The following is a 40,849-nucleotide window of genomic DNA, read 5'->3' on the forward strand; positions in this document are numbered from 1 at the left end:
CCAGCTCATAGCACCTTTCTTCATGTACGACACCAACTCCGAAGGAATTACCGTGAAAGCGGCAGGCTAGTGCGACATGCGTTACTGAACGTGGTAGAAGCAATCGTCCCCGCGTCGAGCGAGCACAATTCTGCTTTATGCGGACTTGAGGTTCAGCTTCACGAAGGAACTGCAAAGGCTGCTCGCTGCTGACACCCGGTCCGGCGAATCAGTTCTAGCGATTCCGCACCGCTTGGAACTGCCCCAGAGTGCTTCCGCGAGGCGTCCCGCTACGGGCACCCCATCCTTTCAAAAACAGTTTGAACCTCCAAACCATTTCCACACTTCCCGAACGTTGCATGAACGCTCCGTCACGTCGCGCAGGACTCCACGACTGGCTGATGGCAAACGGGCAGTGATGGAGCTTGCGGCGAGTTGACATAGGTCGCCGGCATCGCCGAAAGCTCGACCGGTAGCGGCCGCCACATCAACCGAGCTACGCCAGTCGGGTGTGGGCAAGTCCGGCTTGATCAGTAAGCATCGCTTCTGCACGGCCCGGTCACGCCAAGACAAACACCGCGCCTATCTGGCCGCCAACCCTTGTGAAACCGATCGAAGGCATCGCTTGGGCCGAGTTCATGTAGAGGCAGCGCGATAGATCACATCGGGTATCCTCTGGCCATACGACTGATACTGCGCGAGGCTCACGATCCCGGAACGCCAAGAGAAGAGGCGGTTCGGGAGTTTCTTCGCGATCTGATCGATTCCGGGTTCGCAGGCGCGAGATTCTATGAGATCGATTTTAGTGTGCCTTCTGGGGAGCTAGTCGACGGGTTCGAGGATCTTGCGGTCTTAGTCTCTTTCTTGGACCCGGCTGAGCAACGACCCTATCTGCACACTGGCTACACGATCCCGTGGCGCGAAACGGCGTTGTATCTCGTTGGAAATGGAATTTCAGTCGTGGTTACTGAGTCCGAAGCGTTCACTCGACAGTTTCCGGACAGTGTCGGCTGGGTTAGAAAGCTTCACCGTAAAGAGCAGGCATGGCTAGACGTACCAATTGTCCGGGACGGCCAACCCATTGGACTCATTGCGGCGGATTGGCAAGGAGATCCGCTCGATCTAGATTCGTCCGACCGCGAGGCGCTTCGCCTACAGGGTCTTCGACTTGGGGCTCATCCGGACAATCGCTCCGACAAATCACGTCCTTTAAAGGTGGAGTCTGGCGATCCAGACGAGACAGTTCGCCGAGGCTGCCGAGAAATCATGAGCAGAATCGACGCTTCCTTCGGAGCGGTATTTCGATACGAGTGGAGAACGAATCGGCTACCGAAGATGATCGAGTACTACTCGCCCGCTCCGGGCTCCAACCCCACTGTTGTCGAGATCCAAGAGCCAATATACGAAGCAGGCTCGTCGTATCTGACAGGACGAAGCTGGTCGCGCGATTCGATCAGATACGTGGCAAATCTAGAACACCTCGCCAAGGTAAAGCAAAAGTGGATCCAGCCGGAATCGAAGGCTCAGCATCGTGAAGTGTCCGGCGCGGACCCGACGACGGTTCTTTATTCCGTCGCCGGTCGACGCCAGGAGCGGTATTTACTTCGTTTTATAAATCGCTCCGATCATCCCGCCCTTCCGTTTCTCAGGCGTCGCCGAAGAATTCTCGATACGCTGAACGCTGAGCTTCAAGCGACGATCGACTTGGAAATCGCGGACCGCCGAATTACATCACTTCGCGATATTGCGCGGTCGACCGTGCGAAATATACACGAACCTACAGTGTCTGCGCACTACGTAGAATTAGCCGCCAGCCAGGAGCTAGCAAATGATTTTCTATACGTCGCTAGCACTTCTGGAACGACCGATCCCACTTTCGTGCATAGATCTGGTATTTTCGAACTCCAACCGATAGTCTCCGAGACATTGCAGAAAATTGCAGAGATCCGCGATGAGAACGAGAGCACTCCGACCGAAAATACGCAGGCGATAGGTGACTACATTCAGTCTCGCCGCGTCCCGACTGAAGGGCTTACGGGCCTTCCGAAAAACTCGGAATTTCTATGGGTCAAGTCGGATACAGGCGACACGACAGGCGTCCTTCTTACCACTGTAGTTTGGCAGAAAGATTTTGTGCTAGCAGCGCTTGGCGAACTTGAGTTGCTCCAGGCGTATTGCGACCTTCTGACAACTTCGATCGACGGAATGACGACGTATATCTCGGAAGACGGCGCGAGGAAGGCGTTGGGTTACATAGGACATGAGATCGGTACGCCATTCACCATACTTGGTGATTCGGCCATAAAAGTGACCCTTGATTCCATGAATACCGCAGCGCGCATTCGCGATGTCGATAAAAAGCTGGCCGATCAGATGTTTCGAGACTCACGAAAAACATACCAAGTCATTCAAAAGAATCGAGACGACCTTGATCGGGTGATGGCGATCGCGCCCATACTCGCGTCCATGGGTTCCGGGATACTGAAGATGTACTTTCGGAGCACGGATTTAAGCGATATATTCTCAAGGGCCAAAGACCAAATAGCATCCGAAACACGGGGATATCAGCATACAACCACGCTTGAGTCCGCCCGTCGACCTCGGTTCGAAATTCACGTGACTGATTCAATGGCAAGGCTACCGATTGTTGTGTGTGACGAAGGATTCGTACTGCAAGCGGCGATGAACCTTTTACGCAATGCGGTCAAGTATTCGCTGCCAAGGTATCCGCCGGAACCGATGGTGGTCACAGTGTCCGGTCGAACGATTGATCACCGAACGCTGGCAGTGACAATCGAGAACTGGGGGGTAGGCATCCCGCCCGATCTACAGTCCAAGATCTTTCTTCCTTTCGTCCGCGGACAAGTAGACGATCGACTAAAATCACTGCCTGGGATGGGCCTTGGACTGTACCTTGTCCGAACAATAATGGGAGCTCACAATGGCTCAGTCGGGTGCAGATCCGTGGGCACGTTGGATGATCCTGTACGCAACGCCAACCTTGAGGGCTGGCACACGACGTTTGAGATTCGATTCCGGAGAGATCTCGTCGCAGGTCCCCAATCGGTACCTGTCAGTCCTCACGGACGCCAATCACTTCAGCAGGCAGCAGGAGAAAGATGACTAGCGGTAGTTTAATTCACACGCCAGAGTCCGAGATCCTGATTGTCGAAGATACTCCGAAAACGGTCGAAGGGCTCACGGCTGAGCTCGAATACCGCGGTGCGAACGTCCACGGAGCGTCCACGCGGCGATATGCGTCAGCAGTGATTGAAGACAGCCTGCTCAACGCAATAATAGTTGACCTTAATATTCCGAATTCGCCTGGCGTTGCGCCATCCCCTGAAGTTGGACGTCGACTCGTAGAAGACATCTGTGAAGGCCGGCTGGGTGACCTCAATCGCCATACCCCCATTCTCATCATCACTGCGCAACAAAGTGACGATCGGCCTAGCGATCTTCACTATGACAACTACTTGGGAATTGTAAGTAAGATCGGATCATCGGGGTGGATTGTGAAAAAGCTAGTGGATGCTGGGGTATGCGAAGCCAGGAGCGAGTTAGATCTTGATTTAGTCGAGCCGCAGAGAGAGCGGATTCAAGTTGTCATCGAGAGTATTACTGACGATCGGGCAACAGTTGCGGTGCCAGATCTGATGGAGGACTCGATTACAGTCCGCACTACTCAGTTCACGCCTAGCATTCGAAGATTACTCCAATCATCGCGGCTGCCATTGACTATGTGGGCTGTTGGCAACGTTGTCGCGGAGACACCAGAGGATCTGCAACTTAAGGAGTTCGAAGTTTCGAATGAGCAGGTTAGAAAAGGACGCGACTACCTCGACATTGATTGGTTGCGTTCCCCGGGCCGCGCCGGCTATCAACGGGACTGAACCATGGTTTCAGTAACCATCCTTGACGTCGGCCATGGCAATTGTTCGGTGGTTGAGGACGATGGCCGCCCAACAATTATCGATGGCGGAACCGGGCCAACCCTTCTGGAGTACCTTCGAGAAGAAGATTTCCAGTTTATCGATACGATACTCATATCGCACGCCGACTGCGACCACATTCGTGGATTACGGTTGGCATTGCGAGCTCTACCGGATCTGATCGTGCACACGGTGCTTGTGAATCCTTCGCAGCAAAAAGGAACCCATACCTGGGGTTCGCTCGTTGAACACCTCGAACAGCGAAGAGAAAGACACCAGACCGTTCTCGGGCCACTGCTCGCCGATCGCTTAGATCAAGTCATTGTAGGCTCGCGAACCTCTATCGAGATATTGTCTCCCTACTATTCCGAAGTTCTTGTACCAAATAATGTTAACAACACATCGGGCGTTGTTAGAATAACCGTAGATGGAATCGGTGAAGTACTTCTCCCGGCGGATATTGACGACGAATGCCTCACCCGCCTATTACAAAGAAATAGGCCACTGAAATCAGCGGTTGTGGTGTTCCCGCATCATGGAGGTAAAGCAGGCCCAAATACCGCAGAGTTCGCGCGAAAACTGACTGCGGCTGTTGACCCGAAGGTCACGGTGATATCTCTCGGTCGAAACTCTTTTGGCAATCCTCAGCCTGAGGTAGTGGCGGGCGTTCGAGGAAGCAGTGCGGATACACACATTTGCTGCACCCAGTTGTCCAGGAGATGCGCTGTCGCGCTCGAACATGCCCCCGTTCACTTATCGCAGAAGGTGTCAGCAGGACGCCGACGCGGTGAGTCCTGCGGCGGCACAGTCACCTTTCTTCACGCCGGCCCCGGAATTTGGACTGTCGATCCACCGCTGGAGGCGCATTCTAGGTTCGTTGATGGAGTGCCAAGACCGTTATGCCGCTCTACCGATGTCTCCGCGGAAGAGTCGGGCTGAAGGACGGGTCGAGTCTAGAAGCGGAATTAAGTTCTGCCCGTCGCCGACCCACGTTGTTAAATTGGCGCAATCACGACGATCAACGCTGTAGGGCGAAGCAACGGCCGTTGTTCGGTGCACTTCGGCAGCACGACGAATGCGTGTTCCAAGCTGCCAGACTGCGCTCCTGATCACGCTGTGCAGTATCTATCGAGACATTAGAGTCATCCTCGGCTCCCATGCACGCAAGGGCTGGTCCGATAGCTGCGCGTTGTTGACTAGGGCGATCCCCCGACCACTAGCGCGCGTATCCGCCACAAGCCAAGGCCCTTCGTCCGAACCTCGTTGCTCCTCATATCGCTCAGGACGTCTGTGCGAGACTTGCGCTTCTTGGTTCAGCGCGCGAGAGTTCACCCCGAAAGAACTTAAGTTTCACAGGCATGGGCGCGGACACGCTTGATCGGCCGATCTAAATTTGTGTGCAGGGACATCTGGTGGAGAAATATGCTCAAGCGATTTCCCTGACGTGACCTTTATTTGTCCAACATGTCTCACGAAACCGCCGATCTAGCGCATCCTCGCAGATCGTAACGACAACCGGCTACGGCAAAATCCCATCCACATATCCGCCGTCTACTCGGATTGCCCCACCCGTCGTCGCGGAGGCCAACTCCGAAGCCAGGTACACCACCATGTTCGCAATCTCTTCCGGCTCGATCAGGCGCTGGATCAACGACTGCGGCCGATGCAACCTCATGAACTCCCGCTGCGCCGCATCCCAATCCAACTCCTTGTCCACCAACTCATAGACGAAGTCCTCCACACCGCCCGTATGCGTCGGACCCGCAATCACGGAGTTCACCGTGACTCCCGTCCCCGCAGCAACTTTCGCGAACCCGCGCGACACACCAAGCAACGCAGTCTTCGAGACTCCATAGTGAATCATCTCCGCCGGGATCACGATCGCCGAATCACTCGCTGTGTACTGCACTCTCCCCCAACCACGTTCGGTCATCCGCGGCAGATACAACCGCGTCAAACGCACCGCCGCAAGCACATTCACCTCGAAACTTCTGCCACTCTTCGTCGGAAATGGTCAAAGGATCGGCCGTACCGAAGATCCCAAGATTGTTGACCAAGATATCGACATCAGGCAGCAGCTCTACCGCACGATCAGCACCCTCCGCCGTCGAGACATCGGCGTCAACGACGACAACGTCTGCACCAAAAACCAAAGCCCGCAACTCAGCAGCCGCCTCCTCGACCCGCGACTTCGTCCGACCATTCAGACCCACCCGCGCACCAGAAGCCGCCAGCCCCTTCGCAATCGCGAACCCGATCCCCTGCGTCGACCCCGTCACCAACGCCGTCTTTCCACTCAGGTCGATCAGCATGTCTGCTCCTTCAATCGCGACTAGCTCGGAACTACCCTTCGCAAAACCTGCGCACCCTTCGGCCGGCAGAACACCAGCACAACGGCACTCACCCGTTCCCCCGCGACCTGCTTCAGCAAGGCCGCATACACCGACAACTGCGCCCAATACTGCTCCAACGTCACCGGCGTCACGCCCACGTCGGTCTTGTAATCGACCACCACCAGCGACCCGTCATCCTCCCGATACACCAGATCCGCAACCCCCTCGACTACGGACCCTCCATCCGGCGACACCCCCGCCAACTGCAGCTCCTGCCAATGCTCCCGAGCCACAGCACGTTTCACCGGCTCAGCCTCCACCGCCGACCGCGCCAACTTCACAAACCGCTTCACATCCACCAACCCCGCCCGCTCCCCCGCCGCACGCGCCACCGCATCGAACCCCTCACCCAACGCCAGCCCCGTCTCCAACACCGCATGCAACGCAACACCCAACGCCGCACCACTCTCGACGGAACCCTGAGCCGGCGCGACGACCTCGATCCAGTCCGCGGTGACGAGGACCCGCGCCCGCTCGTACTCACTGAAGACATCGACACCCAACGCCGTGCCCTGGTGCGCAACAGCCGTCGCCGAGACCGAGGCCGGGACGGCGGAGAGCGCAGCAACAGATAAAGACTCCGCCACCCACTCATCCCATGCAATCAGCTCTGCGCTGAAGGACGCACCATCTTCGACGCGCACCGGATCGACCAACGTCGGTGCAGCACAGGGCACACCGACGACGCCATCGGAAACGATCTTCCCCCACCCATTCCCGGATGGCTGATACCCGGAGACGGCGAGAAAACTCTCCGCCCGCGTACATGCCACATACAGCAGCCGGACCCGCTCAGCTTCCGAGTGCGCACGCTCCACCTGGGCGACAGACCCGAAATCCAACGACCGCACCGACTTACACAAATTCACATGCATTCGACCGTCCAAGGCCCACAGCACTGGATCTGCCGAATTCCTGTACCCACCACTCATTCCCGCAACGATGACCATCGGGAACTGCAATCCCTTGGCCGCGTGAATTGTCATGATGCGGACGGCATTGACGCCGATCTCGGGCAGAACCGCCTCGGCGACGCGTGCATTCTCTTCTTCTTGCGTCGCAGCCCAGTCGAGGTAATCGCGCAGATCGCCACGATCCTCGCCGTACCATGCATGCGCCTGATCGATCACAAACCGCAACCGCCGCCACACATCTCGGTGCCTCGGCGAATCCATCGACACCTCGAACACCCGACGCTCCGTCGCCAACCGACTGAGCAACGCACCCGGACTCAGCACACCCAACTCGAACCAGACCCCACGCAAGTACCTCAACCCAGTCGCGACGGGCGAATCCTCCAGACCCGCAGGCGGATCCGCGAACACCGACCACCACCCGCCGGACGCCTTCCACCGCAAAAGATCATCGTCACCACACGCGAACAACGACGTCCGCAACGTCGCAACCAATGCCGCCGAATCCGCGGTGTTGGCCAAAGCTCGGCACGCGGTGAGCAGGTCGTGCACTTCCTGCGTCGAATACACCAGAGACGATGCCTCGGACCGAAATTCGATGCCCGCCGCATCGAGCGACTTCTCCAGAAACGGCAGCACAGCTCGCGAAGGAATCAGGATGCAAATATCGCTCAACGTTAACGGCGTGTGCGAATACTCGCCGTGCGAGCCCGACTCTTTCTGCCAACCCTGCGTCAACGCAGTGGCAATCACTCGCGCGACATCACGCGCCTCACGTGCCCGCAACGCTGCAGCGGGAGAGAGCGACTCCTCCCCATCCGCAGGCTCGTCGACCGCTCCGAAGACGAACGGCGCCGGACCCCACTCCCCGGACTCCCACGACGGCCGACCCGGCGCCGGATCGAGCGGCGTGTACTCCGCCTGAATACTGTCCTGCGCCACAACAAGATTGCCGAACACCGCATTCACCCAGTCGAGCACGGGCCGCGTCGACCGGAAGTTGGTCGTGAGCCGAACAACGTCATCCGAGTGAGTCCGATCCCGCGCCGCCATGTACGACGCGATATCCGCACGGCGGAAGCGGTAGATCGACTGCTTCGGATCGCCGACCGTGAACAACCTGCCCCGCGCGCCGGCGACGATCCGCTGCGCAATTTCGAGCTGCAGGGGGTCGGTGTCCTGGAACTCGTCGAGCAGAATCCGCTGATACGCACCATGCACTGCGGCAGCAACTCCCGGCACCGCCAACACATCTCGCGCGTAGACCAACAGATCGTGAAACTCGAGCTCGCCACTGCGCCGACGCTCGGCTGCTTCGGAACCGATCACTCGCGACATGTGATGAACGACGATCGCCAACGCCGACGCCACATAGCGATTGCGCACATCGAAGGCGAAGTCGCGCAGCGCCCGCATCGAGCCCTTGATCGCATCGACCCGCGCCTTCGCCCCAACCCAGTTCGCCGCCCTACCCCCGTTGCCAGGTCCTGGGCATTCCATGACAACACTGAGCCACGCATCGGTGCCCCGAGCATCGAACAGGTCATCCCGCCACAACCGCAGCTGACCCAATTGCTGCGCCAACTTGTCCTCGACGTCGCGGCAATCGATCATCGCCTGCAAGACCGAATCGGCAACGCCCAGAACCTCATCGAGGTCTGGAGACACCATCGGCGGAACAGGTCTGACAATGAGTCGGTCCCAATGCCTATCCAGCGAATCAGCCAGATCGCGGACTTGATCCAGCGACGCACCCGCACTGATCACCACACGCATCGCGTCGGCCAAGCCAGGGGGCGCATTCTTCGCATCCGAGAACAGATCCGCCCGCATCCGCCGCCACCGACGCTCGAACGACAGTTGCGAGCCCATCGCATCAACCACCGAAATCCTTGGCGGCACGCCAGCTTCGAGTGGATGCTCACCAACGATCCGCGCAGCGAAGGCATGCAGCGTTCCAATCGCGGCTGTATCGACCTGGATCAACGCAGCGTCTCGCACAGGAGACGCTGCTGCAGCGCCCAACGACGCCCGAACCCGCTCCCGAAGCTCAGCAGCCGCCTTCTCGGTGAACGTGATGGCAGCGATCCGATCCAGCTCGATGCCGTCGACCAGGACGAGGTGACAGATCCGTTCGACCAACGAATGCGTCTTACCGCTACCCGCACCGGCTTCGACGAACAGCGTTGACGCGGTGTCTGTTTCGATCCGACGCCGACCCTCCAGATCGACAAGCTCCGTCATGACCCATCTCCCGAATAGATCGCAACGAACTCGGCCAACTCCGGCACATTCTCGAGCGCGACCCACGCTCGTTCGAGTCCCGGTCGACCCAACAGTTCCAGCAACTCGTCCGTCCAGATCGTCTGCTCGGGCGGCCTCGGCGGGAAGTAGCCGGCCGAGATCGCGCGGTGCACAACACCGACGCCGTCGCGCAAATCGTCGATCACGGAATCGGTTACGGGATAGCCGATCTCAGCAAACTGACCCTTCGTGCTCACGAACCAATACCGCGCCTCGACATCTTCGGAGAGCGTCCGCGCAAATAGCCCGTACACCGGGAGCTGAAAGTTGGTCCCGCCGACGGTAGGCGAATCACCGGTCTGCGCGCGGTAGTAGTCAGCCTTTCCAGTTTTGTAGTCGGTCACCCGCAGGCGACCGTCGCGGTGCTTGTCGATGCGATCGACCGTGCCCGAGAAACGAATTCGACCGCCAGGCAGATCGAGCTCGACCTCATCGGGATCGTCACCGAATTCGCGCTCCACACTGATCGGAGTCCAGCCCTCTAGATGCTCGCGATTGTCGTGCGCGTACCACTCGAGCAAATCACGCCTGATCACGCCGCTGTCCTTCTCCCACAATTGCGGCAACCAACCCGGCGCGCCGAAGCGCGCAGCGCTCAATACGTCTTCGGCAATGTCGAGCAGACGATCCAACGACCGCCGCGCGCCGTCCATGCATTCCTGCACATACAGTTCCAGCACACGGTGCACGAGCGTTCCTCGCGTGAGGGGATCCATGGTGGTCGAGACCTCAGGATCGTCAAGCACCCTGACGTCGAGCAAATTCTGCACAAAAAACCGATACGGGCTAACGATCCAGTCCTGAAGCCGCGTCGGCGGAACCGGCCTGTCGAAGAATCGCACCAAATCGCTTACACCAGAGAGGTTTCCGTTGAATCGCGTGAACCTGCCGTTCAACCGGTCGGATCGCGCCAGCATGCCGTTGCGCACCACGTCGTCGTCCAACAGAGTCTGCCGCTCCGAGGCGGGCACGCCGGCAAGTGCGCGCAGCCGCCACTCCGTCTCAGTGGCCGTACTTGCCCCGATTCGTTCGTCCGCGTATTGCGCTGCTGCATCGAAGGATTCGATGCACACAACCGTGACAGCGTTGGCCGTATCCGCCTGCCACGACGTCACACCGACCAACTTTCCGGCCAGTGCATCGAGCGTCGGCATCAACCACCGTGACGGCACCTTCTCCGCCCCGCCGCGCAGACTCCCGCGCGGGAACGTCACCACCCGATGCCGCGCACCACCAGCGAGGGTGAGCATCAGACGTCGACGCTGTTGCTCGATCTCGTCGGCCAACGTTCGTACCGCGAGTTCGCTTGGCAGCAAGGGATCTTCGCGTCGCGCTGCGGGCACGATGCCCTCGGCAGCTCCGATCACGATGCACACGTCGAGGTCCCGACCTACCCCCGCCGCAATGGGACCAACCGACACCCCGGCACCCAACACCCCGACCTGCTCGTTGTGCGTCCGAACCCGAACCGCCATCGCTTCGGCGATCCCGCGAGGCGTCGGTGCCGGGGCAATCCCCTCCATCTCACCGAGACCGGCGGCCATCGTCCGCACCAATGCCAGATCGACTGCGAACGGCGTATCGAAGTACCGATCGAGCAGCGCCACAAGCTGATCGGACGCGTCCTGCCAATTCGTCACCCCGCTGAGCGACCGCAGATCACGCTGCAGCGACGTCACCAGATCGGATAACGTCGCAGCCGTCCCGGCGTAGTACGCGTCGGGCTTGAGCTCACCCAGCCGATCCCAATCAGCCCCGCCGACAATCGGAACCGCGGTTCGCGTCAGCCGCTCGATTCGGATCTGCGAGAGCCTCTCGCCGTCCACGTCGTTCCACCGCACGGCCCGCTCGGACAGGATCGCGAGCAACTCGCGACGCGGCATCACATCGGTGTCGAGCTTCAGGATTCGCAACAGCGACCGCGCGACCGGGCGATCGATCAGCGAGTGACATTGCGGCGCAGCGAACTCCAATCCCGCCCGACCGAAGTGTTCGTGAATCAGTTGCAGGTACGGGTCGTCGCCGCCGTAGAAGACGCCGATGCGATGCCCCGGCGTCCCGGCCGACAGATACGAGCGCACCAAACGCGCGACCGAGCGAACCTCGTCGTCGGCATCGGATGCATGCACAACCATCGTGCCGAATACGTCACCCTCGTCGGCAATCGTCTCGCCCACAGCGCGGAGTTCGGCAACAAAAGCCGCTGCGGCCGAATCGGATTCGCCAGGCAAAAACACGAGGACCGACCCGAGCTCCCCCAACCGACCGAGAGCCGCGGCATACGCCTCCCACTGCTGGAAGTAGCGCGCCGAATGTGCCCGCGTCGCAACGCGATGAATCCTGAGCAGGTCCGCCACCATAGGCGACGCATCCGCCAAGACGGGATCGGCAAACGACGACAACGTCCACGACGCACCCGCAAGCGCCTGCGCGGTGACAGGCTGATCCGCGACCTCGGCAAACACACCAGGCTCATCACAGAGCACCCGCTGGATCGCGGCTTCGAGCAACGGATACGGCAGGGGCAGTCGCGGCAACAACGCCGGACCCGCCAGTCGTTCGACGACCTGCCCCACCGTCAGCACCCGAGTATTGGCCACTCCGTCGCGGCGGGCGAGGTAGTGCAACACGTCCCGACCTGCGCCGACGCTGGGTACGACAACCGTCACGGCGGTGAGCGGCGACCCAGCTTTCGCCCGACCGACAGCGTCGGCCAATCGCTCGTACACCCCGCTACTCATCCCGGCATCATCGTCCAACCTACCGACACCGGTCGCGCCGGGTCACGGCCACTAATGACCAAGCTCGACGAGCAGCACCCCACCTGCGATGAGCGCGATCCCACCCGCCATCAGCACCGTGAACGGCTCGTCGAAGATGAATTTGCTGAGCACCGCCGTCAACGCGACACCGACCGCCGCCCAGATCCCGTACGCGACGCCGAGGGCCAGGCCTTCACTCAGAGCGAGCGACAGCAGCACAAACGCGATCAGGTAACCGACGCCGACAACGACGTACCAGAGCTTGCGTCCACCCACGGCTGCGCGCAGAGACAACGTGCCGGCAACTTCGCTGACGATCGCGCCGATCAGAAAGAGCCAGGCCATCGGCTGCCGACCTCCTGTGCCTTTTGCGATCCGATCTCGACGCACAGCACCCCGCCGATGATCAGGACCAAGCCGAATCCCATCACCGCCGTCAGTGGTTCGCCGAAGATGATGGCCGACATGATCGCCGTCAACGCGACGCCGAGCGCACCCCAGATGCCGTATGCGACTCCGAGCGGAAGCCCCGCCTTGAGAACAAACGAGAGCAGCACAAACGACGCGATGTAGCCGGTCGCGACGACCACGTACCAGGCCGGTTGGTCGAGTGCGGCTTTCAACGAGAGCGATGCCGTCACCTCGCTCACGATCGCACAGCCGAGTAGAGCCCACTTGGTCATGTCACTTCTTCCCGATGGTCGTTGGCACGATTGTTGTCCACCGCCCCGTAACCTTGCCTGATGGTCGATCCGAGTAGTGACTACCGCGAACTCTGCGATGCCGAAGCCGAGGGCGTCCAACTCGTCATGGTGCCCTTCTGGAATGCGAAGCCGTCGGAGACGGGCGTCGTCGGGCCCGAGTGCTTGAGCCAGTGGTACATCTCGAACTTCACTCTCGACGACCACAACTTCACCTCCGCCGAGCAATACATGATGTGGCAGAAGGCAGCTACGTTCGGCGACGAGGACAAGGCCGAGATCATCCTCGGCGCCAAGAATCCGTCGAAGATCAAGAAGTTGGGACGCAAAGTCACCGGCTTCGACCGCGACGAGTGGACGCGCATCAGCGTTGACGTCGTCTACAAGGCCAACCTCGCCAAGTTCAGCCAGGTCGGCGCGCTCGGCGACTACCTGACGTCGACGGGAAAGAACGTCCTCGTCGAGGCGAGTCCGACCGATTCCGTTTGGGGCGCAGGCATTGCCGCCGACGACGAGCGACTCGCGACGCCGTCCCAGTGGCCTGGCCAGAATCGCCTCGGCTTCGTCCTGATGCGAGTGCGGGACGAACTGATCGAATAGGTGGCAGTCGGCTCGGCGTGCAGGCACTGTGGAGTTATAACCCCGACGCCAAGGAGCCGCAGATGACGAACCCCGACCTCACCCTTATTGCCGTGCTGCTGGACCGTTCCGGCTCGATGCATTCGATCAAAGGCGACACCCAGGGCGGCTTCGACGCCTACATCGCGAAGCAGCGGGAACAGCCCGGTTCGGTGACGATGACGCTCGCGCAATTCGACGACCACTACGAGCGCGTGTACTCCAACAAGCCGATCGCCGACGTCCCGCCGCTCGACCTCCAGCCTCGTGGCGTGACTGCGTTGTACGACGGAATCGGCCGTCTCACAACCGAAATCGGCGAAGAGCTCGCCGCGAAACCGGAGCACGAGCGGCCCGGTCAGGTGATCGTCGTCGTCCTCACCGACGGCCACGAAAACGCCAGCAAGGACTGGACACATCAGGCCGTCAAAGAGGTAATCACCAGGCAGGAAAGCGAATTCGCCTGGGACTACCTGTTCCTCGGCGCGAACATCGACGCGGTCGCGATCGGTGAGCAGATGGGCTTCAAGTCGACCAACTCGATCACCTATGCGCCGTCACCCGCGGGCGTGACGAACGCCTTCGCCGCGGCAGCGAGTTACACCAGTCGCAAGCGGGCCGCACCTCGGGGCACGAAGGTCGAAGGCTTCTCCGACGCCGACCGCGCGGGGGCGATGGATGGGAAGTAATAACACGGGTCGCCGTCAAACGGTGACGGCGGCGCCGGCTTTGGTGGTCAGCACGAGATCGCAGCCGAGTGCATCGGCGACCGCGACGACGACATCGAACTGAACGGAGCGTTTGCCCGCTTCGATCGCTTGGACGCTCGACCGCGAGACCCCCGCCAGATCCGCCAGCTCCAATTGCGTCAAGCCGAGCTGGTATCGCCGCGCGGCGAAGCGATCGGATATCGCGTCCGATCGGCCACGGTCACGGCGTCGAGGTTTCGCCATCGTCATCCCCTTAGGCTCGCGAGCTAAAGCTTAACGACCGCCAGCCTTCAAAACGTGAGGCTTTTGCCCACTAAGCCTGCGATCGCAAGCTTAACGTTCAGTCCCTCCAACCCATCGAAACACTCGAATTCACTCGGTTACCAACTTCTCCGGCGCATGCGTGCCGCTCCCGAATGTGTCGGAGCCTGCCATTACGGTCACGTCATGGTGGGAAACGCATTCACGTACGACGACCTGGCCGATTTGGAGGAATCGGTCGGGCCGGCGACGTTTGCTCGGGGGATGATGCACGCGAAGCTGCACGAGGTGCGGCAGATGAGGTGGTATCCGAAGGACCAGGCGCTCGACGGAATCATCGAAGGCAGCGTCGGCGATTACTACGAGGCCACGGCCTTGTTCGACTTGGAGCACGGCGGCGGATTCGTCGAAGGCAACTGCACGTGCCCGGTCGAATTCGATTGCAAGCATGTGGTCGCGCTCGTTATCGCCGCGATGCCGCAGAATCGCGAACCCAAACCGCAGCCTGTGGCCCCGCCGCCCAAACCGACGTGGGAGCAATCGCTGTCGGCCCTGCTGCCGACCGCGACGCCGAAATCCAACGAGGTCCACACCGCGACCAATCAGCTCGCCATCGAACTGACGCTGACCCCGCCGCCACCGACCGCGGCGTCGAAAGCGCGTCCCACCCTTCGGATCAAACCCGTGAAGCCGGGCAGCAAAGGGTGGATTAGCGGCGGCTTGACGTGGACGTCCGTGAGCCAGATGCATGCAGCATCCGGGCATCCCCACGACCAAATCCGGCTGCTTCGCGAGTTCTACGCGGTGTTTCAGTCGCAGACCGGTCGCGTGTCGTACTACCGCCACGAGGAGAAGGACTTCGACCTCGCCCTGTTCGACAGTCCGCGACTCTGGCCGCTGCTCGACGAGGCCGTGCGACGCGGCATCAAACTCATCAACGGTCGACGCGACATCGGGCCGAAACCCTACGGCGAGGCCGAGTTCTGCCTCGACGTCACCGAAACCGCGTCCGGCGACTTGATTGTGGTGCCGGTGGTGCGGATCGACGACGAACCTGTGAGCTCGCTGGCCATCGCATTCATCGGCGAGACAGCGCACGGGGTTTTCACCACCGACCATGCCAACCGCGTGCGATTGGCGAAACTGACAAAGCCGGTCGCACGGCACCTGCAGCAGATGGTCGTCGAATCGCACGGACTCGAAATTCCGGCATCCGAGAAGGATCGCTTCGTCACCGAGTACTTCCCCGCGCTACAACGCCAAGCGACGATCCTGTCGTCCAACGGAAGCTTCACTCCCCCAGTGGTATCCGAACCGACACTGGCACTGCTCGCGAGCTACGGCGAAGGCCACAACCTCACCGTCGACTGGGAATGGGCCTACACAGTCGGCGACCACGAAATGCGCGCACCACTCGACCCGCGAGGCGGTGGTGCGTCCTACCGAGATCTCGAGCGCGAGCGTGACATCCTCCTGGATCTCGACCTACCGATCGAGCAGTACGACGACGGACCTGGCCACAAGCAAACCGCCCTGTCGAATCGCACCGTCCTCGGCGGGATCGACACGATGCGCTTCACCACCGAAGTACTACCGTTGTATGCCGACCGTGACGGCCTGCGCATCGAGGTCGACGGCACCCCGGCCGACTATCGCGAAGCCGGCGACAGCCTCCGCATCGGGCTCAGCACGTCGGCCACCTCGAAGAGCAACGACTGGTTCGACCTCGGCGTCACGATCTCCGTCGAAGGCCAAGAGGTTCCGTTCGCCGACGTCTTCACCGCCCTCGCCAACGACCTGACACACCTACTGCTGCCGAGCGGCGCGTACTTCTCGCTGGAAAAGCCTGAGCTGCAGTCACTTCGAGAACTGATCGAGGAAGCCCGCGGGCTGCAGGACAATCCGAACGGCCCGCTGCGCCTGAGCCGCTATCAGGCCGGGCTGTGGGACGAGTTCGCCCAACTGGGCGTCATCGAGAGCCAAGCCTGGGAATGGCGGTCGCAGGTCGACGGTCTGCTGAAGCTGCCCGGCCTCGCTCCGATTGCACCACCCCGCAGCCTCAACGCCGAATTGCGCCCCTACCAGCTTGACGGCTTCACCTGGCTGGCCTTCCTGTGGCAGCACAAGCTTGGCGGCATCCTCGCTGACGACATGGGCCTCGGCAAAACGATTCAGTCGCTGGCCTTGATCTGCCATGCGCGACAAACTGATCCGGACGCGCCGCCCTTCTTGATCATCGCGCCGACGAGTGTGGTGCCGAACTGGGCAGCCGAATCTCGGCGCTTCGCACCAGGTTTGAAGATCGCCGCGATCGACAAGGCCATCAAAGCCTCCGACATGGCACGACTCGGCAACGCCGACGTGGTCATCACCTCCTACACCCGCTTCCGGCTCGACTTCGACACCTACTCGGCGATGAGTTGGTCGGCGCTGATCCTCGACGAGGCGCAGTTCGTCAAAAATCACCAGTCGAAGGCCTACCAATGCGTCCGCAAACTGGAGACGCCGTTCAAGCTGGCGATCACCGGCACGCCGATGGAGAACAACCTGATGGAGCTGTGGTCGCTGCTGTCGATCACCGCGCCTGGCCTGTTCCCGAACATCAAGAAGTTCGGCGACTACTACCGCAAGCCGATCGAAAACCAAGGCGACGCAGAACTTCTCACCCAACTGCGACGCCGGATCAAACCGCTACTCCTGCGCCGAACCAAAGACCAAGTGGCAGCGGACTTGCCGGCCAAGCAGGAGCAGGTCCTCGAACTCGAACTGAATCCACGCCACCGCAAGATCTACCAAACCCACCTGCAACGCGAACGCCAGAAGATCCTCGGCCTGATCAGCGACATGGACAAAAACCGCTTCACGATCTTCCGGTCGTTGACGATGCTGCGCCAGCTGAGCCTGCACGCGGGACTCGTCGAAGACGAGCACGAAGGTGTGCCGTCCGCCAAAATCGAAGCATTGACCGAGCAACTGCACGACGTGATCGACGGCGGTCACCGCGCACTGATCTTCAGTCAGTTCACGTCGTTCCTGTCGAAGGTCCGCGACCGACTCGATGCCGAAGGAATCACCTACGCCTACCTCGACGGATCCACGAAAGATCGCGGCGCAGTCGTCGAGCAGTTCAAAAGCGGTGCGGCACCGGTGTTCTTGATCAGCCTCAAAGCCGGCGGATTCGGACTCAACCTCACCGAAGCCGACTACGTCTTCCTGCTCGACCCGTGGTGGAACCCGGCGACCGAAGCGCAAGCCATCGACCGCACCCACCGAATCGGCCAAACCCGTAGCGTCATGGTGTACCGGCTCATCGCCAAAGACACCATCGAGGAAAAGGTTATGGCACTCAAAGCGAAGAAGGCCGAACTCTTCGCCAGCGTCATGGACGCCGACACCATGCTCAGCACAGCCATGACCGCCGACGACATCAAGAGCCTCTTCGAATGACCTCTCCACCCCAACGCTGGACCAAAGAACAGATCACCGCACTTGTACCCGACCCCAAAGCTGTCGCGCTGGCACGACGGCTCGGACCGAGCTTGTCGAAGACCGGCCACCACGCGAACGCACTATGGGGACTGTGCCAAGGCAGTGGGCTGAAGCCGTACCAAACGATCGTCGACCTCTCGGGTCCCGCGTTCGAATGCTCGTGCCCAAGCCGGAAGTTCCCGTGCAAACACGCATTGAGTTTGCTGATCTCCTGGTCCGAAGATGCTGTCCCCGAAGCGGATTCGATCGCCGACTTCGCGGAAGTCTGGATCGAGTCCCGCGCCGAACGCGAGGGCGTCAAAGCACAAGCCCCCGCAAGCCCGAAGACCGCGAACCCGGCAACTGCGGAACTCCGGGTCAAACAGGTCACCATCGGTCTCGAAGAACTCGACACCTGGATCGCCGACCAAGTGCGAACCGGTCTGGCACAGACCGACCGCTCCTACACAGCCTTCGAAGCAGCGGCTGCTCGGATGGTCGACTCCAAAGCACCCGGCATCGCGTCGACGCTGCGACGACTCCCGTATGCCCTTGCCACGCGTAAAGATTGGCCCCAACGGCTGCTCGGCGAATACGCGCAACTCCACCTGCTCGTCCAAGCTCACCGTCACCTCGGCGAACTGTCTGACCCGTTGCAGGCGACGGTCCGATCGCACATCGGCTACCCCGTCGCCGCTGATTCCGTCCTGGCCGAACGTCCGGTCCGCGGTCGCTGGATGGTGTTGGGCATCAAGGTAACCGAAGAGAACAGCCTGTTCAGTCGCAAGGTGTGGCTGCGCGAACGCGAAAGCAACAGCTGGGCAGTACTTCTCGACTTCTCCCACGGCACACCGAACTTTCCGACCGATCTGCCGCCGCTCGGATCGCTGATCGACGCCGACCTCCACTACTACCCTGGTGCCGCGTCCCTACGCGCCAAACTCGGTGAGCGACACAGTAAACCCGAGCCCTTTACAACACTCCCGGCCACAGGCATCGAAGAAGCACTCGACGACTACGCAGCCGCCATCGGACGCGACCCGTGGCTGCGCTCGTGGCCGGTCTGCCTGAAAGACGTGATCCCTACCTTCTCCGGCGACGAGTGGCACGTCATCGACCACACCGGCCGAGCCATCGCGATTTCGACACCACTCGACGAACCGCCGCCGTGGACGCTGCTCGGCTTCTCCGGCGGCTACCCCGTGACGATCATCGGCGAATGGACCAACGACGGCATCCGTGTCATCTCCGCATTCTCCGGCGGTCGTGTGGTGGTGATGTGAACGACGATCTGGTCGCCGCCGCCCTCCTCGGAACCGCCCGCAGGACACCGACCTTCGACACCCTCGAACCAGTTCCACGCGGTGTGGTCGAGCAACTGTCCACCGACGACGCTGCCGCTTCATTGTTGGAGGCGGCAGCACTCGAACGAGCCTACGAGCGTGGTGGCGTCACCTCGACAACCGCGACGCCGCCAACCGTGTGTGACGACGATCCGCGCTACCAACTACCCGCCGCAGCAGTCGCGCGGTTCTGCGATCTCGCAGCAGCCAACTCACGCATCATCGACGAATGGCTGGTCGAAGCCCTAGGACGCAACTACCGCGCACCCGACGAGCTTGTCGCCCTTGTCCTTCGGTACGCCAAGGCGAGCACGAACAACCAGACCTACCGCGACCGACTCGTCCAGCTCGCGAGCATTCGCGGTCAGTGGCTCGCCGCCCAGAATCCGGAATGGTCGGATTTCACGAGCTACACACTGGCCGACCTGCAGGTCTGGAACTACGGCACCCTCCGAGAACGAGCCAAGTGGCTCACCGATGTCCGCCGGCAAGACCCCGACGCCGCGCTCGAGCAACTCACGAAGACCTGGCCGCAGGAGCCCGGACCCGCACGCTTCCAGCTGATCGGCTCACTCCTGCCGCAGCTCAACAACAACGACACCGATTTCCTCGAACAGGCCCTCGACGATGGACGCCAAGAGGTTCGAACTGTGGCCGCGGCGATGCTCGCCAAGCTCCCGGATTCGCCTCTCTCGCAGCGGATGTCCGACCGCATCCGCGACTGGGTCTACTTCGACGAGAACAACGCGCTCAGCGCAAAGGTTCCCGACGAACTCGACGACGCAGCCATTCGCGATGGCATCGGCGACCGCTCGGTCAGCGCCGCGAACGATCCGATGACCTGGTTCGGCCGAGTCGTCAGAGCGACGCCGCTCGCGGTCTGGGAACAGCTGCTCGGACCGCCGGCAACCGCAGTGACCTCCGCCATCGACGAACGCTGGAAACTACGCATCAATGTCGGCTGGGCCGACGCCGCGAAGGCACAACACAACGCCGAATGGGCCGAAGCGCTGCTACGACGGGCGGGCGTGAAAGACACGGACCTCATCAAGGTCATGCCCGCTGACGCCGTCGCGGACTGGGTCCTTGCCGACCCACGACCGCTGCTCGACTACTCGACGTTCGTGCTCGACGCTCTCCCACACCCGTGGCCACGCGAATTTGCCATCCGGGCTCTGGAATTGTTGATGCAGATGGATCCCGTTGCGACCCGCCCCGACGACAAGGCCTTCCGCCGGCAGCTACACACGCACGCGCTGGCACACCTGCCGATCGACCTGCTCGGTGCTGTGCGCGGAGCCGCTGACCGAGCCGTCGACGGCGGCACCGCACGCCGGATGAACCAGATCGCGTTCCACCTCATACAACGCAAGACGATGCTCGAGGAGCTGCAGTGATCGAACAGGCGGAGACAGGACCAGCAGTGACGACACCAGCCGCGACCGAACCAGACCAATCAGCGCTGCTACGCCCACACGCCGAACAGGCTTTCGCCGAAGAACTGTCAGCCCTCGACCGCACCGACGACCGTCCCCGACCCCCGTCGTGGCGACTCTCACCCTGGGCCGTGGTGACCTATCTTCTCGGCGGGACGCTGAACGACGGCACGGTGATCACGCCCAAGTACGTGGGTCCGCGCAGGCTGGTCGAGGTTGCCGTGGCGACACTCGCGACGGACCGTGCGCTGCTCCTGCTCGGCGTACCCGGTACCGCCAAAACCTGGGTATCCGAGCATCTTTCGGCTGCGATCAGCGGTAGTTCGACCCTGCTCGTGCAAGGCACCGCAGGCACAGCCGAGGAGTCGATCCGCTACGGCTGGAACTACGCACGCCTGCTCGCAGAAGGTCCGACCGCGGGTGCGCTCGTGCCGTCGCCCGTCCTGACCGCCATGGAGACCGGCACCATTGCGCGCGTCGAAGAACTCACCCGCATCCCCGCCGACGTGCAGGACGCGTTGATCACCATCCTGTCGGAGAAGACCCTCCCGATCCCCGAGCTGGCAACGGAAGTGCAAGCGGTCAAGGGATTCAACGTCATCGCCACCGCAAACGACCGCGACCGTGGTGTCAACGAACTCTCGTCCGCCCTGCGTCGCCGTTTCAACACCGTCGTGCTGCCGCTACCTGCCAGCGAGGAGGAAGAAGTCGGGATCGTCACCCGTCGCGTCGAGCAACTCGGCCACGCACTCGAATTGCCGCCGGTTCCCGCTGCAGCAGAAGAGATTCGGCGCGTGGTCCGGGTGTTCCGCGAACTACGTTCCGGGGCAACCGAAGACGGCCGAACCAAGCTCAAATCGCCGTCCGGCACACTCTCGACCGCCGAAGCCATCTCGGTGATCACCAGTGGCGCAGCCCTTGCCGCTCACTTCGGCGACGGCACCCTGCGTGCTGCCGACGTCGCCGCCGGCATCCTCGGCTCGGTCCTCAAAGATCCCGTCGCCGACGCCGTGGTGTGGAACGAATACCTCGAAGCCGTTGTGCGCGAACGGGAAGGCTGGGCCGACTTCTACCGCGCCTGCCGCGAGGTGAGCGGATGACGGTAACCCTGGAGTCACCAAACGTAAAGATCGCCACCGAAACCCGCGTCTACGGCATCCGCCACCACGGCCCTGGTTCTGCGCGGTCGCTTCGTGCTGCCCTGGACGAGTTCGTGCCCGACGCAATTCTCATCGAAGGCCCCTCCGACGCCGACCCCCTGGTTGCGCTTGCAGCGTCCGAGTACATGCATCCCCCGGTTGCGCTGCTCGCGTATTCGACTGCGGCGCCGTCCAATGCGGCGTTCTGGCCGTTCGCTGTCTTCTCCCCCGAATGGCAGGCGATCACGTGGGCCGCCGCGCACAACGTGACCGCCACCTTCTGTGATCTCCCTGCGTCGCAGACCATCGGTGTGAAGCCCGCCGAGGACGAGAAGCGAGAACAGGGCGACCCACTCGTCCGCCTCGCCGCGGCTGCCGGTTACGACGACGCCGAACGCTGGTGGGACGCCATCGTCGAATCCACCTCCGACGCAGAGTCGTTCGACGCAATCACCGAGGCAATGGCGTCTCTGCGAGAGACGTCGTACATCGACAGCCGAACGCTGCAGCGCGAGGCGTACATGCGCCAAACTCTGCGAAAAGCCATCAAAGCAGGCTCCCAGAGAATCGCTGTCGTGTGCGGCGCGTGGCATGCACCAGCGCTCACTGGTCCACTTGGCCCCGCAACCGCAGACGCCCGCCTCCTCAAAGGCCTGCCCAAGACCAAGACCTCGCTCACCTGGGTGCCGTGGACTCATTCACGGCTGGCAAGCCGATCGGGCTACGGCGCCGGAATCACCTCGCCCGGTTGGTATCACCATCTCTTCACCGAGACCGAACACCCGATCGTCCGCTGGCTCACCAAGGTCGCGCGGGTGCTGCGCGCCGAAGACCTGCCCGTGTCGAGCGCGCATGTCATCGAATCGGTGCGCCTGACGGAAACGCTCGCGGCGATGCGATCTCGTCCGCTGGCGGGGCTGTCGGAGGTCACCGAGGCAACGCGAGCGGTGTTGTGCGACGGCGACGACGTGCTGTTGGCGCTGATCACGAACAAGCTGGTTGTCGGCGAGAAGCTCGGCATGGTGCCCGACGAGACACCGACCGTCCCCCTCGACGCCGACCTCCGTGCTCGCGCACGAACCCTGCGTCTCAAACAAACTCCATCGGCAACGAAGCTCGATCTCGACCTTCGTAAACCGAACGACCTCGCCAAATCACAACTGCTGCATCGGCTCCTGCTGATCGGCATCGACTGGGGCACCATCACCGACAGCGAGGTTCGCAGCACCGGTACCTTCCGCGAAACGTGGACGCTCGAATGGCAGCCAGAGTTCTCCGTGTCCGTCGTCGAAGCCGCGATGTGGGGAACGACCGTCGAAGCCGCAGCAGAAGCAAAGATCCTCGATCGGGCAGGAAAAGACGACACCACACTCGGCGAGCTCACGAATCTCCTCGAACGCGCCCTCATCGCGGACCTCGCAGACGTGCTCCCCCAGCTGCTGACGATCGTCGAAACGGCAGCGGCGCTCGACCACGACGTCGCGCACCTGCTTGCCGCCGTCCCACCGCTAACCCGCACGACGCGTTACGGCGACGTCCGCGGAACCGACACTGCCGCAATAACTCACGTGGCCGACAGTCTGCTCGTCCGCATCTGCGCCGGCCTCGGCTCGGCCGTCGGCAACCTCGACGACGACAGCGCTTCCACACTTCGCACGCTCATCGACGACACCCACGCTTCAGTGATGACCCGCGACGACGCGACGACGTCCGACCGCTGGATGACGACGCTGGAATCCATCAGCCACCGCAGCGACGTGCACGGTCTGCTGGTCGGTCGCATCGTTCGACTCCTGCGCGACGCCGGGCGAATCAGCGAATCCGACTCGGCCACAAGACTTTCCCACGCACTGTCGATCGGCGCCGAACCCGCCGCGAAAGCCGCGTGGGTCGAAGGCTTCCTCGCCGGCGGCGGACTACTGCTTGTGCACGACCGCGAACTCCTACGCCTACTCGACGACTGGCTCGCCTCCCTCGGTGGCCAAGACTTCATCGACGCCCTCCCATTGCTGCGTCGCACGTTCGGTTCGTTCGAGACCGGTGAGCGGCACGCGATCGGGCAGGCGGTGCGCAGTCCGGGAACGACGCAACGTAATTCGGTCCAACAGGTCGACCCCGAACGCGGTCGCATCGCCATGGCTGCGGTCGCGCAGATCTTGGGATTCTCGCAATGACCGAACTGCCAGACGACTACGAACGCCTCCGCCGCTGGCGCCTGGCGCTCGGCAAGGCAGCGGACGAAGGTCTCGGCGGACTCTCCGGCCGCGACGACCGCGCAATGGACGGCGCCCTCGCGGCGCTGTACGACTCCGATTCCGAAAGCTCGGCATCGGACAGCAAACGCAAAGCCGGCGGCCTCGGCAGCTCGGCACCGCGGGTGTCGCGGTGGCTCGGCGACATTCGCACGTACTTCCCGAACAGCGTCGTGCAGGTGATGCAGAAGGACGCGATCGAGCGTCTCAACCTCACCCAATTGCTACTGGAACCCGAGCTGCTCGAAGCCGTCGAACCTGATGTGCACCTGGTCGGAACGCTGCTGAGCCTCAATCGGGTGATGCCCGAAACCACGAAGGCAACCGCGCGCATGGTCGTCGAGAAGGTGGTGCGCGACATCGAGCGACGGATCGCGTCGAAGACCACGGCTGCCGTCACCGGCGTCATCAATAGAGCGACCAGAACGTCACGGCCGAAGCTGCGTGACGTCGACTGGGATCGCACGATTCGAAAGAACCTCGGCCACTACCTGCCCGAGCACAAGACCGTGGTGCCGGAACGACTGGTCGGCTACGGCCGCCGAGCGCAAGCCGTGCACCGCGACGTGGTACTCGCGATCGATCAATCCGGATCGATGGCGTCGAGCGTCGTTTACGCCTCGGTGTTCGGTGCGGTCCTCGCGTCGATGCGCTCGCTCAAGACGTCGCTCGTCGTCTTCGATACGGCTGTCGTGGATTTGACGGACAAGTTGGAAGATCCTGTCGACGTCCTCTTCGGTACTCAACTCGGCGGCGGCACCGACATAAATCGGGCGATCGCCTACAGCCAATCGTTGATCACGAGGCCGACCGAATCGTTGTTCGTGCTGATCTCCGACCTCTACGAAGGCGGGGTCCGCGAGCAGATGCTGAGGCGGATCGGCTCGATGAAGGAGTCGGGGGTTCAAGTTGTGGTGTTGCTCGCGCTGTCCGACGACGGCGCACCGTCGTTCGATCACGACAACGCGAGCGCACTTGCAGCGCTTGGTATTCCAGCATTCGCCTGCACACCCGATCAGTTCCCCGAGTTGCTCGCCGTGGCGCTCGACAAGGGAGACCTGATCAGATGGGCAAACTCTAATCAGCGCTGAAGAATCAGCGAACCTTCTCGGGAATCGTGTCGATCGCATGCAGGATCTGCACCGCGACCTTCGCTGCGGCCTTCTTGTCGAGCTTGGTGTTGGAGGTCAAGGCCTCCGAGACCAGGTGTACGCGTTCTTCGTAGCGTGAGCGGGTCGTTGTGGCGGTGGCAGTCGGAGTACTCATTTGTTTTCCTTTTTCGGTTGTGGGGTCGGCTTGTTCTGCGAACAGATGCAGGAACGATCGAGTGAACGCGCAGCGACTGCGGAGCAGTACCTGGCTGCGATCGCATCGTGGGATTCCCAGGTGTGCGGACAGGTTTCGCACATGAGGGACGTCGAATCCGAATCGAGTGTGGCATCGGACGATGCAGATGACTCTACTCCGGTCATGACTCCACCAATTCTGTGTAGGGATGCGGAAAATCTGCTGATCTGTGCTGGAACGCGAGGATGGCGGGGTTCTGAATCACGCCGTCACGGATCTCGATCGAGCGACTGACGGTTTGGTTCTTGCCCCACGCATCCGGACCATCGAGAACGGTCCGCAGGTACGGCAGCAGGGCTTCGCTGATCTCCCAGCTCGCCGAGTTCCACAGATAGGACGGACTGTGGTCGACGCCGTAGTAGGTGATGTGTTTACCGACGGTGAAGGTCGGCTCGGTGAACGTCGTCGGACGCGCCCAACTGAACCCCATCCCCTCGTCGCACGACACGTCGACGATCAGGCTGCCCGGCGGAAATATGTCGGCGTCCTCGTCGATCAGGAACGTCAAAGGCGCTGCGGTGTCTTGCAATACGCAGTTGACGACGATGTCGTGCTCGGCCAGGAAGCCGGCCAGCGGGACACGGCCATCTTCGGTCAGTGCATGGCTTCGTCGTGGGTCGCCCGGGTTGTCGACATCGTGATCGAACTGCACCATCTGGGCGGAGTGAATCGGCGACGCGACGGCGGCGATCCCGCGTTGGGTCAGGATCTCGACATCGTGCACACCATGCGCGCTCAGAGCAGTCACAGCGCCACGTGCGGTGGCACCGAACCCGATGACAACCGCGCGCAGCCGACGGCCATAGTTGCCGGTCGACCCGGCCAGCGCCATCGCATGAAACACCGAGCAGTAGCCGGCCAACTCGTTGTTCTTGTGGAAGACATGCAATTTGAACGAGCCGTCGGAACGCCAATGATTCATCGCCTCGAACGCGACGAGCGTCAACATCCGGTCGATCGCAATTTGGGTGAGCTTCTCGTCCTGCACACAATGGGGCCACCCCCACAGCACCTGGCCCTCGCGGAGTTCTTCGAGATCTTCGGCCAACGGCTTGGCAAGCAAGATGACCTCGCAGTCGGCAAGCAACTGTTCACGCGACCGCATGCCGCCGACGAACGGTGCCAACTGCTCGTCGGTCAGTCCGAAATCGTCGCCGTAGCCGTGTTCGAGGAAAACGCTGGAGCGCAGGTCGTCGTCGATCCGGTCGAGGTGTGACGGATGAATCGGCACCCGATGCTCGTTTTCCTTCCGCGTTCGCGAAAGAACTCCGAGTTTGAGATGGTGCACACGTACTCCTCTGTTTGAAGTTTTGGGGCGGCCCGATCTCTCGAGGCGGCAGATAATTGCTAGCGCCGGAACCGCTTTCGCTCGGCAATCGCGGTGCGCAAACCACGTCGTCCAGCCGTCGGCCCCGCTGGGTGCTGCAGGGTAGGCGCCGACGTTCTGAACTTGCGCTCCGATGCCGTCTCCGGTGCGTCGTCGCACGTCGCGATCAACATGCTGTCCGGTAGGGCGAGTTTGTGAATCGTGCGCAGGGTCAGGAAGTACTGCTTCGCAAGCGATCCCGTCGTATACGGCAGGTCGTACTTGTCGCACAAAGCGCGCACGCGAACGGCAATCTCGGCGTACCGAACGCTGGGCAGATCGGGGAAGAGGTGGTGCTCGATCTGGTAGCAGAGGTTGCCGCTCATAAACGCCATTGCTTTGCCTGCGTCGAAGTTGGCGGTACCGAGCATCTGCCGCAGGTACCAGTCGGCTCGCGTCTCGTCGTCGAGGTCGGTCAGCGTGAATTTCTCTGCGCCATCAGGGAAGTGACCGCAGAAGATCACGACGTACGCCCACACGTTCCGCATCAGGTTCGCGACCGCGTTGGCACCGAGGGTCCGGAGCCAGCGTCGGCCGGACAGCGCGGGGAACAGCACGTAGTCCTTGCCGAGTTGCCTACCGATCTTGCGCAGGAACATCTTCTTCTCGGCCTGCTTGCCCGACTCGTCGGCGGCCCGATCCTGTTCGGAATACAGATCGTGCAGGGCGATCCCCCACTCGAATGTCGCCGCCAGCAACAGGTTTCGGATAGGTTGGAGCAAATGCTGCGGTTCCCACTTGTCATCGCGGGTGACCCGCATAATGCCGAAGCCGATGTCTTCGTCCATACCGAGGACGTTGGTGTAGACGTGATGGCGATAGTTGTGCGAGTACTTCCACTGGGCGGACAGCCCGGCCATGTCCCACTCCCACGAATTGGAATGGACCTCTGGATCGTTCATCCAGTTCCATTGGCCGTGGCAGATGTTGTGGCCGAGTTCCATGTTCTCGATGCTTTTCGCAACGGCGAGACCGACGGTCCCCAGCATGGTCGTCAGCGGTCCCCGGCTACCGAAGATCACCAGTCGCGACGTCACGTCGAGGAGTCGTTGCGCGGCAATCGTGCGGTAGAGGTAGCGCGCGTCGCGTTCGCCGAGTGATTCCTCGATATCGCGGCGGATCTCGTCGAGTTCCTTGCCGAGGGCTTCGACGTCGGCCTCGGTGAGATGTGCGTATTCGCGTACTTCAGAGATGGCCACGGAGACCTCCGCAGCACGGGCGGACAACGGACACGTCTACAAACGAATTTTGGTCGTACATAATGCTTTCGATCGGTTTGGTGGGTCCGCAGGTACATGCAGACGGGCGAATCGGGTGTCACGCAGGGGCCGGAGTGTTGGGGGTGTTCTGTCAGTGGAAATCACCGACTCGACGGGTCCAGGTCGAGGTGTGACGAAGCACGATTCGACGGCGCCAACCGGAACTCCTCGCCGGCTACGGCCTCACCATCAATCGACAGCCGCGCTTGCCGTCCGGCCGCGCATGACTATCGGTGACCTCAGCCTACCCGTATTCGGGGCGCAGTAACCTCGTGAAGTGCCCCGCACCGTGACCGCCACCATCAGGCGCGCCTCGCTGGCTGCCCTCGTGTGCGCGGCGGTCGGGTCAGGCGCGCTGACCGGATGCGACTCCACCCGCCCGGACCAGCCGAAAGAGGCCCCACCGCTGGCCGATCCCACACGCTCGGGCCCGGGTGCCTTCTACAGCGAATGCGGGTTCGTGAACGACGAGGCGGTCGTCGCAATCACCGGGTTGCCAACCTTGCAACCCATCGCGCGGAACGGCATCAAGTGCCGCTGGGAGGCGGCGGGCGGGCATCCGTACGCCATGTTCGTCTGGTTCCGGGGCAGCCCGATCGACAGGGAACGGCTCGGCTCGGAGGCCAGTGGACGCATCGTCACCTATCTCAAGATCGACGGCCGACGCGCCTACATGTCGCGGGACCCGGCCGATCAATTCTGCGAAGTCGGTATCCAGGACAACGACGATTTTGTGTACTGGCTTGTCGATTTCACCGCTGCCGACCGACCCACCGACGTCTGCGCGCCCGTTCTTGCCCTCGCGAATTTGACGATGGAGAAAGCGTCGTGAACCTTCGGTCAGGGAGTCGCTGGATGATTGCCGTCGCGGCGACGTTCGTTCTCGTCGGCTGCGGCACGACCGTGACCGGCAAGCCGAGCGCGGCAGGCGGACCGTCGCCGTCGACCCAGTTCGACAAACTTCTCCACGAGTGCGACGCCGTCTCCGACGAGGAGATCGCCTCGACCCTCGGCGGCAACGCCATCGACCGCTACTTTCTCGGCGCGATCTGCATGTGGGACGTGAGCGTTCCAAGCGGTCGGGTCGACGTGACGTTCGCATGGTTCGAGAACAACACGCTCGCGCACGAGCGCGACATCGCCGGCCAACTGCGCTACGAGGTCACAGACGTCAAGATCAAGGGCGCTTCCGCATTTCAGGCGTTGCGACCTGGCAGTCCGGCGGCGTGCGGCGTCACGGTCAACTATTCGGGTGTGATCACGTGGTGGGTACAGTCTGTCGGCGTCGCCAACGGGCCGGACCCCTGCGAGGCCGCGCGCGAACTCGCGGAGCTCACAATGAACAGGAATCTGTGACTACCCGGCGGTAACTTAGATCGTCGAGAAGCGTTCGGCCGCAACGTTACTCGCTGGTACGGGTAAATCGCGCAGAGAGAGGCAAATTTCACTCTGCGTAAATGCGTCCGCGAAACACGGACCGCTGCTTGATCTTTCGGAATCTTACGATCCAGCGATGCAGACACGCCGGGATGCCGACTTGGCGGGTCGGTGTTCGATGCTGCAACCTTGAGTGGACTGCAACGACGCTTGCGGGTCCTGTCGGCGATCCCGGCCGGACCCGTCGAACATCGCTGAATAGACACGTCGACGCGGAATCATCCCGCATATGCCGCCTGCTGAGGCATGCTGCAAGAACGAACCTTCGACACCGGACGATAGAGAGATATGTTCACTCGAATTGCTGTAGTCAACAGGGGCGAAGCCGCCGTACGCCTGATCAGGGCCGTCCGGGAGCTGAATGCAGAGCACAACTACGACATAGCCACGATCGCTCTGCACACAGAAGCCGAACGTCGCGCGATGTTCGTCCGGCAAGCCGACGAATCGGTGACCCTGCGGTCGAACGGGACGACGAGCCCCTACCTCGACCATGCGGAACTCGGACGCGCGCTCAAGCAGGCCAATGCGGACGCCGTATGGGTCGGCTGGGGCTTCGTCGCAGAAGACCCCAACTTCGCCGACCTCTGCGAGAAGCTCGGCATCACCTTCATCGGGCCGCCCGCCTCGGCGATGCGTCTGCTCGGCGACAAGGTCGAAGCGAAGATCCTGGCCGAGAAGGTCGGCGTTCCGGTCGCACCATGGAGTGGTGGCGCCGTCGAAACCCGATCCGACGCGCGTAGGCACGCTCAGGCCATCGGCTACCCCCTCATCATCAAGGCTCGCAGCGGAGGTGGTGGCCGCGGCATCCGCAAGGTCTACGCCGAAGACGAACTCGAGCTTGCCCTCGAACGCACCCAGGGTGAAGCAGAGCGCTCGTTCGGCGACCCCGTCGTCTTCCTCGAACGCCTCGTCACCGACGCACGCCACGTCGAGGTCCAGGTCATCGCCGACAACCACGGCAACGTCTGGGCACCCGGTGTGCGCGACTGCTCGATCCAGCGCAAGAACCAGAAGGTCATCGAAGAGTCCAGCTCGCCCCTGCTCACCAAGGAGCAGGCCGACCACCTCCGCTTCGCATCGAGCGAACTTGTGCACGCCGCCGGCTACCGCGGCGCGGGCACGGTCGAGTACCTCTACCAGCCCGATCAGAAGCTCTTCACGTTCCTCGAAGTGAACACCCGCCTGCAGGTCGAGCACCCGATCACCGAGGCAACCACCGGCCTCGACCTGGTCAAACTGCAGATCATGGTCGCCAACGGCCACCGCCTCGAAGGGGACTGCCCTGCCGAATTCGGGCACGCCGTCGAAGCGCGGCTCAACGCCGAGGACGCCGACAACGGGTTCGCGCCCGCACCCGGAACGGTCCGGCTGCTCAAGTTCCCCCTCGGCTCCGGTCTGCGCGTCGACACCGGTATCGCACAGGGCGACGTCATCCCGCCCGACTACGACTCGATGGTCGCCAAGGTCATCGCATGGGGTCAGGACCGCTCCGAGGCGCTCGCACGACTCCGCACTGCGCTGCGCGAGACGACGGTCGTCCTCGACGGCGGCACGACGACCAAGTCGTTCCTCCTCGACCTGCTCGACCGGCCCGAAGTCATCTCGGCATCCGCCGACACCGGCTGGCTCGACCGCACCGGCGCAGGCACCAGCGACGGCCCGACTCGCGTCGCCGACATCGCACTCATCGCCGCGGCCATCGACACTTACGACGCCGAAGAGACCCACGAACGCGCGGCGTTCCTGCACTCGGCACGGGGTGGGCGTCCGCGTGCGACCCACGCCATCGGCCGCGCCGTCGAACTCTCCTACCAGGGTCAGGCGTATCAGCTGACCGTCGGCCAGATCGGTCCGCACCGCTACCGCGTCGAGACCGAGGGCGGCGAGTTCGAGGTCGACGTCGATCGCCACGGCAAGTACGAGAGCCGCATCGTCGTCGGCGGCAAGCGCTATCACGTCGTCTCCGTCGCGGGTCCCGCGCACTACCTCGTCGAGGTCAACGGCATCAGCCATCAGATCAGCCAGGACGAGGCAGGCGTCGTTCGCGCACCAGCGCCCGCCGTCGTGGTCGCCGTTCCAGTGGCCCCCGGTGACGAGGTTCAGGCAGGCGCGACGCTCGTCGTGCTCGAGGCGATGAAGATGGAAACCGCGGTTCGCGCACCGTTTGCTGGACGGGTCCGCGAAGTGCTCGCAGTCGTCAACTCACAGATCGATGCCGGCGCTCCGCTGCTGCGCGTCGACCCCGTCGACGACGGTGCCGCCGTCTCCACGTCGCCGCGAGTGGAGTTCGCGAAAGAAGCCTCGACCATCGACAGCGACGCCCGCGCGGAAGCGACGGCGCGCCTCGATGCGCTGCGAGCCGTGCTCACCGGCTTCGACGTCGGCGGCGCGCGTGCCCGCGAACTGCTGCGTGAATACGACACGCTGCGGTCGTCGTTGACGGCTGCCGACCGTACGGTCGACGCCGAACTCGACCTGTTGACGACCTTCGCCGACATCTGCGAACTGTCGCGCAACCGGCCGTCGACCGACGAAGAGGAATACGCACACGAGCAGGCTCACAGCCCGCGCGAGCATTTCCACTCGTACCTGTTGTCACTTGATTGCGACGTGCAAGGCCTGCCGGACTCGTTCCGCGACAGACTCTCCCGCGCGCTCAGCCACTACGACATCATCGACCTCGAACACGGTCCGCTGCTCGAAGAAGCGGTCTACCGCCTCTTCCTCGCACTGCAGCGCATCGAGAACCAGGTCCCCGTGATCGTGGGCCTGCTCGAACGCTGGCTCACCGATGCGGCACCGGCACCCAAGGCTGGTCCGGCTCTTGCCGAGGTGCTCGATCGCCTGATCGAGGCCACCCAGGTCCGCTACCCGGTCATCGGTGACGTCGCAAGGAACCTGCGCTTCCGGTTCTTCGACGAGCCGTCGATCCGCGAGATTCGCAACCGCGCCTACGACAACGTCCGCGGCAACCTGCAGTACCTCGCCGAACGTCCAGATTCCGTCGACTACGGCGATCGGGTCCGGGCACTCGCGGCAACTCCGGAACCGCTGATCGGTCTGCTCGCACAGCGCATCGCAGACCCGGGCGCGCTGCTCGAAGTGATCACGCGGCAGTACTACCTGATCCACGTCCTCGGTGACGTCAAGGCGTTCACCCGCGATGGCCGCACCGTCGTGACCGGAACGTTCGATCAGGCCGGTGAACGCGTCGACCTGATTTCGATCAGCACCACGATCGAAGACTTCGCGGGCACCCTCGACATCGTCGACGAACTTGCCGGGTCCAAGACCGACGACCTTGCCGTCGACCTCTACATGTCGTGGCCGACAGCGCCTGAAGGCGACGAACTGTCCGAGGCCTTGCGTGAGGTACTCGAGAAGCACCCGAAGGCGCGGACGTGGCGTCGAGCGACCGTCACCGTGTTCGGCCCGAAGGAGTCGATCCAGCTGATCACGTTGCGCGGCAACGAATCCGGCTTGGTCGAGGATCGCATCATCCGCGACATGCATCCGCTGACCGGTCAGCGCTTCGACTTCTGGCGCCTCAAGCACTTCGACGGCACCCGCCTGCCGTCGGCTGCAGATACGCACCTGTATCAGCTCGACGCCAAAGAGAATCCGGCCGACAAGCGGCTCATCGCCTTCGCCGAAATCCGCGAGGAGACGGTCCAGCGCGACCCGGCAGGCAACATCGTTGCATTGCCCGCGATCGAGCGTGCGCTGTCGGCTTGTATGGACGGCATCCGGCGCGAGCAGGCCAAGCGCGGCTCGAACAGGTTGGACAACAACCGTGTTGCGCTCTACATCTGGCCCGTCATCAACGAGCCGATGGAGCAGCTCACCGCCATCGCGCAGTACATCGCGCCGCTGACGGTCGGCGCAGGCCTCGAAGAGGTAACCCTGCTCGCACTGCTGCAGGAACAGCCGAACGAAGCACCACGTGAAGTGGCACTGCGCTTTTCGTACCGTTCGGGCGCCGGCGTCTTCATCAAGGCAACCGAGCCGCCGACCGAACCGCTGCAGCCGCTCGACGGTTACACGCAGAAGGTGCTGCGGTCACGCGCCCGTGGCACGGTCTACCCGTACGAGATCATTCCGCTGCTCACCGGCGAGGACGGCACGTTCACCGAGTACGACTTCGACAGCACCGGACGCCTCGCACCCGTCGAAAGGCCTTACGGCACAAACAAAGCGGGCCTGATCGTCGGTATCGTCACCACCCCGACGCTGCGGTACCCCGAGGGTATGACCCGCGTCGCGCTGTTCGGTGATCCGACGAAAGCACTCGGTACCGTTGCCGAGGCCGAGTGCTCCCGCGTCGTGGCCGCGCTCGACCTGGCCGAGGAACTCGACATTCCGCTCGAATGGTTCACGTTGTCCTCCGGCGCAACGATTTCCATGGACAGCGGCACCGAGAACATGGACTGGGTCTCCCGCGCTCTGCGCCGGATCATCACGTTCACGCAGGACGGTCGTGAGATCAACATCGTCGTCGCGGGTATCAACGTTGGCGCACAGCCGTACTGGAATGCCGAAGCGACGATGCTCACCCACACCAAGGGCATTCTCGTGATGACGCCGGACAGTGCCATGGTGCTGACCGGTAAGCAGTCGCTCGACTACTCGGGCGGCGTCTCGGCCGAAGACAACTTCGGTATCGGTGGCTACGACCGCGTCATGGGTCCGAACGGCGAAGCGCAGTACTGGGCGCCGAACCTCAACGCCGCCTGCGACATTCTGTTCGCGCACTACGAGCACTCCTACACCGCGCCCGGCGAACGTTTCCCCCGTCGCGCCCATACCAAGGACCCCGTCAACCGCGACGTCCGTGGTTACCCGCACGTGCACCCGTCGAGCGACTTCACCACCGTCGGCGACATCTTCTCCTCCGTCACCAACCCGGAACGTAAGAAGCCCTTCGACATTCGGACCGTCATGCGTGCCGTCGTCGATCAGGACCACACGGTCCTCGAGCGGTGGGCGGACATGGCGGGCGCGGAGACGTCGGTTGTGTTCGACGCGCACCTCGCGGGCATCCCGGCAACGGTGATCGGCATCGAGTCACGGACCATCCCGCGTAAGGGTTGGTTCCCGGCGGACGGTCCCGATCTGTGGACCTCGGGCACGCTGTTCCCGAACTCGTCGAAGAAGACGGCGCGAGCGATCAACGCGGCCAGCGGAAATCGTCCTCTGGTCGTTCTCGCCAACCTGTCCGGCTTCGACGGCTCGCCGGAATCGCTGCGCAACATCCAGCTCGAATACGGCGCCGAGATCGGACGGGCGATCGTCAACTTCGACGGTCCGATCGTGTTCTGCGTGATCTCGCGCTACCACGGCGGCGCGTTCGTCGTGTTCTCCGGAGCGCTCAACGACAACATGGAAGTACTCGCCGTCGAGGGGTCGTTCGCCTCGGTGATCGGTGGCGCTCCCGCTGCCGCAGTGGTGTTCTCGCGTGAGGTCAATACCCGCACCGCGGCAGATCCGTCGGTCAAGGAGTTGGAAGAGCAGCTTGCAACGGCGACCGACGACGCCGAGCGTGCACACCTTCGCGTCGAACTTGCCGCGGCGCGCAGTGCGGTTCGGTCCGACAAGCTCGGTGAGGTCGCGCAGGAATTCGAAGCGGTCCACAACATCGATCGCGCACTGCAGGTCGGGTCGGTGCATTCGATCGTTCCGGCTGCGGAGCTGAGGTCGAGCATCATCGCCGCCGTCGAGCGAGGGATGGCGAGAACATAGGGCGCTACGCGCCTCGTGAGTCCTTTCGGAGGGCGGGCCCTCCGAAAGGACTCACGACCGGCGTGCTCGCTTTGGCGTTTCTGGTGGGCTGCGGCGGCGGTGGCGATGATGCCGCTGCTGGTGCATCCGTGCAGGAATCAGCCGGTAACGCAACAGAGTTCGGCGCCTTCTACGGCGAGTGTGGGTCCATCGATACCGCTGCCGTGGTTCAGGTCACCGGCTACAGCGGACTGGAACTCGTCGCGAACAACGGCATCAAGTGTCGCTGGGAGACGCCGACCGGCTCGCCGTACGTCATGTTCACCTGGTTCCGCGGCAGCCCGTTCGAACGCGAACGTGAGGTCGCGATCAGGTCGGGCAAGATCGTCGAAGACATCGAGATCGACGGTCATCGAGCGTTCACGTCCGCGGCCGACGGCATCTGTCAGGTCGGCATCGCAGACGGCGCGGACTTCATTCACTGGCTGGTCAGGACCGACACAACCGGCGTTGCGGCGGCGTCGTGTGACACGGCAAAAGGCCTAGCCGCAAAAAGCGTTGGCGGCTAGAGATCGTGAGTCCTTTCGGAGGGCCCGCCCACCAAAAGGACTCACGAGCGGCGGAGCCGCCTATTCGGCCAGAGCTTCCAGCGGCTTGGTTCGGGCAGCGCGAACAGCCGGCCACAGCGCCGCCAAGACACCGACCACCGCGGACCCGACCAGCATCGCGACCACCTGACCCCACGGCACCGCGATCTCGCCGAGGCCTTGGTCCCGCAGCGTTCTGATGAACCCCGTTCCGAGCCCGATGCCGAGCAGCACGCCGACGATCGCACCGAACACCGCGATCAGCACCGACTCGAGATAGATCGTCCGGCGAACCTGGCTGCGCGCCATACCAACTGCGCGCAACATACCTATCTCACGACGCCGTTCGACGACCGACAATGCCAAGGTGTTGATGATGCCGAGGATCGCAATCACGATCGCCAACGCGAGCAATCCGTACAACACGGCGAGCAGCGTGTCGATCTGCTTGCCCTGCTCCCCCTTGAACTGCTCCCGATCCTGAACGGAGACCACGACGAACTGGTCCGTCGCATCCTCCAGCTCGGTGCGTAGCGTCTCCTGATCGACGCCGGACTTCGACTTCACCAGCACGAGGAAATCGGCGCGCAGATTGTCCGGTGTGATCTTCTGATACATCGCATCCGAGACGATCCAGTTGCCGAGCAACTGCGAATCCTCGAAGATGCCCGTCACCCGAACGGGGTGCGGCTCGTTGTCGAAGCTCGTCAAAGTGACTGTGTCACCGAGCTTCCAGCCTTTGTCGTTCGATTCGGTTTCCGACACCAGCATGCCGTCGTCGGCGAGGTCCTTGTTGCCCTCGACCATCGTCATCGCGAGAACGGAATCCGGCGGGCTGCTGAAGGCGACGCCGTTGCCTGCACTCTCGTCACCAACCTTGGCGAGAACGAATCGCAGCGAAACCGCCTGCTCCACATCACCTATCGCGCGCACCGCATCGCCTGCCGGAGTCGGGACGCCGATCATCTGCGGACCCGTGAGGACGAAGTCGGCCTTCACACCCTTGTCGACCAGAGTGTCGACGCTGGCCTTCGCCGATGCTCCGAACATGCCGATCGCCGAGACGAGCATCAAACCGAGGGTCAACGCGAAAGCCGTTGCGGCAGTGCGGCGCGGGTTGCGCACCGCGTTGTTGCGAGCCAACCGCCCGACCGAGCCGAACGGTTTCGTGAAGACCGCACCGAGTGCACCGACGATCGGACGCGACAGCGCCGGCGCTGCGAGCAGCACCGCAAAGACAAGGGCGACAGCTCCGAGACCGACAGTCGACGCCGCCGGACCACCCGTCCCCTGCGCGCCGATCACGACGGCTGCGACGCCGATGGCGGCGAGCACCGCACCGATTATCGTTCTGAGCCGCAACGAATCTCCGGTCGACGCGAACTCTTCGCGCATCGCTTCGACCGGCGGAATCTTCGCCGCTCGACGGGCCGGGGCGTAGGCGCTGACCACGGTCACCACAACGCCGACGACAAGTGCGACGACGATGGTCCGCGGCTCGAGTCGCAGCGCACCCGTCGGCAGTCCGAGGTCGAACACGTTGAGCAGCGATCGAAGTCCGTACGCCAGACCGACACCGGACGCCAGACCCAGTGCGCTGCCGACAACGCCGACGATCAACGCCTCGAACACGACAGACCGACCGACCTGCGCCCGACTCGCGCCGATCGCGCGTAGCAGCGCCAGTTCGCGAAGGCGTTGCGCGACGATCATCGAGAAGGTGTTGTAGATGATGAAAGTGCCGACCAGCAGCGCGATTCCACCGAAGGCGAGCAAGAAGTAGTTGATGAAGCTCAGCGCTTCGTTGATCTGGCCCTTCAGTTCTTCGCGAACCTCATCACCGTTTTGTACCTTCAGATCAGGAAACGCTGCCTGGATGCGGTCACGTAACTCGTTCTGCGACAGACCGGTTCCGGCGACATCGACGTACGCGACGTGCTGACCGTCTGTGAAGAGTTCACGCGCCTGCGTATCGTCGAACAGTGCGCCGATGAACCCACCGCCGTCCGTCGACGTCGAATAGATGCCGGTCAACGTGACGTCGTACAGACCGCGTGACGGGACCAGCAGTTTGGTCTTGTCCCCTACCTCCAGGTTTCCTTTCGCCGCCGCACCTTCGTTGAGCGCGAACTCGCCCGGCTTCGACGGCGGTACACCGGAGGTGAACGTCTCCGCCTGTTCGAGAGCTTTGTCCGGCGGCAGGTACGAGGCACCGATACTCGGCGCGCCGCCGGTCTGCAAGGCCTTGTTGTCCTTGTCCAGCAACACGATCGAACCGTTGACGCTCGGGGCGACGGTCCTTACTCCATCGATAGCGGCGATCTTGTCGACATCGGCCAGGGGCACTCCGCTGGAGCGAACATCTTCGGGGCTGACGCGCACGTCCACGCCGACCGCGATATCGGAGAACAGACCGTCGAACGTCTTCGACAAGGTATCGGTGAAGACGAACGATCCTGCGACGAAGGCGGTTCCGAGAACTACCGACAGCAGCGTGAGTGCGAGTCGAACCTTGTGTGCCGCCAGATTGCGCAGCGAGACCTTGCGCATCGGTGACGATGCGATTGCAGACGCTTTCATTTTCTCAGACCGTTTCCAGCGACTTCATCCGGTCGAGCACGGATTCGGCTGTGGGATCGCGCAACTCGTCGACGATGTGTCCGTCGGCAAGGAACACGACGCGGTCGGCGTGTGCGGCCGCCCGCGGATCGTGGGTGACGATCACAACCGTCTGACCGAATTCGTCCACCGACGCCCGCAGGATCGACAACACCTCCCCCGAGGAGCGGGAATCGAGGTTGCCCGTCGGTTCGTCGCCGAAGATGATCTCCGGCCGAGCAGCCAACGCGCGGGCGCAGGCGACACGCTGCTGCTGTCCGCCGGACAGTTCACCGGGACGGTGACTCAGCCGGTCGAGCAGTCCGAGCCTGCCGATGACGGTGTCGAGCCATTCCTTGTCGGGTTTGCGTCCCGCGATGTCGAGCGGCAGCGTGATGTTCTCCAGCGCCGTCAACGTCGGGACCAGATTGAACGCCTGGAACACGAAGCCGATTCGGTCGCGTCGCAACATCGTCATCTGCTTGTCCGACAGTGACATCAATTCGGTGTCACCGATAAGCACCGACCCCGAGGTCGCGTTGTCCAGCCCCGCGAGGCAGTGCATGAGCGTCGATTTGCCGGACCCGGACGGACCCATGATCGCGGTGAACTCGCCGCGCACGAAGTCGGCAGACACCCCGTCGAGCGCACGCACCTGGGTGTCACCACTGCCGTAGGTCTTGACCACGTCGATTGCCCGCGCCGCTATCGCGTTGGTTGCGGGGCCGCTCTCGGTGTCGGTGTCGGTGCTTCGCACATCGGTGGACCTGGCATTGGAGGGCATGGTCGCCTTTCGGGTTCTCGATCAGGATCTGCCAACCATCCTGTCCGTTTCCGGCGGATGGCGCTATCGGGGAAGACCCTGATCGAGTCCACTATTCGCACATCAGCACTGGGTCGGTGCCGGTTCCCCTCGGAAACGTGCCTCGATGTAGTTCCAAGCCTGCGGGAATCCGAGTGCGGCACAGGTCATGTGCTCGGAGATGTCGTACGGCGCGAAGAGCAGATTGGCACCGTTGTCGCAGTATCTGCGCGCGACATCGGCGACGGCGTCGTACGGCGTCAAGCCGTCGTAGATGCCGTGCCAGATCATGATCGGGACGGTCGGCACGTCACGGAAGTACCGCAGGCTGTTCTCGCGCAGCACCGACATTGCCGCCGAACTTGTCATCAGGTCGCGGCGCGCGGCCAACTGTTCGGCACTCCTGAACAGACCGTGGAAGATCAGGAAGCGCCTGCACTCGTTGGCCATAAAGGATCGCAGAAACAGGCCGTTGTCGTTGAGTTGACTGGTGATCGGCAAGCGGTCGGGGTACTCGCGCTCGAGACCCATCGCAGCCGCGAAGGCCAGACCGAATCCCGGGTGCGGCGCGAAACCGAGGCCGCGTGCCATTTGTTCGAGATCGGCCGGGATGCCGCCCGCGACGACGCCGTCGATCTTCAACTCCGGAGCGTAGGTCGGCTGCATTGCCGCGGCCCACGCGCTCGCCATACCGCCACCCGAGTAGCCGGCAAGAACGACGGGAACGTTCGACAGACCGAGTTCGCTGACCTGCTTGACCGCGCGAACGCTGTCGAGCGTGACCATGCCGCCGAGCTTGGCGGCACCGTATGCGCCCGTCGGTCCGAGGTGGTCGGGCACCGAGATCGCCCAGCCACGCCCGGTCGGCAGGTACATGCCGGGCGCATCGTTGAGTTCGGCATTGAAGAGCGAACGCGACGGATTGCACTTCACGCCAAGCGAATTGATGATGGCCTGGTAGGAGACGAGCGGTGGATTCTTCACACCGATCGGCATAAGGACCGTCGTCATGCCCATGATCGGGTTGCCCGCGGAGTTCGTCGACCGGAAGGCGACGTGGTAGCCCTCGGTGCCCGCGTACCAGAAGGTGTCGATCCTGCGCACCCGGACGACGTCACCGGGCTTGAAGTTTCCGATGTCCGCCGGAGCATGGAAAAACGGATCAGGATCCTGGTCCGGATACAGCGGCTCGGCACTAGCTCCCGGGCTCATAAATCCTGCGATGAGAATGCCCACCATCGCTGCCAACAAAAACTTCATGCCACGCCTGATCAAAGTCCCGCTCCCTTAATTCCCAACCCTGTAACGCCTCATCGTCAGGACGCGCTGACTTTATATGACCGTGACCTCGTTCACACCATGGACGAGTCAAAGTGGGGTAAAAGCTGAGCAACTTCGAGATGACGGCGTGAAATTCGGAGCCTGTCGGAGGGCACCGATACCCTGATTCGCATGCGATTAGCCCGGATCTTTCACGCGGGGCGCGTGCTGGCCTGAGCGGTTCGGGTTGATGGTTTCGA

27 protein-coding genes and 1 pseudogene are annotated in these 40,849 nt (G+C 62.5%); 15 read left to right on the plus strand and 13 right to left on the minus strand.

Annotated elements, in window-relative coordinates; genetic code table 11:
* The first annotated feature begins 843 nt into the window (after positions 1–843).
* The 3 genes from ACHIRB_RS05030 to ACHIRB_RS05040 are packed head-to-tail and all read left to right on the plus strand — an operon-like array spanning position 844 to position 4,850.
* Positions 844–3,102, plus strand: coding sequence for a sensor histidine kinase (locus ACHIRB_RS05030; RefSeq protein ID WP_395125859.1), 2,259 nt, complete (start codon positions 844–846; stop codon positions 3,100–3,102).
* Positions 3,099–3,872, plus strand: coding sequence for a hypothetical protein (locus tag ACHIRB_RS05035; RefSeq protein WP_395125860.1), 774 nt, complete (start codon positions 3,099–3,101; stop codon positions 3,870–3,872). Before ACHIRB_RS05030 ends, ACHIRB_RS05035 begins: the two co-directional genes overlap by 4 nt.
* A gap of 3 nt (positions 3,873–3,875) precedes the next feature.
* On the plus strand, positions 3,876–4,850 hold the full coding sequence (locus ACHIRB_RS05040; RefSeq protein ID WP_395125861.1) for a ComEC/Rec2 family competence protein: 975 nt from the start codon (positions 3,876–3,878) through the stop codon (positions 4,848–4,850).
* Between the two features lie 580 nt (positions 4,851–5,430).
* Here the strand turns inward: ACHIRB_RS05040 and ACHIRB_RS05045 are convergent.
* The 5 genes and pseudogenes from ACHIRB_RS05045 to ACHIRB_RS05065 form a co-directional block, all read right to left on the minus strand.
* A pseudogene (locus tag ACHIRB_RS05045) lies at positions 5,431–6,223 on the minus strand (SDR family NAD(P)-dependent oxidoreductase).
* A 20-nt stretch (positions 6,224–6,243) separates the two neighbouring features.
* On the minus strand, positions 6,244–9,462 hold the full coding sequence (locus ACHIRB_RS05050; RefSeq protein WP_395125862.1) for a UvrD-helicase domain-containing protein: 3,219 nt from the start codon (positions 9,460–9,462) through the stop codon (positions 6,244–6,246).
* Complete coding sequence (locus ACHIRB_RS05055; protein ID WP_395125863.1) at positions 9,459–12,263, minus strand: PD-(D/E)XK nuclease family protein; 2,805 nt, start codon at positions 12,261–12,263, stop codon at positions 9,459–9,461. Before ACHIRB_RS05055 ends, ACHIRB_RS05050 begins: the two co-directional genes overlap by 4 nt.
* 51 nt (positions 12,264–12,314) lie before the next feature.
* Positions 12,315–12,629: a DMT family transporter gene (locus tag ACHIRB_RS05060; RefSeq protein WP_395125864.1), complete on the minus strand. Its 315-nt coding sequence runs from the start codon at positions 12,627–12,629 to the stop codon at positions 12,315–12,317.
* Complete coding sequence (locus tag ACHIRB_RS05065) at positions 12,611–12,967, minus strand: DMT family transporter (RefSeq protein ID WP_395125865.1); 357 nt, start codon at positions 12,965–12,967, stop codon at positions 12,611–12,613. Before ACHIRB_RS05065 ends, ACHIRB_RS05060 begins: the two co-directional genes overlap by 19 nt.
* A 60-nt stretch (positions 12,968–13,027) precedes the next feature.
* On the opposite strand from ACHIRB_RS05065, the gene ACHIRB_RS05070 reads away from it, so the two are divergent.
* Together ACHIRB_RS05070 and ACHIRB_RS05075 are read left to right on the plus strand one after the other, a co-directional pair.
* Complete coding sequence (locus ACHIRB_RS05070; RefSeq protein WP_395125866.1) at positions 13,028–13,585, plus strand: NADAR family protein; 558 nt, start codon at positions 13,028–13,030, stop codon at positions 13,583–13,585.
* Positions 13,586–13,647: 62 nt separating this feature from the next.
* Positions 13,648–14,292, plus strand: a complete 645-nt coding sequence (locus ACHIRB_RS05075; protein WP_395125867.1) for a VWA domain-containing protein — start codon at positions 13,648–13,650, stop codon at positions 14,290–14,292.
* A gap of 15 nt (positions 14,293–14,307) precedes the next feature.
* On the opposite strand, the gene ACHIRB_RS05080 is transcribed toward ACHIRB_RS05075, so the two are convergent.
* A complete protein-coding gene (locus ACHIRB_RS05080) occupies positions 14,308–14,556 on the minus strand; it encodes a helix-turn-helix domain-containing protein (protein ID WP_395125868.1) in 249 nt (82 codons plus the stop codon).
* A gap of 204 nt (positions 14,557–14,760) precedes the next feature.
* Here ACHIRB_RS05080 and ACHIRB_RS05085 point away from each other — a divergent pair, with 204 nt between their 5' ends.
* The 6 genes from ACHIRB_RS05085 to ACHIRB_RS05110 are packed head-to-tail and all read left to right on the plus strand — an operon-like array spanning position 14,761 to position 25,303.
* Complete coding sequence (locus ACHIRB_RS05085; protein ID WP_395125869.1) at positions 14,761–18,021, plus strand: DEAD/DEAH box helicase; 3,261 nt, start codon at positions 14,761–14,763, stop codon at positions 18,019–18,021.
* The gene (locus tag ACHIRB_RS05090; protein WP_395125870.1) at positions 18,018–19,325 is read left to right on the plus strand and encodes an SWIM zinc finger family protein; all 1,308 of its coding nucleotides are present in this window, start codon (positions 18,018–18,020) and stop codon (positions 19,323–19,325) included. Before ACHIRB_RS05085 ends, ACHIRB_RS05090 begins: the two co-directional genes overlap by 4 nt.
* The gene (locus ACHIRB_RS05095; RefSeq protein ID WP_395125871.1) at positions 19,322–20,782 is read left to right on the plus strand and encodes a DUF5691 domain-containing protein; all 1,461 of its coding nucleotides are present in this window, start codon (positions 19,322–19,324) and stop codon (positions 20,780–20,782) included. The genes ACHIRB_RS05090 and ACHIRB_RS05095 overlap by 4 nt, the downstream gene beginning before the upstream one ends.
* A gap of 26 nt (positions 20,783–20,808) precedes the next feature.
* Positions 20,809–21,921 (plus strand): ATP-binding protein, encoded by a 1,113-nt coding sequence (locus ACHIRB_RS05100; RefSeq protein WP_395125878.1) that lies wholly within the window; start codon positions 20,809–20,811, stop codon positions 21,919–21,921.
* On the plus strand, positions 21,918–24,134 hold the full coding sequence (locus ACHIRB_RS05105; protein WP_395125872.1) for a DUF5682 family protein: 2,217 nt from the start codon (positions 21,918–21,920) through the stop codon (positions 24,132–24,134). The genes ACHIRB_RS05100 and ACHIRB_RS05105 overlap by 4 nt, the downstream gene beginning before the upstream one ends.
* 5 nt (positions 24,135–24,139) lie before the next feature.
* Positions 24,140–25,303, plus strand: coding sequence for a VWA domain-containing protein (locus ACHIRB_RS05110; protein ID WP_395125879.1), 1,164 nt, complete (start codon positions 24,140–24,142; stop codon positions 25,301–25,303).
* A gap of 4 nt (positions 25,304–25,307) precedes the next feature.
* Here ACHIRB_RS05110 and ACHIRB_RS05115 read toward each other — a convergent pair whose 3' ends face one another.
* From ACHIRB_RS05115 to ACHIRB_RS05130, 4 genes are read right to left on the minus strand one after another with little or no spacing between them, the layout of a single operon-like run.
* Entirely contained in the window at positions 25,308–25,478 is a 171-nt protein-coding gene (locus tag ACHIRB_RS05115) for a DUF6307 family protein (protein WP_395125873.1), read from the minus strand.
* Positions 25,475–25,684 carry an RGCVC family protein gene (locus ACHIRB_RS05120; RefSeq protein ID WP_395125874.1) on the minus strand — a complete coding sequence of 70 codons (210 nt, stop codon included), beginning with the start codon at positions 25,682–25,684 and terminating at the stop codon, positions 25,475–25,477. Before ACHIRB_RS05120 ends, ACHIRB_RS05115 begins: the two co-directional genes overlap by 4 nt.
* A complete protein-coding gene (locus ACHIRB_RS05125) occupies positions 25,681–26,847 on the minus strand; it encodes a N(5)-(carboxyethyl)ornithine synthase (RefSeq protein WP_395125875.1) in 1,167 nt (388 codons plus the stop codon). Before ACHIRB_RS05125 ends, ACHIRB_RS05120 begins: the two co-directional genes overlap by 4 nt.
* Positions 26,848–26,906: 59 nt before the next feature.
* Complete coding sequence (locus ACHIRB_RS05130; protein ID WP_395119437.1) at positions 26,907–28,124, minus strand: fatty acid desaturase family protein; 1,218 nt, start codon at positions 28,122–28,124, stop codon at positions 26,907–26,909.
* A 337-nt stretch (positions 28,125–28,461) separates the two neighbouring features.
* Between ACHIRB_RS05130 and ACHIRB_RS05135 the strand changes: the two genes are divergently transcribed.
* The 4 genes from ACHIRB_RS05135 to ACHIRB_RS05150 all read left to right on the plus strand — a co-directional run bounded on the left by ACHIRB_RS05135 (position 28,462) and on the right by ACHIRB_RS05150 (position 35,911).
* A complete protein-coding gene (locus ACHIRB_RS05135; RefSeq protein ID WP_395125876.1) occupies positions 28,462–29,016 on the plus strand; it encodes a DUF3558 domain-containing protein in 555 nt (184 codons plus the stop codon).
* A gap of 23 nt (positions 29,017–29,039) precedes the next feature.
* Positions 29,040–29,540 carry a DUF3558 domain-containing protein gene (locus ACHIRB_RS05140; RefSeq protein WP_395119433.1) on the plus strand — a complete coding sequence of 167 codons (501 nt, stop codon included), beginning with the start codon at positions 29,040–29,042 and terminating at the stop codon, positions 29,538–29,540.
* A gap of 369 nt (positions 29,541–29,909) precedes the next feature.
* Positions 29,910–35,363, plus strand: a complete 5,454-nt coding sequence (locus ACHIRB_RS05145; RefSeq protein ID WP_395125877.1) for an ATP-binding protein — start codon at positions 29,910–29,912, stop codon at positions 35,361–35,363.
* A gap of 62 nt (positions 35,364–35,425) precedes the next feature.
* Positions 35,426–35,911: a DUF3558 domain-containing protein gene (locus ACHIRB_RS05150; RefSeq protein ID WP_395119429.1), complete on the plus strand. Its 486-nt coding sequence runs from the start codon at positions 35,426–35,428 to the stop codon at positions 35,909–35,911.
* A 60-nt stretch (positions 35,912–35,971) separates the two neighbouring features.
* On the opposite strand, the gene ACHIRB_RS05155 is transcribed toward ACHIRB_RS05150, so the two are convergent.
* The 3 genes from ACHIRB_RS05155 to ACHIRB_RS05165 form a co-directional block, all read right to left on the minus strand.
* Positions 35,972–38,479, minus strand: coding sequence for an ABC transporter permease (locus ACHIRB_RS05155; RefSeq protein WP_395119518.1), 2,508 nt, complete (start codon positions 38,477–38,479; stop codon positions 35,972–35,974).
* Positions 38,480–38,513: 34 nt separating this feature from the next.
* Positions 38,514–39,311 (minus strand): ABC transporter ATP-binding protein, encoded by a 798-nt coding sequence (locus ACHIRB_RS05160; RefSeq protein WP_395119427.1) that lies wholly within the window; start codon positions 39,309–39,311, stop codon positions 38,514–38,516.
* A gap of 102 nt (positions 39,312–39,413) precedes the next feature.
* A complete protein-coding gene (locus ACHIRB_RS05165) occupies positions 39,414–40,589 on the minus strand; it encodes a lipase family protein (protein ID WP_395119425.1) in 1,176 nt (391 codons plus the stop codon).
* Positions 40,590–40,849 lie beyond the last annotated feature (260 nt).

It is taken from the genome of Antrihabitans spumae (assembly GCF_043944905.1).
Classification (GTDB): Bacteria; Actinomycetota; Actinomycetes; order Mycobacteriales; family Mycobacteriaceae; genus Antrihabitans; species Antrihabitans spumae.

Coding starts and splice junctions, on each gene's coding strand:
- ACHIRB_RS05060 (WP_395125864.1), bottom strand. CDS start 12,629: ATGGCCTGGCTCTTTCTGATCGGCGCGATCGTCAGCGAAGTTGCCGGC.
- ACHIRB_RS05075 (WP_395125867.1), top strand. CDS start 13,648: ATGACGAACCCCGACCTCACCCTTATTGCCGTGCTGCTGGACCGTTCC.
- ACHIRB_RS05040 (WP_395125861.1), top strand. CDS start 3,876: ATGGTTTCAGTAACCATCCTTGACGTCGGCCATGGCAATTGTTCGGTG.
- ACHIRB_RS05115 (WP_395125873.1), bottom strand. CDS start 25,478: ATGAGTACTCCGACTGCCACCGCCACAACGACCCGCTCACGCTACGAA.
- ACHIRB_RS05160 (WP_395119427.1), bottom strand. CDS start 39,311: ATGCCCTCCAATGCCAGGTCCACCGATGTGCGAAGCACCGACACCGAC.
- ACHIRB_RS05055 (WP_395125863.1), bottom strand. CDS start 12,263: ATGAGTAGCGGGGTGTACGAGCGATTGGCCGACGCTGTCGGTCGGGCG.
- ACHIRB_RS05140 (WP_395119433.1), top strand. CDS start 29,040: ATGATTGCCGTCGCGGCGACGTTCGTTCTCGTCGGCTGCGGCACGACC.
- ACHIRB_RS05050 (WP_395125862.1), bottom strand. CDS start 9,462: ATGACGGAGCTTGTCGATCTGGAGGGTCGGCGTCGGATCGAAACAGAC.
- ACHIRB_RS05155 (WP_395119518.1), bottom strand. CDS start 38,479: ATGCGCAAGGTCTCGCTGCGCAATCTGGCGGCACACAAGGTTCGACTC.
- ACHIRB_RS05145 (WP_395125877.1), top strand. CDS start 29,910: ATGTTCACTCGAATTGCTGTAGTCAACAGGGGCGAAGCCGCCGTACGC.
- ACHIRB_RS05085 (WP_395125869.1), top strand. CDS start 14,761: ATGGTGGGAAACGCATTCACGTACGACGACCTGGCCGATTTGGAGGAA.
- ACHIRB_RS05165 (WP_395119425.1), bottom strand. CDS start 40,589: ATGAAGTTTTTGTTGGCAGCGATGGTGGGCATTCTCATCGCAGGATTT.
- ACHIRB_RS05105 (WP_395125872.1), top strand. CDS start 21,918: ATGACGGTAACCCTGGAGTCACCAAACGTAAAGATCGCCACCGAAACC.
- ACHIRB_RS05090 (WP_395125870.1), top strand. CDS start 18,018: ATGACCTCTCCACCCCAACGCTGGACCAAAGAACAGATCACCGCACTT.
- ACHIRB_RS05035 (WP_395125860.1), top strand. CDS start 3,099: ATGACTAGCGGTAGTTTAATTCACACGCCAGAGTCCGAGATCCTGATT.
- ACHIRB_RS05120 (WP_395125874.1), bottom strand. CDS start 25,684: ATGACCGGAGTAGAGTCATCTGCATCGTCCGATGCCACACTCGATTCG.
- ACHIRB_RS05065 (WP_395125865.1), bottom strand. CDS start 12,967: ATGACCAAGTGGGCTCTACTCGGCTGTGCGATCGTGAGCGAGGTGACG.
- ACHIRB_RS05070 (WP_395125866.1), top strand. CDS start 13,028: ATGGTCGATCCGAGTAGTGACTACCGCGAACTCTGCGATGCCGAAGCC.
- ACHIRB_RS05080 (WP_395125868.1), bottom strand. CDS start 14,556: ATGGCGAAACCTCGACGCCGTGACCGTGGCCGATCGGACGCGATATCC.